The 55,176-nt window shown below is 61.1% G+C and carries 53 protein-coding genes, 1 tRNA gene and 3 pseudogenes (1 of these 57 cut by a window edge); 21 read left to right on the forward strand and 36 right to left on the reverse strand.

Annotated elements, in window-relative coordinates:
- A protein-coding gene (locus tag RCCGE510_RS21975; RefSeq protein ID WP_007633626.1) for a long-chain fatty acid--CoA ligase crosses the window boundary here: on the forward strand, positions 1-1,692 show its 3' portion. It extends 9 nt beyond the left edge of the window; 1,692 of the gene's 1,701 nt are visible here — the last part of the coding sequence; its start codon lies beyond the left edge, outside the window; its stop codon occupies positions 1,690-1,692.
- Between the two features lie 138 nt (positions 1,693-1,830).
- Positions 1,831-3,456 carry a glucose-6-phosphate isomerase gene (pgi, locus tag RCCGE510_RS21980; protein ID WP_007633629.1) on the forward strand — a complete coding sequence of 542 codons (1,626 nt, stop codon included), beginning with the start codon at positions 1,831-1,833 and terminating at the stop codon, positions 3,454-3,456.
- Between the two features lie 137 nt (positions 3,457-3,593).
- Here pgi and RCCGE510_RS21985 read toward each other — a convergent pair whose 3' ends face one another.
- Positions 3,594-4,742, reverse strand: a complete 1,149-nt coding sequence (locus RCCGE510_RS21985) for an alpha-hydroxy acid oxidase (protein ID WP_007633630.1) — start codon at positions 4,740-4,742, stop codon at positions 3,594-3,596.
- Positions 4,743-4,847: 105 nt separating this feature from the next.
- Positions 4,848-5,024: pseudogene (locus RCCGE510_RS36075) on the reverse strand (acyl-CoA desaturase); the annotation flags it as partial.
- On the opposite strand from RCCGE510_RS36075, the gene RCCGE510_RS21990 reads away from it, so the two are divergent.
- Positions 5,002-5,397, forward strand: a complete 396-nt coding sequence (locus tag RCCGE510_RS21990; protein WP_240539682.1) for a metalloregulator ArsR/SmtB family transcription factor — start codon at positions 5,002-5,004, stop codon at positions 5,395-5,397. The pseudogene RCCGE510_RS36075 and the gene RCCGE510_RS21990 overlap by 23 nt on opposite strands.
- Positions 5,398-5,474: 77 nt before the next feature.
- On the opposite strand, the gene RCCGE510_RS21995 is transcribed toward RCCGE510_RS21990, so the two are convergent.
- The 3 genes from RCCGE510_RS21995 to RCCGE510_RS22005 form a co-directional block, all read right to left on the reverse strand.
- Complete coding sequence (locus RCCGE510_RS21995; RefSeq protein WP_007633632.1) at positions 5,475-6,401, reverse strand: carbohydrate kinase; 927 nt, start codon at positions 6,399-6,401, stop codon at positions 5,475-5,477.
- 61 nt (positions 6,402-6,462) lie between these two features.
- Positions 6,463-7,152: an orotate phosphoribosyltransferase gene (locus RCCGE510_RS22000; RefSeq protein WP_007633633.1), complete on the reverse strand. Its 690-nt coding sequence runs from the start codon at positions 7,150-7,152 to the stop codon at positions 6,463-6,465.
- Positions 7,153-7,227: 75 nt separating this feature from the next.
- On the reverse strand, positions 7,228-7,881 hold the full coding sequence (locus RCCGE510_RS22005) for a TetR/AcrR family transcriptional regulator (protein ID WP_007633636.1): 654 nt from the start codon (positions 7,879-7,881) through the stop codon (positions 7,228-7,230).
- A gap of 103 nt (positions 7,882-7,984) precedes the next feature.
- Here RCCGE510_RS22005 and RCCGE510_RS22010 point away from each other — a divergent pair, with 103 nt between their 5' ends.
- The gene (locus RCCGE510_RS22010) at positions 7,985-8,467 is read left to right on the forward strand and encodes an anthrone oxygenase family protein (RefSeq protein WP_007633638.1); all 483 of its coding nucleotides are present in this window, start codon (positions 7,985-7,987) and stop codon (positions 8,465-8,467) included.
- A gap of 193 nt (positions 8,468-8,660) precedes the next feature.
- Here the strand turns inward: RCCGE510_RS22010 and RCCGE510_RS22015 are convergent, their stop codons facing one another.
- The 7 genes from RCCGE510_RS22015 to RCCGE510_RS22045 form a co-directional block, all read right to left on the reverse strand.
- Positions 8,661-9,197: a glyoxalase superfamily protein gene (locus tag RCCGE510_RS22015; RefSeq protein ID WP_007633640.1), complete on the reverse strand. Its 537-nt coding sequence runs from the start codon at positions 9,195-9,197 to the stop codon at positions 8,661-8,663.
- Positions 9,198-9,385: 188 nt separating this feature from the next.
- A complete protein-coding gene (locus RCCGE510_RS22020; protein WP_007633642.1) occupies positions 9,386-10,564 on the reverse strand; it encodes a GGDEF domain-containing protein in 1,179 nt (392 codons plus the stop codon).
- Positions 10,565-10,907: 343 nt separating this feature from the next.
- Positions 10,908-11,948: a dihydroorotase gene (pyrC, locus tag RCCGE510_RS22025; protein WP_007633644.1), complete on the reverse strand. Its 1,041-nt coding sequence runs from the start codon at positions 11,946-11,948 to the stop codon at positions 10,908-10,910.
- 113 nt (positions 11,949-12,061) lie between these two features.
- Positions 12,062-12,694, reverse strand: a complete 633-nt coding sequence (locus tag RCCGE510_RS22030) for a nucleoside triphosphate hydrolase (protein WP_007633645.1) — start codon at positions 12,692-12,694, stop codon at positions 12,062-12,064.
- Entirely contained in the window at positions 12,691-13,473 is a 783-nt protein-coding gene (locus RCCGE510_RS22035) for an ATP-binding cassette domain-containing protein (protein WP_007633646.1), read from the reverse strand. Before RCCGE510_RS22035 ends, RCCGE510_RS22030 begins: the two co-directional genes overlap by 4 nt.
- Before the next feature lie 2 nt (positions 13,474-13,475).
- On the reverse strand, positions 13,476-14,540 hold the full coding sequence (locus RCCGE510_RS22040; protein ID WP_007633647.1) for an ABC transporter permease: 1,065 nt from the start codon (positions 14,538-14,540) through the stop codon (positions 13,476-13,478).
- Positions 14,541-14,695: 155 nt separating this feature from the next.
- Positions 14,696-15,715 (reverse strand): sugar ABC transporter substrate-binding protein, encoded by a 1,020-nt coding sequence (locus tag RCCGE510_RS22045; protein WP_007633648.1) that lies wholly within the window; start codon positions 15,713-15,715, stop codon positions 14,696-14,698.
- A 227-nt stretch (positions 15,716-15,942) separates the two neighbouring features.
- Between RCCGE510_RS22045 and RCCGE510_RS22050 the strand changes: the two genes are divergently transcribed.
- From RCCGE510_RS22050 to RCCGE510_RS22060, 3 genes are all read left to right on the forward strand, one after another.
- Positions 15,943-17,190, forward strand: a complete 1,248-nt coding sequence (locus tag RCCGE510_RS22050) for an ROK family transcriptional regulator (protein WP_007633649.1) — start codon at positions 15,943-15,945, stop codon at positions 17,188-17,190.
- Positions 17,174-17,650 (forward strand): RbsD/FucU domain-containing protein, encoded by a 477-nt coding sequence (locus RCCGE510_RS22055; protein ID WP_037079549.1) that lies wholly within the window; start codon positions 17,174-17,176, stop codon positions 17,648-17,650. Before RCCGE510_RS22050 ends, RCCGE510_RS22055 begins: the two co-directional genes overlap by 17 nt.
- A gap of 204 nt (positions 17,651-17,854) precedes the next feature.
- Positions 17,855-18,436 (forward strand): TetR/AcrR family transcriptional regulator, encoded by a 582-nt coding sequence (locus tag RCCGE510_RS22060; RefSeq protein WP_007633651.1) that lies wholly within the window; start codon positions 17,855-17,857, stop codon positions 18,434-18,436.
- A gap of 25 nt (positions 18,437-18,461) precedes the next feature.
- On the opposite strand, the pseudogene RCCGE510_RS22065 reads toward RCCGE510_RS22060, so the two are convergent.
- The 3 genes and pseudogenes from RCCGE510_RS22065 to RCCGE510_RS22075 all read right to left on the reverse strand — a co-directional run bounded on the left by RCCGE510_RS22065 (position 18,462) and on the right by RCCGE510_RS22075 (position 21,531).
- Positions 18,462-19,557 (reverse strand): annotated as a pseudogene (locus tag RCCGE510_RS22065) (alkene reductase).
- Between the two features lie 72 nt (positions 19,558-19,629).
- Positions 19,630-20,634 carry an NADP-dependent oxidoreductase gene (locus RCCGE510_RS22070; RefSeq protein WP_007633654.1) on the reverse strand — a complete coding sequence of 335 codons (1,005 nt, stop codon included), beginning with the start codon at positions 20,632-20,634 and terminating at the stop codon, positions 19,630-19,632.
- Positions 20,635-20,667: 33 nt separating this feature from the next.
- Positions 20,668-21,531 (reverse strand): alpha/beta hydrolase, encoded by an 864-nt coding sequence (locus RCCGE510_RS22075; RefSeq protein WP_007633656.1) that lies wholly within the window; start codon positions 21,529-21,531, stop codon positions 20,668-20,670.
- A gap of 511 nt (positions 21,532-22,042) precedes the next feature.
- Between RCCGE510_RS22075 and RCCGE510_RS22080 the strand changes: the two genes are divergently transcribed.
- The 3 genes from RCCGE510_RS22080 (at position 22,043) to RCCGE510_RS22090 (ending at position 25,694) form a co-directional block, all read left to right on the forward strand.
- The gene (locus RCCGE510_RS22080) at positions 22,043-23,764 is read left to right on the forward strand and encodes an aconitase X (RefSeq protein ID WP_007633657.1); all 1,722 of its coding nucleotides are present in this window, start codon (positions 22,043-22,045) and stop codon (positions 23,762-23,764) included.
- A 151-nt stretch (positions 23,765-23,915) separates the two neighbouring features.
- Complete coding sequence (locus tag RCCGE510_RS22085; RefSeq protein WP_037079414.1) at positions 23,916-24,614, forward strand: GntR family transcriptional regulator; 699 nt, start codon at positions 23,916-23,918, stop codon at positions 24,612-24,614.
- 117 nt (positions 24,615-24,731) lie between these two features.
- On the forward strand, positions 24,732-25,694 hold the full coding sequence (locus RCCGE510_RS22090; protein ID WP_007633659.1) for a dihydrodipicolinate synthase family protein: 963 nt from the start codon (positions 24,732-24,734) through the stop codon (positions 25,692-25,694).
- A gap of 70 nt (positions 25,695-25,764) precedes the next feature.
- Here the strand turns inward: RCCGE510_RS22090 and RCCGE510_RS22095 are convergent, their stop codons facing one another.
- Complete coding sequence (locus tag RCCGE510_RS22095) at positions 25,765-26,802, reverse strand: Ldh family oxidoreductase (protein ID WP_007633664.1); 1,038 nt, start codon at positions 26,800-26,802, stop codon at positions 25,765-25,767.
- A 509-nt stretch (positions 26,803-27,311) separates the two neighbouring features.
- Between RCCGE510_RS22095 and RCCGE510_RS22100 the strand changes: the two genes are divergently transcribed.
- The gene (locus RCCGE510_RS22100; RefSeq protein WP_037079417.1) at positions 27,312-28,859 is read left to right on the forward strand and encodes an EAL domain-containing protein; all 1,548 of its coding nucleotides are present in this window, start codon (positions 27,312-27,314) and stop codon (positions 28,857-28,859) included.
- A 44-nt stretch (positions 28,860-28,903) separates the two neighbouring features.
- Here RCCGE510_RS22100 and RCCGE510_RS22105 read toward each other — a convergent pair whose 3' ends face one another.
- From RCCGE510_RS22105 to RCCGE510_RS22145, 9 genes are all read right to left on the reverse strand, one after another.
- Positions 28,904-29,941, reverse strand: a complete 1,038-nt coding sequence (locus RCCGE510_RS22105; protein WP_007633666.1) for a 4-hydroxyproline epimerase — start codon at positions 29,939-29,941, stop codon at positions 28,904-28,906.
- A gap of 39 nt (positions 29,942-29,980) precedes the next feature.
- Positions 29,981-31,231, reverse strand: a complete 1,251-nt coding sequence (locus RCCGE510_RS22110; protein ID WP_007633671.1) for an FAD-dependent oxidoreductase — start codon at positions 31,229-31,231, stop codon at positions 29,981-29,983.
- Between the two features lie 98 nt (positions 31,232-31,329).
- Positions 31,330-32,607 (reverse strand): alpha/beta hydrolase, encoded by a 1,278-nt coding sequence (locus RCCGE510_RS22115; protein ID WP_007633672.1) that lies wholly within the window; start codon positions 32,605-32,607, stop codon positions 31,330-31,332.
- 497 nt (positions 32,608-33,104) lie between these two features.
- On the reverse strand, positions 33,105-33,986 hold the full coding sequence (locus tag RCCGE510_RS22120; protein WP_007633673.1) for an aldo/keto reductase: 882 nt from the start codon (positions 33,984-33,986) through the stop codon (positions 33,105-33,107).
- Between the two features lie 298 nt (positions 33,987-34,284).
- A complete protein-coding gene (locus RCCGE510_RS22125) occupies positions 34,285-34,920 on the reverse strand; it encodes a TetR family transcriptional regulator (protein ID WP_007633674.1) in 636 nt (211 codons plus the stop codon).
- 19 nt (positions 34,921-34,939) lie between these two features.
- Positions 34,940-35,611 (reverse strand): methyltransferase domain-containing protein, encoded by a 672-nt coding sequence (locus RCCGE510_RS22130; RefSeq protein WP_007633675.1) that lies wholly within the window; start codon positions 35,609-35,611, stop codon positions 34,940-34,942.
- A 391-nt stretch (positions 35,612-36,002) separates the two neighbouring features.
- The gene (locus RCCGE510_RS22135) at positions 36,003-36,296 is read right to left on the reverse strand and encodes a hypothetical protein (RefSeq protein ID WP_007633676.1); all 294 of its coding nucleotides are present in this window, start codon (positions 36,294-36,296) and stop codon (positions 36,003-36,005) included.
- Positions 36,297-36,449: 153 nt separating this feature from the next.
- Positions 36,450-36,821, reverse strand: coding sequence for a hypothetical protein (locus RCCGE510_RS22140; RefSeq protein ID WP_007633677.1), 372 nt, complete (start codon positions 36,819-36,821; stop codon positions 36,450-36,452).
- 191 nt (positions 36,822-37,012) lie between these two features.
- Positions 37,013-37,333, reverse strand: coding sequence for a hypothetical protein (locus tag RCCGE510_RS22145; protein ID WP_007633679.1), 321 nt, complete (start codon positions 37,331-37,333; stop codon positions 37,013-37,015).
- Between the two features lie 183 nt (positions 37,334-37,516).
- Between RCCGE510_RS22145 and RCCGE510_RS22150 the strand changes: the two genes are divergently transcribed.
- Positions 37,517-38,215: a class I SAM-dependent methyltransferase gene (locus RCCGE510_RS22150; RefSeq protein WP_007633681.1), complete on the forward strand. Its 699-nt coding sequence runs from the start codon at positions 37,517-37,519 to the stop codon at positions 38,213-38,215.
- 89 nt (positions 38,216-38,304) lie between these two features.
- On the opposite strand, the gene RCCGE510_RS22155 is transcribed toward RCCGE510_RS22150, so the two are convergent.
- The gene (locus RCCGE510_RS22155; RefSeq protein WP_037079551.1) at positions 38,305-38,892 is read right to left on the reverse strand and encodes a hypothetical protein; all 588 of its coding nucleotides are present in this window, start codon (positions 38,890-38,892) and stop codon (positions 38,305-38,307) included.
- Positions 38,892-39,023, reverse strand: a complete 132-nt coding sequence (locus RCCGE510_RS35985) for a hypothetical protein (RefSeq protein WP_276310676.1) — start codon at positions 39,021-39,023, stop codon at positions 38,892-38,894. The genes RCCGE510_RS22155 and RCCGE510_RS35985 overlap by 1 nt, the downstream gene beginning before the upstream one ends.
- Before the next feature lie 143 nt (positions 39,024-39,166).
- On the opposite strand from RCCGE510_RS35985, the pseudogene RCCGE510_RS35640 reads away from it, so the two are divergent.
- Positions 39,167-39,534, forward strand: a pseudogene (locus RCCGE510_RS35640) (hypothetical protein).
- A 274-nt stretch (positions 39,535-39,808) separates the two neighbouring features.
- Here RCCGE510_RS35640 and RCCGE510_RS22165 read toward each other — a convergent pair.
- Together RCCGE510_RS22165 and RCCGE510_RS22170 are read right to left on the reverse strand one after the other, a co-directional pair.
- Positions 39,809-40,417, reverse strand: coding sequence for a pyridoxamine 5'-phosphate oxidase family protein (locus RCCGE510_RS22165; protein WP_007633683.1), 609 nt, complete (start codon positions 40,415-40,417; stop codon positions 39,809-39,811).
- Positions 40,418-40,696: 279 nt separating this feature from the next.
- Positions 40,697-41,401: an SDR family oxidoreductase gene (locus RCCGE510_RS22170; protein ID WP_007633684.1), complete on the reverse strand. Its 705-nt coding sequence runs from the start codon at positions 41,399-41,401 to the stop codon at positions 40,697-40,699.
- A gap of 115 nt (positions 41,402-41,516) precedes the next feature.
- Between RCCGE510_RS22170 and RCCGE510_RS22175 the strand changes: the two genes are divergently transcribed.
- From RCCGE510_RS22175 to RCCGE510_RS22185, 3 genes are all read left to right on the forward strand, one after another.
- The gene (locus RCCGE510_RS22175; protein ID WP_007633685.1) at positions 41,517-42,392 is read left to right on the forward strand and encodes a LysR substrate-binding domain-containing protein; all 876 of its coding nucleotides are present in this window, start codon (positions 41,517-41,519) and stop codon (positions 42,390-42,392) included.
- A gap of 205 nt (positions 42,393-42,597) precedes the next feature.
- Positions 42,598-42,843 carry a DUF982 domain-containing protein gene (locus RCCGE510_RS22180; RefSeq protein WP_003588894.1) on the forward strand — a complete coding sequence of 82 codons (246 nt, stop codon included), beginning with the start codon at positions 42,598-42,600 and terminating at the stop codon, positions 42,841-42,843.
- Positions 42,844-43,138: 295 nt separating this feature from the next.
- Positions 43,139-43,564 (forward strand): hypothetical protein, encoded by a 426-nt coding sequence (locus RCCGE510_RS22185; RefSeq protein ID WP_037079420.1) that lies wholly within the window; start codon positions 43,139-43,141, stop codon positions 43,562-43,564.
- A 54-nt stretch (positions 43,565-43,618) separates the two neighbouring features.
- On the opposite strand, the gene RCCGE510_RS22190 is transcribed toward RCCGE510_RS22185, so the two are convergent.
- The 6 genes from RCCGE510_RS22190 to RCCGE510_RS22215 all read right to left on the reverse strand — a co-directional run bounded on the left by RCCGE510_RS22190 (position 43,619) and on the right by RCCGE510_RS22215 (position 49,331).
- Positions 43,619-44,275 carry a DNA methyltransferase gene (locus RCCGE510_RS22190; protein ID WP_037079423.1) on the reverse strand — a complete coding sequence of 219 codons (657 nt, stop codon included), beginning with the start codon at positions 44,273-44,275 and terminating at the stop codon, positions 43,619-43,621.
- A 139-nt stretch (positions 44,276-44,414) separates the two neighbouring features.
- Positions 44,415-44,702, reverse strand: coding sequence for a type II toxin-antitoxin system mRNA interferase toxin, RelE/StbE family (locus RCCGE510_RS22195; protein WP_007633690.1), 288 nt, complete (start codon positions 44,700-44,702; stop codon positions 44,415-44,417).
- Positions 44,703-44,709: 7 nt separating this feature from the next.
- Positions 44,710-44,946, reverse strand: a complete 237-nt coding sequence (locus tag RCCGE510_RS22200) for a ribbon-helix-helix protein, CopG family (protein WP_007633691.1) — start codon at positions 44,944-44,946, stop codon at positions 44,710-44,712.
- Between the two features lie 220 nt (positions 44,947-45,166).
- Positions 45,167-45,243: transfer RNA gene (locus tag RCCGE510_RS22205), tRNA-Arg, on the reverse strand.
- A gap of 122 nt (positions 45,244-45,365) precedes the next feature.
- Positions 45,366-46,898: a HAMP domain-containing sensor histidine kinase gene (locus tag RCCGE510_RS22210; RefSeq protein ID WP_007633692.1), complete on the reverse strand. Its 1,533-nt coding sequence runs from the start codon at positions 46,896-46,898 to the stop codon at positions 45,366-45,368.
- 435 nt (positions 46,899-47,333) lie between these two features.
- Positions 47,334-49,331, reverse strand: coding sequence for a methyl-accepting chemotaxis protein (locus tag RCCGE510_RS22215; protein ID WP_007633695.1), 1,998 nt, complete (start codon positions 49,329-49,331; stop codon positions 47,334-47,336).
- 418 nt (positions 49,332-49,749) lie between these two features.
- On the opposite strand from RCCGE510_RS22215, the gene rpmH reads away from it, so the two are divergent.
- From rpmH to RCCGE510_RS22240, 5 genes are all read left to right on the forward strand, one after another.
- Entirely contained in the window at positions 49,750-49,884 is a 135-nt protein-coding gene (rpmH, locus tag RCCGE510_RS22220) for a 50S ribosomal protein L34 (RefSeq protein ID WP_007633697.1), read from the forward strand.
- A gap of 21 nt (positions 49,885-49,905) precedes the next feature.
- Positions 49,906-50,307: a ribonuclease P protein component gene (gene rnpA, locus RCCGE510_RS22225; protein ID WP_007633698.1), complete on the forward strand. Its 402-nt coding sequence runs from the start codon at positions 49,906-49,908 to the stop codon at positions 50,305-50,307.
- Positions 50,307-52,100 carry a membrane protein insertase YidC gene (yidC, locus tag RCCGE510_RS22230; RefSeq protein WP_007633701.1) on the forward strand — a complete coding sequence of 598 codons (1,794 nt, stop codon included), beginning with the start codon at positions 50,307-50,309 and terminating at the stop codon, positions 52,098-52,100. The genes rnpA and yidC overlap by 1 nt, the downstream gene beginning before the upstream one ends.
- A gap of 275 nt (positions 52,101-52,375) precedes the next feature.
- Positions 52,376-53,029, forward strand: a complete 654-nt coding sequence (yihA, locus tag RCCGE510_RS22235; RefSeq protein ID WP_007633703.1) for a ribosome biogenesis GTP-binding protein YihA/YsxC — start codon at positions 52,376-52,378, stop codon at positions 53,027-53,029.
- 234 nt (positions 53,030-53,263) lie between these two features.
- The gene (locus RCCGE510_RS22240; RefSeq protein WP_007633705.1) at positions 53,264-54,340 is read left to right on the forward strand and encodes a histidine kinase dimerization/phosphoacceptor domain -containing protein; all 1,077 of its coding nucleotides are present in this window, start codon (positions 53,264-53,266) and stop codon (positions 54,338-54,340) included.
- A gap of 86 nt (positions 54,341-54,426) precedes the next feature.
- On the opposite strand, the gene RCCGE510_RS22245 is transcribed toward RCCGE510_RS22240, so the two are convergent.
- Entirely contained in the window at positions 54,427-54,981 is a 555-nt protein-coding gene (locus tag RCCGE510_RS22245) for a fasciclin domain-containing protein (protein WP_007633707.1), read from the reverse strand.
- Positions 54,982-55,176: the final 195 nt, after the last annotated feature.

Genomic DNA, 55,176 nt, shown 5'->3' on the forward strand with positions numbered 1-55,176 from the left:
ATTTCCGTCCATCCGAACGGCGCCAGGCCTGAGAAGCCCTGGCTTGCCGCCTATCCCGCTATGGTTCCGGCCGAACTCCCGCCGCTGGAATATGCCTCGCTGGCGGAACTGCTGGAAAAATCCTGTGCCCGCTACGCCGACCGGACCGCCTTTGCCAGCATGGGCAAGGCAATGAGCTATCGCGACTTGGAGAGCCAGACGCGCAAGGTCGCCGCTTGGCTGCAGAGCACCGGCCTTGAGAAGGGCGACCGCGTCGCCGTGATGATGCCGAACGTGTTGCAGAACCCGGTCGCGACCTATGCCATCCTGCGGGCCGGCCTCGTCGTCGTCAACGTCAACCCGCTCTATACGCCGCGCGAACTCGAGCACCAGCTGCGCGATTCCGGCGCCAAGGCGATCTTCGTGCTGGAGAATTTTGCCCGCACGGTCGAGCAGGTCTTGAACAAGACCGACCTCAGACATGTCGTCGTCACCTCGCTCGGCGACATGCTGGGGGTCAAGGGACTGATCGTCAATTTCACCGTGCGCAAGGTGAAAAAGCTCGTTCCGGCCTGGTCGATCCCTGAGCACAAGAGCTTCGCCCAGGTGCTGCGCGAAGGTGCGAAAAAAGGCCTCCAACCGGTCACACTTGCGGGCAGCGACATCGCCTTTTTGCAATATACCGGCGGCACGACCGGCGTTGCCAAGGGTGCGGTGCTGACGCATGCAAACCTGCTTGCCAACAAGCTGCAGCTGTCGCTCTGGCTGCGCTCGGCCTTCGAGCGGAAGAAGCAGCCCGAGGTGCTGAATTTCCTCTGCGCCCTGCCGCTCTACCACATCTTCGCGCTGACGGTGAATTCGCTGATGGGCATGTCGCTCGGCGCCCGCAACATCTTGATCGCCAATCCGCGCGACATTCCCGGCCTCGTCAAGGCATTCGGCAAGTCCGATGTGCATATTTTCCCCGGCCTCAACACGCTGTTCAACGCGCTGATGAACAATGCCGATTTCGCCAAGCTCGACTTCTCGCCGCTGATCATGTCGCTCGGCGGCGGCATGGCGGTGCAGCGCCCGGTTGCCGAACGCTGGCTGAAGATCACGGGGACGCCGGTGACGGAGGGATACGGCCTTTCCGAGACCTCGCCGGTTGCCACCGCCAACCGTTTCGATTCGGCTGAATTCACTGGCACGATCGGCCTGCCGATGCCCTCCACCGACCTCGATATCCGCGACGAGGACGGCCATTCGCTGCCGCTCGGCGACGTCGGCGAGATCTGCATCCGCGGGCCGCAGGTGATGGCCGGCTACTGGCAGAAGCCGGAGGAAACGGCGCGGGTGATGACGGAGGACGGCTATTTCCGCTCGGGCGACATGGGCTACATGGATGACCGCGGCTTTACCAAGATCGTCGACCGCAAGAAGGATATGATCCTGGTTTCAGGCTTCAACGTCTATCCGAACGAGATCGAGGAAGTCGCCGCCATGCATGCCGGCATCCTCGAAGCGGCGGCGATCGGCGTGCCGGACGGGCATTCGGGCGAAGCGGTCAAACTCTTCGTGGTCAGGAAGGACCCGAAGCTGACGGAAGCCGAGGTGAAAGCCCATTGCATCGCCAACCTCACCAACTACAAGCGCCCACGCTTCATCGAATTCCGCACCGAACTGCCGAAGTCGCCTGTTGGCAAGATCCTGCGCAAAGACCTGCGCGGCTGAATTTGACAATCTGATGAAATCGACGGCCATCCGCCTGCCGCGGGTGGCTTTTTTGTATCCGGAGTGGCGGCTGAACTTGATTTGCCCCCGATAAAGCGAATAGTTTCCGCAACCTTTCCGCCTCTAGAGGAGCCTCCCATGAACGCCATCGTCGAACAGCTGAAAAGCACCGCTGATGCCACCAAGGCAACCGATATCCGTGCCGCCTTCGCCTCCGATTCCGCGCGCTTTTCACGCTTTTCCGTTTCGCTTGACGACCTGTTGATGGATTTTTCCAAGACGGCGGTGAACGACGACATCCTCAAGCTGCTGGTCAAGCTTGCCGAAGAGGGCGGCGTCGAAAAGAAGCGCGAGGAGATGTTCTCCGGCAAGGCGATCAATTTCACCGAGGATCGCGCCGTTCTGCACACGGCGCTGCGCAATCGCTCCAACACGCCGGTTCTGGTCGACGGCAAGGACGTCATGCCCGACGTCAATGCGGTGCTTGCCGCCATGGGCAAGTTTGCCGACGACATCCGCTCCGGCACACTGAAGGGCGCCACCGGCAAGGCGATCACCGATGTCATCAATATCGGCATCGGCGGCTCGGATCTCGGCCCGGTGATGGCAACGCTGGCGCTTGCCCCCTTCCATGACGGCCCGCGGGCGCATTTCGTCTCCAACATCGACGGCGCCCATATCGCCGATATCCTCAAGCTGGTGCAGCCTGAGACAACGCTGTTCATCGTTGCCTCGAAGACCTTCACCACCGTGGAGACGATGACCAATGCGCAGACGGCGCGCAAGTTCATCGCCAAGGCGCTCGGTGAAGCGGCTGTGCAACACCACTTCGCCGCCGTCTCGACGGCGCTCGACAAGGTTTCCGCCTTCGGGATCGACAGCGCCCGCGTCTTCGGCTTCTGGGACTGGGTCGGCGGTCGCTACTCGATCTGGTCGGCGATCGGCCTGCCGCTGATGATCGCCGTCGGCCCGGATAATTTCGGCAAGTTCCTCGATGGCGCCCATGCCATCGACAATCACTTCCGTAAGGCACCGATTACCGAGAACCTGCCGATGCTGCTCGGCCTGATCGGTTTCTACCATCGCAACGTGCTCGGCTATTCGACCCGCGCCATCCTGCCCTACGACCAGCGCCTGTCGCGCTTTCCCGCCTATCTGCAGCAGCTCGACATGGAATCGAACGGCAAGGGCGTCACCATCGACGGCACGCCGGTCGAGGGCAATTCCGGCCCGGTCGTCTGGGGCGAGCCCGGCACCAACGGCCAGCACGCCTTCTATCAGCTGATCCATCAGGGCACGAGCATCATCCCGGCCGAATTCATGATCGGCGCCAACGCTTTCGAGCCCGAACTGCGCCATCAGCACCAGCTGCTGATCTCCAACGTTCTCGCCCAATCGGAAGCGCTGATGAAGGGCCGCAGCTTCGACGAAGCCAAGAAGCAGCTGACCGACAAGGGCATGGACGACAAAAAAGCCGATTTCATCGCCCCGCACCGCGTCTTCACCGGCAACCGGCCGTCGATCACCTTCGTCTACGACAAGCTGACGCCCTATGCTCTCGGCCGCCTGATCGCGCTTTACGAACACCGGGTCTTCGTCGAAGGCGTGCTCTTCCGCATCAACTCCTTCGACCAGTGGGGCGTCGAACTCGGCAAGGAACTGGCGACCGGCCTGCTGCCGGTTGTCGAGGGCAAGGAGAGTGCGGCATCGCATGATTCTTCGACGCAGGGCCTGGTTGCGGCGCTGGCGAAGCTTGCGAAGTAGGCGTTTTGGACTGCCCCTAACCCTCGCCCCGCTTGCGGGGTGAGGGGACGTGCCATACGTGATGTAGGCGTGGGACGAGAGGTCGCGGCTTGTCCGGAAGGACGGTGGCGGCAGCCGGATGAGGGGCGGACCCGGCCTCAGGAGCGGAAGCGCAGGTTCCGCCGGGTCAGCTGGCTGACCGAGGTACAACCCATCAGCTTCATGTCGCGCTCGATCTCGGTGCGTATCGTCTGCAGCGCCCGTTCGACGCCGGGCTGTCCGGCAGCGGCCAGCGGGAAGAGATAGTAGCGGCCGAGGCCGACGGCCTTTGCCCCGAGCGACAAGGCCTTGAGAACATGCGTTCCCCGCTGCACGCCGCCATCCATCATGACGTCGATGCGATCGCCGACGGCATCGACGATCTCGGCCAGCTGGTCGAAAGCGCTGCGCGAGCCGTCGAGCTGGCGCCCGCCATGGTTTGACAGCACGATCCCGGTGCAGCCGATCTCGACCGCACGCTTGGCGTCTTCGACCGACATGATGCCCTTCAGGCAGAATTGCCCACCCCAGGCGCGCACCATTTCCGCCACGTCGTCCCATGACATCGAGGGGTCGAGCATTTCGGTGAAGTATCGGCTGATCGACAGCGAGCCGCCGTCCATCTTGACGTGGTTTTCGAGCTGCGGCAGCCGGAAGCGCTCATGCGTCAGCCAGTCGATCGCCCAGGAAGGTTTGATGGCGAACTGGGTCATGCCGGCGAGATTGAGCTTGAAGGGAATGGCAAAACCGGTGCGCTTGTCGCGCTCGCGGTTGCCGCCGGTGATGCTGTCGACCGTCAGCATCATGGCCTGCACACCGGCATTTTTCGCCCGCGCCATCATCTCGTGGTTGAGGCCGCGGTCCTTGTGGAAATAGAACTGATAGATTTGCGGCCCGTCGCTGATCTGCCGGGCTTCCTCCAGGCTGATCGTGCCGAGCGAGGAGACGCCGAACATTGTGCCGTGTTTTGCCGCCGCTGCCGCGACCGCCCGCTCCCCCTGGTGGTGAAAAAGCCGCTGCAGCGCCGTCGGCGAGCAATAGACCGGCATGGCCAGCTTCTGGCCCATGACCGTCACCGACATGTCGACCTCGGCCACGCCCCTCAGAACGTCGGGCACCAGATCGCAATTTTCGAAGGCCGCGGTATTGCGCCGATAGGTCACCTCGTCATCGGCGGCGCCATCGATATAGTCGAAGATCGGTCCGGGAAGACGACGTTTGGCCATGCGCCGGAAATCGTGAAAATTGTAGCAGTCTGTAAGGCGCATCTTTTGCTCGACCCGTTTGCTTTCGGGCCGCAACCTAAAGCACGATTCGAAAGCTTGCCAAGGCTTCATCGTGCGATTTACGGCTTGTTGGAGAGGATATCGCACTCATGGACGAGATTCCGCCTGACCCGCCGCGTGAGATGGCGAATGACTGCCACCGGCGGTTTCGGATACCTCGACGCGCCTCAAGCCTCGCCGTGGCACGATCATGTGCCGGAGCTTGATCGCCGACGCCAGACCGAGCCTTGCCAGCAGGCGGATGAAATACCATCCGAGGTCGAGACTGGATTTGGAAAACGAAGTTTTCCACGACAGGACGGAAGACAGCTCCGTCAACGCTGCCCAGCGGATATTCCACGCGCTTTCCAGTGCGCCACGGCGCAAGATCCTCGCCTATCTCTCGGCATCCGGCCTGACGGCCGGCGAGATCGCTGACCGTTTCAGCATGTCGAAGCCGGCCGTTTCGCAGCATCTTTCCATCCTCGAAACGGCGGGGCTGATCAGGCGAGAGAAACAGGGGCAGTTCGTCCACTATTCCCTGATCGAGAACAATCTCGTCAATACGCTCAACGGCTTCGTGCAGGAGGTCTGCCCGGTCTGTCGGCCGATCAAGAAAGAAAGCCAGGCGCGCGCCCGCGTTAAAGACCTGCCCTGAGCACTGGGCACGATGCAGGCGTGGTCGAACCGGCCGACGCCGTTGGTGACGACAGCCGGAGTACGCTCGCTTAAACCTTAAAGCCCGATCTCGTGCGCCCAAGGCGGGTTGGCGCCGGCGCGGGAAACGGTGACGGCGGCGGCTTTGGCGCCGAGGGTGAGGGCGTTATGGAGCGCCTGCTCGTCGAGTGAGGCGACCTGCTCCTTGGTCAGCAGATTGTCCATCTTCAGCGAGGCCAGCACGCCGGCATCGAAGGTATCGCCGGCGCCGACCGTGTCGACCACGGTGACGCGCTGGCTCGGCACCGTCACCTTGCGCTCTTTGGTATAGCCGGAGGCGCCTTCGGCACCCTTGGTGATGACCACCAGCTTGGCGCCGTGGTTCAGCCAGTGGGTGGCGAGCGTATCGTGGTCGCCTGAAAGTCCGAACCAGTCGAGATCCTCGTCGGAGAATTTGACGATGTCGGATTTGGCGGCCATGCGCTTGATGCGAGCCATATGCGCCGGCTTGTCCTTGATGAAACCGGGACGGATATTCGGGTCGAGCGAAATGACACGTTTGCCGGCTTCGCGATCGAGCAGCGCTTCATAGGTTTCGCCGCAGGGGCTGGGAATCAGGCTGATCGCGCCGAAATGCAGCGCTTCGCAATCATCGCCGAGGACAGGCAGGTCCGCTTCGGTGATCATCCGGCCGGCGGTGCCCTCGTCGTAAAAGGCATAGGTTGCCTGACCGTTGACCAGCTTGACGAAAGCAATCGTCGAAGGGCGCGGGGTGATGGCGCAAGGGCTGTAGTCGACATTGGCGGCCTTCAGCGTCGCCAGCAGGATTTCGCCCATCATGTCATCGGCGATGCCGGTGAAAAAGGCGGTCGGGATGCCGAGGCGGCCGAGCGCAATGGCGGTATTGAAGATCGCGCCGCCGGCATAGGGGGCAAAGCCCTTTTCATTGAGGGTCGTGTCCCTCGGCAGCATGTCGATCAAGGCTTCGCCGCAGCACAAAATCATCAGATTCCTCCCAACAGACTTATACGTTCATCAACCGATTAAGTGAGCTTTTGTCAACTGATTAGAGCGAAAGCTCACTTACGCCACCATTCCGTCCCGACCAGGCCAGCGGCGCATCGAGAAAGGCTTCGACCTCCTCAAGCGTCTTGTCGTCGAACAGCTTCTGCGCCTTGGCGACGGCCAGGACATTGCGCCAGGTGGCGATGTGATGCAGCCGAACCTTGCCGTCGGTAAAGCGCTGCTGGCCGAAGATGTCGTAGAAGAACAGGGCGATGCCGTGATCGACGACGCCGCCGGCGGCACGGATGGCATCGATGAATTTGAACATGCTGCCGCCGGCCGTCGTCAGGTCCTCGATGACCAGCACGCGCGACCCTTCCGGCATGTTGCCTTCGATCTGGGCATTGCGGCCATGGCCCTTCGGCTGCTTGCGGACATAGATCATCGGCAGGCCGAGGCGATCGGCAAGCAGGGCGGCGAAAGGAATGCCGGCGGTCTCGCCGCCGGCGATGCAATCGAACTGCTCGAAGCCGGCATCGCGCAGCAGGGTGCTGGCGGCGAAATCCATCACCGTCGAGCGGACGCGCGGGAAGGAGAGCAGCTTGCGGCAATCGATATAGACCGGGCTCGCCATGCCGGAGGAGAGTTTATAGGGCTGGGCGGCATTGAAATGCACCGCCTTGATCTCCCACAGCATCTTGGCCAGCAATTCAGCCATCACGGCGCGGTCGGGAAATGTGGTCTGGATCATGCGGCTCTCCTTCGGCTTGGATCCTTGCGGGAATAGCAGCAAGAGCCCTGAGTTTCCAGACGCTGGACGATCGTATTAGCGCAACAGACGGCCGATATCGGCTCCCTGCATCTTCTTGAACAGGGCAATCGCCTCATCACCCTCTTCCGCATCCAGCGTAACGGCATAACGCACGGCGGCGGCAAGCAGCTGCATCGTCAGCCGGGCGATCGCCAGAAGCTCGTTCGGCTCGCGATCCGGCCACAGGCGGAGCAGCACGGCGAGAAATGCCTGGGCATGAAATTCCATGTCCTCGGCATCCACCTGCTGCAGCAGCTTGTCGGTATGGGTCGCATGCCAGATGTCGCGCATCACCGGCTCGCGGCGGAAGAAGGCATAATATTCGTCGACGATGGTAGCGAGCGCGCCCTGCAGGTCCGCGGCGCCGGTCACCTTCGCCAGCTCCGCCTCGACACAGCGCCTGCCCTCTTCGTTGAAGCGTTCGGCCAATGTCCGGATGATCGCGCTCTTGTCGGGAAAATATTGATAGAGGGCACCGAAAGACAGGCCGGCCATTTCGACGATCTCGCTCATCTTCAAGCCGTCGCTGCCATGGCGTTCGATCAGCTCGGCGGCAACTGCGAGGATCTTTTCGAAGCGCTCGCGGCCACGCTGCTGGCTGGGGATGCGGCGCGGCTGGCCGGTATGTTGCGGCTGACGCCTGCGCGTTGCGACCGGCTGCTCTGACATCGACTGCTCCTCTTTCAAGTTGACAAACAAAATAAGAGAGTTTATCTCATTTTGCAAATGAGAGAGTTTCTCTTGTTTCAAATCCTTTGGAAGGAGCTTCGACATGCAGATCGTCCTCATCCTTTCCCTCGTCGTCGCGGCAATCGGCAGCGGCCTCGTCGCCGGCATCTTCTTCGCCTTCTCGACCTTCATCATGACCGCCTTCGCCAGGATCCCGGCGGAGCAGGGCATTGCGGCGATGAACGCGATCAATGTAACGATCGTCCGCTCGCCCTTCATGGGTCTCTTTGTGCCGACGGCGATCCTCTGCATCGTCATATCAGTGCTCGCCCTGATCGACTGGCGCGGCGGCACGTCGACGCTGATGCTGGCAGGCGCCGCCCTCTATCTCCTCGCCTCTTTCCTCTCGACCATCATCTTCAACGTGCCGATGAACGATGCGCTGGAGAAGGTCAGCGGCAGCGAGGCGGAGGCAGTCGAGCTGTGGACGGCCTATGTCAGGGACTGGACGTGGTGGAACCATGTGCGGACCGTCGCTTCGCTGCTCGCCTCGGTGGCCTTTGTCAGGGCGCTGATGATGGTTTGAGAAAGCGGCGCCGGTAGCTGCCCCTCATCCGCCTGCCGGCACCTTCTCCCCGTAAAGCGGGGCGAAGGGGATATGCCGCAACCTCTCCGTCCCCCACTTGCCTCTAGCAGGGCACGTCCCCTCGCCCCGTTTTACGGGGAGAGGGCTAGGGTATTAGGGTGAGGGGCGACCACTGGTACGAACCGCGCCCCGCCTATGCCTGCTCGCAAAAGGCAATGCGGTTGCTGAAGGGGTCGGTGACGGTCATCTCCAGTCCCCAGGGCGCTTCCTCGACGCCGGGCTTCATATAGCGGTAGTCCTTGCCGGCGAGTTCGGCGTGATAGGCGCGCACATTGGCGACGCGGACGAAGGCCTTGGCGCCGGGGCTGGCGTCGCCGGAATGTTCGCTTAAGTGCAGCGCCATGCCGTCGCGCGAGACCTGGCAATAGAGCGGGAAGTTTTCGCCGAAGCGATGCTCCCAGTCGAGATGGAAGCCGAGGAAGCCGCAATAGAATTCCATCGCTTTTTCCACAGAGAAGATGCGGAAGATCGGCGTCGGCGGCTCGATGCCGACAGCGGAGCGGGAAGCACCCGCCGCATCGATCTTGGCCGCGAGGATATTCCATTGCTCGAGCCCGAACTGGCGGGCGACGATTTCGAGGGTCTCGCTGTGGCTCAGCGAAATGTCACGGTCGGCAAGGGCCTGCCGCAATGTCTTTGCCATGAGCTTGGCATCGCGAAAATCGCGCATAAGTCATCCTTCCGTTGGCGGCAAACAGGACGATCAGTGCCCGCGTCTGCTGACCCGTTCGCCATCGATCGCCAAACGGCAAGGGACGTGAAGGATTTTTCTGGATGCATTCACCATAACGCCAAAGCGTCGCGGGGCGGCTGGCCGCATCCGGCCAGAGGCGATATTATGAGAGGATCAGTCAGGAATCAAGACGCCGTGCGCGACATCGCGACGGGAACCGGCTGCAGGTGGCCGGCGAGCTCGACCCGGTTGCGGCCGCCCCGCTTGGCGGCGTAGAGCGCCTTGTCGGCAGCACTCAGCATGGCATCGAAATCCAGGCTTTTGGCGCGCCCAGGCGCAACGCCAACGCTGACGGTGCATTTCAGCACTTCGTCGTCGATCGGAATCTCACGCGCCTCGAAGGCCCTGCGGATGCGCTCGGCCGCCAGTTCCGCCCGGCCGGGCATGGTTTCCTTCAACACCAGCGCGAACTCCTCACCGCCCAACCGTGCGGCGATGTCACCGGGGCGGCAATGGGCGGCGAGTTCGCCGGCGAAGACCTTGAGCACCCGGTCGCCGCTCGCATGGCCGAAGCGGTCGTTGACGGATTTGAAGTGGTCGATATCGAAGACGATGACGGCCGTGGTCGAGCCCATCGGGCGCGTGCCGTATTGATCGAACAGGGCGCGTCGGTTGAGCAGCCCGGTCAGCGGATCGGTGATCGCCTCGAGACGATGGCGGGCGGCAAGCCGCCACTGATGCAGCGCCAGCGACAGCGCGCCGATCCCGGTCATGCCGGCGATGCAGACGGCAAGGCTCAGATCTTCGGCCCAGTTGCTGGGCGCTTTACCGAGCACCAGCCTGCCATCGGAGATCAGCACGGCGGCGCACAGCACAAAGGAGATCCCGGTCAGCGAATAGAGCGCGGTGAGGCCAAGGATCGGCGCCGGCGCCTCGGCACGGGCCAGCCAATATTGCCGGGCGGTGGCAAAGAGCAGCAAAGCGATGGCGAGATTGTCTGATATGAAGGCGAGGCCGTCATAACCTGCCAGCATCGGCCCCACGGAAAAGGCCATCGCTGCCAGCGCCCGGATCACAATGGCCGGCAAAGCGAGCCGTCCGGTGAGAAACTGTCTGCCGGCACCCCAGATCGTGGCAAAACCGGCATGAAACAGCACGAAATTGGCCACACCCAGCCATGTATCCGGCCTGTTCACATAGGCGCCGTAGACAAAAATGCCGGCAATGACGAGCATCAGGCCGATGCTAGCGGTGAGCAGCACGGTTTCGGCCCGACGCACCAGCCAGCTGCCCATCAAGGTCACGGCAAGGCATGCCGTGGAGACGCCGAGCGCCAGCAAAAGGGAATTGTAGTCAAGCATCATGCTTTTCAGTCTCCGCGACTGCAGCCACGCCGATAATCTTGGCAACCTACGTGATCTGATGTGAGGAATGTCTTATGCATTCCGTTAAAAAATGATGCACTGCACACAGAAATGTTAGGGCGGTAACTTCGACTTTTAAGGTGAGAGCAAGGGTCCGCCCCTCATCCGGCTGCCGCCACCTTCTCCCCGCATGCGGGGCGAAGGGGATATGCCGCAACCTCTCTGTCCCTCGCCGGCCTCTCGCAGGGCACGTCCCCTCGCCCCGTTTACGGGGGTCCGAAGGACGGGGCGAGACCGTTGGCTCGACCCCGGTCAGGTGAGGGTGAGGGGCAGATCCCGGCGCCTACGCCACCACCTGCCAATGCAGCGGGAACATCGGGTCGAACACCGTTACCGGGCCGGCGCCGGTTTCGATCCTGGCGGGGAAGACGACCGGATCGGCCTGCTTTTCCAGGGTGATGCGGTCCTCGTTCGGCTGAAGTCCGTACCAGGCCGGGCCGTTCAGCGAGACGAAGGCTTCGAGATTTTCCAGCGCGGCCTCCTGTTCGAAGACATGGGCGAGGCAGCTCATCGTGTTGATCGAGGTGTAAATGCCGGCGCAGCCGCAGGCGCATTCCTTCAGCGGGTCGACATGCGGGGCGGAATCGGTGCCGAGGAAGAAGCGCTGATCGCCGCTGGTAGCGGCGGCACGCAAGGCCAGCCGGTGGTTTTCGCGCTTGGCGACCGGCAGGCAGTAATAATGCGGGCGGATGCCGCCGACGAGGATGGCGTTGCGGTTGATGATCAGATGGTGGGTGGTGATCGAGCCGGCGAGATTGGCCTTGGCCGCCTTGATGTAGTCGATACCATCCGATGTCGTCACATGCTCCATCGTCACCTTCAGCTCGGGCAGGCGTCGGCGCAGCGGATCGAGCACGGTGTCGATAAAGACGGCCTCACGGTCGAAGATATCGACCTCAGGTGTCGTCACCTCACCGTGGACGCAGAGCGGCAGGCCGATCCTTGCCATGCGCTCCAGCACCGGCATTGCCTTTTCCATGTCGCGCACGCCGCCATGCGAGTTGGTGGTGGCGCCGGCCGGATAGAGCTTGACGGCGGTGATCAGCCCACTTTTTGCGCCGGCCTCGACATCGTCGGGGCTGGTATGCTCGGTGAGATAAAGCGTCATCAGCGGCTGGAAACGATGGCCGGCCGGCAGCGCTTTAAGGATGCGCTCGCGATAGGCGGTGGCGTCCGATGTGGTGACCACCGGCGGCACCAGATTGGGCATGATGATGGCGCGGGCGAAGGTGCGGCTCGTATCGGCGATCACGCCTTCCAGCATGGCGCCGTCGCGCAGATGCAGGTGCCAGTCATCAGGGCGGCGGATGGTGATCGATTGCATGGCAGGCCTCCGAAGCGATGCGTCTGCGGCTTCGAATAACACTAAAGCGCGGCGCATTGAAATCGATTCATGCGCAGCACTTCAGCTCATTGTTCATGCATGTCGTCGCGGCGTCACGCCAGCGCGATCTCCAGCGTCACATCAGCCGGGCGGCGGTTTTCGAGGATCAGCCGGCCGTTCGGCAGGTCGTTGCCATAGACCTTGGCGCTGGCGGCATCTTCTGTGAGATTATAACCGCGCCAGCGCGCCCAGAGCCGTTCCTCGAGCACCTCGATCGGGGGGGCAAGCATGATCGAAAAATCGAAGATGCCGTCGAGTTCTGCCCATTTGCCTTGCGTGAAGAGCAGATAGTTTCCCTCGACGATGATGAAACGGTCCTTGGGATCGATCGGCCGGGCGGAAGCAATCGCAAGTTCGCGCGAGCGGTCGAAGACCGGCACCAGAACCTCCTGGTCGGCCGGCCTGACGGCACGGACGATATCGAGGAAACCGCGGACATCGAAGGTTTCGGGGATGCCCTTGCGGGCCAAAAGGCCGCGTTCGATCAGGATGGCATTGTCCATGTGGAAGCCGTCCATCGGCAGGACTGCGGCGCTTTCGCCTTTGGCGTTGAGCGCCGCCGCCAGATTGTCGGCCATGGTCGATTTGCCCGAACCCGGCGGGCCGGCGATGGCGACCAGGAAACGTCTGGTATCGCCGGCGCGATCAAGCACCTCGCCGGCGATTTCATCGATGTTGACCGTCATGCCGCGACGGGCTCCGTCGGCACCGCCTTGGCGCCGGTCATGAAAGCGACGGCATCGGACATGGTGTATTCCTTCGGATCGATCACCGTCAGGCGCCGGCCGAGGCGGTGGATATGGATCCGGTCGGCGACCTCGAAGACATGCGGCATGTTGTGCGAGATCAGCACGATCGGAATGCCGCGGGCTCTGACGTCGAGGATCAGTTCCAGCACGCGGCGGCTTTCCTTGACGCCAAGGGCGGCCGTCGGTTCGTCCATGATGATGACCTTGGAGCCGAAGGCGGCGGCGCGGGCGACGGCGACACCCTGGCGCTGGCCGCCGGAGAGCGTTTCCACCGCCTGGTTGATGTTCTGGATGGTCATCAGGCCGAGTTCGGACAGCTTGTTGCGCGCCAGCTTTTCCATGGCCGGCCGGTCGAGCATGCGAAGCATCGAGCCGAGCACGCCGGGTTTGCGGATCTCGCGGCCGAGAAACATGTTGTCGGCGATCGACAGCGCCGGCGACAAAGCCAGGTTCTGATAGACAGTTTCGATGCCGGCATCACGCGCTTCCATCGGCGAGCGGAACTGCACCTGCTTGCCTTCGAGGGTGATCACCCCCTCGTCAGGGGTGGCGGCGCCCGATATCGCCTTGATCAGCGAGGATTTGCCGGCGCCGTTATCGCCGATAACCGCGAGGATTTCGCCCGGGTAAAGGTCGAAATCGGCATTGTCGAGTGCGGTCACGCGGCCATAGCGCTTGACGAGACCGCGCGCAGTGAGAAGGGGTTCGCGAGCCATGATTACACCGAAACCTTTCTGATCCACTGGTCGATGGCGACGGCGGCGATGATCAGCACGCCGGTCAAAAGCACTTTCCATTGCGGGTCGGCGCCGAGCATATTGAGGCCCATCGAGACGACACCGACGATCATCGCGCCAAACAGCGTGCCGAGAATGGAACCGCGGCCGCCGAACAGCGAGATGCCGCCGATGACCGTCGCAGTGATCGCCTGCAGGTTATAATCGGTCACCGCCGAGGATGGCGAGATCGAGCCGTTGCGGCCGATCGAGACCCAGGCGGCGAAGGCGGCGATGACGCCGGATATGGTGTAGACGGTGAGCAGCACCTTCTTGGTCTGGATGCCGGAGAGCTTGGCCGCCTCCGGATCGTCGCCGACCGCATAGACATGCCGGCCCCAGGCGGTGTGATTGAGCACATACCAGAGCAGCAGGACGAGCAGCACCATGGCGATGACGCCGAGGGTCAGCACGGCGGTGCCGGCTTTGAAGCTCATGGCGAAAAGATGCAGCAGCGGCGCCTGTTCGTCGACGTCGGTGTCGCGGATCGTCTCGTTGGCGGAATAGATGAAATTCGTCGCCATGACGATATTCCAGGTGCCGAGCGTGACGATGAACGGCGGCAGTTTCATGTAGGCGACGAGAAAGCCGTTCAGCAATCCGCAAAGGCCGCCGACAAGCATTCCGGCTGCCACCGCGATCGGCGTCGGTATGCCGTAGGCGATGGCGACATTGCCCATGATGACCGCCGAGATCACCATGATGACGCCGATCGAAAGATCGATGCCGGCGGTGAGGATAACCAGCGTCTGGGCGGCGCCGAGAATACCGACGATGGCGATCTGCTGCAGGATCAGCGTCAGCGTATAGGACGAAAAGAACCGTCCGCCGATGGCGATCCCGAAAATGATGATCGCCAGCACCAGCACGATCAGCGGCACGGCGGCCGGCGTCGAGTGCAGAAAATGCTGGGCACGCTTGATCAGCGAGACATCCTGATGCTCGAAGGAGGCGACGCTCTTGTCGCTGCCGTCGAGGACACGTTCGAATTCCTGAGTTCCGGTCATGGTTCCTCCTCCGCATCCGCGCGCCGAATTCGCACGGGGGCCGTCACCGATATCCTTCCGGTCTTTGCTGAGCCGGTTCGTGAGGCGACGGTACATCGTCCGTCGAAAACGGCCGGGGATCAAGCCCCGGCCGTTCCAGTTTCAAGAGATTGGGCTCAGCCCCAGCACTTGTCCGTGCCTTCCTTGGTGTCGATCGACTTGACGCCTGAGACCGGCTTGTCGGTGACGAGCGAAACGCCGGTGTCGAAGAAGGACTTGCCTTCGGTCGGCTTCGGCTTTTCACCGCTGTCGGCGAACTTCTTGATCGCCTCGACGCCAAGGGCTGCCATCATTAGCGGATATTGCTGCGAGGTGGCGCCGATGACGCCTTCCTTGACCGATTTCACACCCGGGCAACCGCCGTCGACCGAGACGATCAGCACGTTCTTTTCCATGCCGACGGCCTTCAGCGCCTGATAGGCGCCGACAGCAGCCGGCTCGTTGATCGTGTGGATGACGTTGATGCTCGGATCCTTCTGCAGAAGGTTTTCCATGGCCTTGCGGCCGCCTTCTTCATTGCCGTTGGTCACGTCATGGCCGACGATGCGCTTGTCGTCTTCGTCGCCGATCTTGTTCGGGTCCTTCGGATCGATGCCGAAGCCCATCATGAAGCCCTGGTCGCGCAGAACGTCGACCGTCGGCTGCGACGGGGTCAGGTCGAGGAAGCCGACCTTGGCGTCCTTGGCCTTGTCACCCATGGTTTCCTTGGCCCACTGGCCGATCAGCTTGCCGGCGAGCAGGTTGTCGGTGGCGAAAGTGGCGTCGGCGGCATCGGCCGGCTCGAGCGGCGTGTCGAGAGCGATGACCAGCAGGCCGGCTTCACGCGCCTTCTTGACCGAAGAGACGATGCCCTTGGTGTCGGAAGCGGCAATCAGGATGCCCTTGGCGCCGTCGGCGATGCAGCTTTCGATCGCTGCAACCTGGCTTTCGCTGTCACCGTCGATCTTGCCGGCATAGGATTTCAGCGAAACGCCGAGTTCCTTGGCCTTGGCCGTCGCACCTTCCTTCATCTTGACGAAGAAGGGGTTGGTGTCGGTCTTGGTGATCAGGCAGGCGGCAACGTCAGCCGCCATGACAGGCGCGGAAAAGGTGACACCAAGCGCGAGCGCGCCGAAAGCGAGAACTGATTTCTTCATGGAACTCCTCCCAGAGTTTGCCGGCGCCGCCCCTGCGGGCCGGAATTTTAAGATATGACACTTTGCCGTGGATTGTTAAGCTTCCAAAGCCGTCCCGTGTCCTTGACGATGGCAATTAAAAGCGAAAAGAAATCCGCTTGTCAATAAATAAATCCAATTGAATTATTAATTCGATGTGGCATGCTCAATCGAATTAGGGCATAGGCCAACAATCGGGAGGAGCGGCCATGTCGCCTTTGGGTGGACCGGAACACGCGTCGGTCGCGCCACCAATTCTAAATCCGGCCGGAGGTGCAAACCAGGTCAGGGTGCGGGCCTATAACGAACGGCTCGTGCTGTCGCTGGTGCGCCTCTACGGCGCGCTGTCGAAAGCCGATATCGCACGCCGCAGCGGGCTGTCGGCGCAAACCGTCTCGGTCATCATGCGAGTGCTGGAAAAGGAAGGACTGCTGTCGCGCGGGCCGCCGGTGCGCGGCCGGGTCGGCCAGCCGTCGATCCCGATGCATCTCAATGCCGACGCCGTCTATTCCTTCGGCCTGAAGATGGGCCGGCGCAGCGCCGATCTGGTGCTGATGGATTTCGTCGGCCGCATCCGCATGCAGTTGCACCGGACCTATGCCTATCCGCTGCCGGATGAAATCCTCGCCTTCGTCACCTCGGGTATTCAGGAGCTCGAAGATCGGCTCGACGAGAAGCAGCGCGGCCGCATTGCCGGCCTCGGCATCGCAGCACCTTTCGAGCTCTGGAACTGGGCCGAAGAGGTGGGCGCGCCGGCTGGCGCCATGGAGGTCTGGCGCGATGTCGACCTGCAGGCCGACATCGCCGCGCATGTCCCTCATCCGGTCTTCCTGCAGAACGATGCGACCAGCGCCTGTGGCGCCGAACTGGTCTTCGGCGTCGGGCCGTCCTATCCCGACTTCGTCTATTTCTTCATCGGCTCCTTCATCGGCGGCGGCATCGTGCTCAATTCGGCGATCTTTTCCGGCCGCACCGGCACGGCAGGCGCCATCGGGCCGCTGCCGGTGCGCGACAGGAACGGCGAAACCAAGCAGCTGCTCGAAATCGCCTCGATCTTCGTGCTCGAAAACATGCTGCGCGAGCGCGGCATCGATCCCGAGCCGCTGTGGTATTCGGCCGACGACTGGGTCGATTTCGGCGAGCCGATGGAGACCTGGATCCAGGATAGCGCCAAGGCGCTGGCGCAGGCGATCGTCGCCGCCGCCTCGATCGTCGATTTCAGCGCCGCCGTGATCGACGGCGGTTTTCCCGAGTGGGTGCGCAGCCGCGTGGTGCAGGCGACGATCGACGAAGCCGCCAAACTCGACCTGCAGGGCGTCGTCATGCCCGAAATCATCGAGGGCGCGGTCGGCGCCCAGGCACGCGCCATCGGCGGCGCCAGCCTGCCGATCTTTGCGCGTTACCTCACCGACCAGAACGTACTTTTCAAGGAGGTAGACCATGCTGAAAGGACTTGATCCGCTGTTGAGCCCGGAGCTGCTTTTTACGCTTCGCGCCATGGGTCACGGCGACGAGATCGCCATCGTCGACGGCAATTATCCGGGCGTCGAACATGCGCGCCGGCTGATCCGGCTCGACGGTCACCACCTCGTGCCAGTTCTCAACGCCGTGCTCAGCGTGCTGCCGATCGACGATTTCGTGCCCGAGGCGATCTTCCGCTCGACCGTGAAGGCCGAGCGCGACAAGCTCGATCCGGTGCATGAGGAGATGATCGACTGCTGCGCCCGCCGCGAGCCGCACCGGCAGGTGGTGCCGCTGATCGGCCCGGATTTCTACGGCCGGGTGAAGGCCGCCCATGCGGTGATCCAGACCGGCGAGCCGAGGCTCTATGCCAACATCATCCTGCGCAAGGGCGTGATCTATCCGAAGGAACCGAGCGCGCAGGCGACGGCCGGAGTCGATCCGTTCGTTTACTAGCCAGGAAGCGTCGCTGCTGCCTCTTTCAAGGCCGACAGCTCCCCTGCGCATCTGAAAGGACGCGCGGGGCTGAAGGTCCGTATGCTTATGTCATAAACACTCCTTGTACCGGCCGCCATTATTAATGATATACATCATCAATGGCCCAAGCTACAATGACACCCGACATCATAGCTTGGGCATAGCGGTCGAAAGGGCTGTAAAGTGCGGATCACCAAGGAAAAGAAGCAGGAAAACTACGAGCGGATTATCGCCACCGCGTCGGAGCTGTTTCGCGAGCGCGGATTCGACGGCGTGGGAGTGGCGGAGTTGATGGAGCGCGCGGGGCTCACCCATGGCGGCTTCTACAATCACTTCCGCTCCAAGGAGGAGTTGATCGCGGAGTCGACCGAGAAAGGTTTGAGCGAGACCTTGAAGCGCTATGCCGGTCATGACGTGCTCGCCGTCATGGAACTTTATCTCGCGCGCGAACACCGGGATGGACGCGGCCAGGGGTGCACGGCCGCAGCACTCAGTTGCGACGCCGCGCGGCAGCCTGAAGAAACGAAGGCCGTTTTTGCTGAAGGAATAGATCACCTCGTGCGCGCGGTGGAGGGCGGTATTGCGCAACATCACGCTTCCGGCACCGGCGGGCGGGCGCAAGCCATCGCCATCCTCGCGCAGGCGGTTGGGGCAATCGTGCTTTCGAGGGCCTGCCCGGACGATTCCCCGCTGGCAGACGAACTGCTCGATGCCTGCCGGGCGGATTGCCGCGACGCCATCGAAAATCGGGCGCGGGAAACATAGGGCCGCATGCGCGGCCCTATTGCCGTCAGGCCGCTACCGGCGCGGCCATGGTGGGATAGTCGGTATAGCCCGCCGCGCCGCCGCCATAGAGCGTCGCCATATTGAGATTGGCCAGCGGCGCACCGGCCTTCAGGCGCTCGACAAAATCCGGGTTGGCGATGAACGGCCTGCCGAAGGCAAACAGATCTGCCAGCCCCTGCTCCAGCCTGGTCGTCGCAAGTTCCCGATCGTAGCCGTTATTGGCAATGTAGGTGTTTTTGAACCTGCGGCGAAGCGCCTCGTAATCGAAGGGTGCAACATCGCGCGGCCCGCCGGTGGCGCCTTCGACGACATGGAGATAGGCAATGCCCATCGCATCGAGCTTTTCGACGATGTGGTTGAACTGCGCCTGCGGATCGGTTGCCGATATCCCGTTGGCCGGCGACACCGGTGAAATCCGAACGCCGGTTCGCCCTGCTCCTACTTCCTCGATGACCGCCGCCGTCACCTCGAGGATCAGCCGTGCCCGGTTTTCGATCGACCCGCCATAGGCGTCGGTGCGGCTGTTGGCCCCGTCCCTCGCGAACTGGTCGAGCAGGTAGCCGTTGGCGCCGTGCACTTCGACGCCGTCGAAACCGGCGGCAATCGCATTGGCGGCGGCGCGGCGGAAATCCTCGACAATGCCGGAGATCTCGCGCAATTCCAGCGCCCGAGGTTCGGACACATCGACGAAGGCGTTGTTGACGAAGGTCTTGGTTTCGGCCCTGATCGCTGAAGGCGCGACCGGCGCCTTGCCATTCGGCTGCAGGTCGACATGCGATACCCGACCGACATGCCAGAGCTGCAGGAAGATGTGGCCGCCCTCGGCATGCACCGCGTCGGTCACCTTGCGCGAGCCGTCGATCTGCGCCTCGGTGTAAATGCCGGGCGTGTCCTGATAGCCCTGCCCTTGCTGCGAAATCTGGGTCGCTTCAGAAATGATCAGACCTGCCGAGGCCCGTTGCGCATAATATTCGGCGATGAGATCGCCCGGCCACAAACCCGGCACCCGCTCTGTTGCGCGTCGATGGCGCCATGACGATGCGGTTGGATAGTGTGAGAGAGCCGAGTACGGCGGGCTCAAAGAGTGTGCTGCTGATCATTTGTCACTTTCGGAGTTGGAAACTATTTCTGGCGTGCGTCTCGCGACGCACGCCACGCCGGTCAGGTCGACCTCAGTCCGCGACCGTGATGACCACCTTGCCCTTTGCACGCCCGGTCTCGACATAAGCCAGCGCGTCGCCGGTTTTTTCAAACGGGAAGACCTTGTCGACGACCGGCCGGATCACGCCTTGTTCGATCAGGCGGGCAATCTCACCCAATTGCTGCCCCTCAGCACGCATGAACAGGAATGAATAGGCGATGCCGAGACGCTTGGCCTTTTTCCGAACCCCTCGGCTCAGCAGGCGCAATACCAGTTTCAGGAATAGGTTGAGGCCGAGTTCCCTGGCGAATGCCGGATCGGGCGGACCGGAAATGGAGATGAGCCGGCCGCCCGGCTTCAGCACGCCTAGAGATTTTTCGAGTGTCTTCGGATCCTGGCTGTTCAGCACCAGATCGTAGCCCGACAAGACCTTCTCGAAATCCTGCGTCTTGTAGTCGATGACTACATCCGCCCCGAGACTTCTCGCGAGTTCGGCATTCCCGGCGCTCGTCGTCGTCGCAACCGTTGCACCGAGATGCTTGGCGAGTTGAATGGCGAACGTCCCGACCCCGCCGGAACCGGCCTGGATGAAGACCTTCTGGCCTGGTTTCACCTTACCCACCTCGACCAGCGCCTGCCACGCGGTCAGCCCCACCAGCGGGATGGACGCCGCTTCGATCACGCTGAGGTTGTTTGGTTTCAGCGCTACATCGGCTTCATCGATGGCAATGAATTCGGCGAATGTACCGACCCGATGATCGCGCGGCCGCGCATAGATCTCGTCACCCACCTTGAACCGCTTCACCCTGGGTCCAGTCCTGACGATCGTTCCGGCAAGGTCGTGCCCGAGGACGAAGGGCGGCCGATAGGGAAGAATAAGCTTGAACTCTCCGTCCCGCAGTTTGGAGTCCAGCAGGTTCACGGCCGTGGCCTGAATCCGGACAAGGACATCATTGTCCTGCAATTCCGGTTCCGGCAGGTTGGCGAGACGCAGAGCGCCCTTCTTCTTGTATTTATCAACGACGAATGCCTTCATGAGGCTTTCTCCAATTCGAACTCTGTTGAGGCGTCAGGCGCCAAGGAAGGACAAAGCCTTCGGCACGAAATCGGCGTGGTTCTGGAAAATCCCGCCATGTCCGGCGTCTTGGTAGATTACCAGCTGCGCGCCCGGAATGCGCCGGGCCATATCGGTGCTGTTTACTGTCGGGACCATGATATCATTGTCGCCATTGGCGATCAGGACCGGGATTTTGATGCGGCCGAGATCCTGAGGCGCCTGCCGCCCCCAAGCCTTGATCGCCTTGAGCTGCCGCAGAAAGGCCCTTGGGGTCGGGCCCTTGTCCCTTCCGGCCTTCCGCTCTTTCAGGCGACCCAGAAAAGCTTTCGCGGATCGGCGACCATTGGCGGTGGAGGTAAAAAACAAATAAGTTTTCGGATCGCGCAGCGTCAGCAGACCCTTGATCATCAGCGGCCAGGACACGGCTCCGACCTTCTCTATGCCTGTGCCGCCGGCCGGGCCTGTTCCGGTCAAAATCAGTTTCCGCACAAGGTCCGGCGCCTTCAGCACGATGTCCTGCGCGACAAATCCCCCGAGGGAAAAACCGAGCAGATCGACTTTGTTAAACCCAAGCGTTCGGATCAACGCGATCGCGTCGCGCGCCATCTCGTCGATGGTCACGGGGGCAGTGCCGCCCGAGGCACCAATACCCCGGTAATCGGTAGCGATGACGTGGTGCTTGGTAGCGAGACCATCGACAATCCGGGGATCGAAATTGTCCAGCACCGCGCCCCAATGGTTGAGAAGAACAACCGGCACGCCGCCTTGGGGGCCAAGGTCGCGATAGACGAAAGGTGTTTCCCCGACATTGATCCAGAGATTTGGCGCCTCGGCGTAGCTGCTGGCAGACCGAAGCAATCTTATCGTCGTGTTCATCGTTTACTCCATTATCCGGCCCGTACCGTCACGCTCACGATCGGAGGGTCCGGCCGGAGATATGATGCCTCGACACTCCGGATGCGGCAGCGGGTGAGCCCAGGCGTGGGGGGGTTGCGCCGCATCGGTCGCCGTCGCCCCTATCATCGCCACTGTCCCTACCCCTGCGTATCGACCACCAACTTTCGCGCAGAAGGCAGCCGACTGCGGTCACCCAAATCTTTAATGACAATCGTCATCATTAATCTTTAATGATATTCATCATCAAAATTGTCAAGCGGAATTTTCTGAGCCGACCAAACGCCAAGCTGCTTTGATCCCGTAGCAACCGGGATCGCCTCTGGTTGGACATGTTTTCCGTCTTGGAGAAAGCAAGGTGGCGCGCTTCGTCATTCAGGATGCTGCCTGATTTCTACAATTCTGCTTATGATGGGTTGCCTTGGCGGCGGCGGGACGATCCACTGGCAGGGGCAAACGACGGCAGCCGACCGAAGAGCGGATGAGACAGCCAATGACCATCGCATCAGCATCGCGGAGCGTTTTGAAGGGCTCCGCAACAGGCCGCGTTGTGGCAACGCAGGAGGCCTTGAGCTTCTGGGGCGGCGTAGACCCGGCAACCGGAGACGTCATCGACGTTCACCACCCGCTGCACGGCGTTTCTCTGACCGGCGCCATTTTGATGATGCCGACGAGCCGCGGTTCCTGCACGGGATCCGGCGTATTGCTCGACCTCATTCTGACAGGCCGCGGTCCCGCCGCTTTGGTCTTCAGCGAAGCTGAGGACGTCTTGACGCTCGGTGCACTGATAGCAGCCGAAATGTTCGATAGGCCCATGCCGGTCATCAGGCTCAGCCCGGAGAATTTTCGACTTCTTTCTCAGGCTCAATCGGCGTCGATAGAAAGCGGTGTCGTCACCTGTCGGAGCCTCAATACGGACCTGCCCGCTCCTGCCATCGCCGACCTCGAACTGACCGAGGAAGACCACAAGATGCTCGATGGCGGCGATGGTCCAGGCGCGAAGCAGGCGATGCGGATCATTTGTGCGATGGCCGCCCAGCAGGGTGCGACGCGGCTCATAGATGTGAGCCAAGGCCATATCGACGGGTGCATCTACGCAAGTCCGGCCAACCTGACTTTTGCCGAGACGATCGCCGATCTCGGTGCGAGGGTTCGAATTCCGACGACGATGAATGCGATCTCGATCGATCGGGCGAACTGGGAAATGCAAGGGATCCCACCGTCCTTCGGCGCACCGGCGGCACGCCTTGCGGACGCTTACGTGCGAATGGGTTGTCGCCCGACATTCACCTGTTCTCCCTATCTTTTGGACAGCGCGCCGCAAACCGGTGAGACAATTGCCTGGTCCGAGTCCAATGCCGTCATCTTCGCAAACACCGTGCTCGGTGCGCGCACCGCCAAACACCCTGACTTCCTGGATCTCTGTATTGCATTGACCGGGCGAGCCCCGGAATCGGGGGTTTATCTCGATATCAACCGGCAGGCTCGGCTCATCATCGACGTTGAAACCCCGGCATTGGTGAACGACGCGTTTTGGCCGCTGATCGGATATCTGATCGGCAAGACGGCGCCGGATTGCATTCCCCTTGTCAAAGGGCTTCAGCAGGCCCGTCCGTCTCGAGACGATTTGAAAGCTCTCTGCGCTGCATTCGGAACAACGTCAGCATCGCCGATGCTGCATATCGCCGGGGTAACGCCCGAGGCAGCCGGGCCAGTCCATCCGGACGCCGGTCAAGTCAGCATCACCGTCGAGGACATGCACGATGCGTGGCGCTTACTGAATGACGGCCCGGCAGATGTCGAGCTCGTGGCGATCGGGAGCCCGCACGCATCGATCGAGGAATGCCGCGCGTTGGCCGCCGCGCTGACGACTGCGCTGATCGGAAGGCGCCGCCATCCGAGCGTCGCAGTGATTGTCACGGCCGGCCAGCAGGTGATCGACCAGGCGCAAGGCGACGGCACGCTTGCGGCGTTGCGTCAGGCGGGGGTTCAGGTTTTCCCGGACCTTTGCTGGTGCTCGATCTCCGAACCATTGTTTCCCACCAGGACCAAGGCTGTGATCACGAACTCCGGAAAATATGCACATTATGGCCCGGGCCTTTCGGGTCGCGCCGTGCGGCTCGCCAGTCTGAGCGACTGCGTGGAGGCCGCGATTTCAGGACGCGTGACGCCCCGAGCAACAGGATGGACAGGCGAAGCCTTGCCGCCGGCATGACCGACCAGTGTCAATAGGCAAATCGCGTGCCGGCCGGCGTCCGCAGCGAGAGTTTTGCGGTTGTTGCAAAGGTCGGGAGCAGAACACGAACAGTTGCCCGCGTGAATGTTTCAAAGTACCCGTTGTCGACAACAAGGATTTTGAAATGGCCATGCAAACGCCAGCTCCCTCCACCGAACGCAAGCGCGGCTCCGGTGCGAAAACCGTCTACGAACTTCTGCGCAATGACATTCTGGATTTGGTCTTGCCACCCGGTAGCCCGATCGACGAGGTGCAGCTCGCCGAACATTTCAAAATGTCGCGCACGCCAATCCGCGAGGCGCTGGTCCGCCTTGCGGGTGAAGGTCTGATCGATACGCTGCCCAATCGGTCGACGATGGTATCCAACATCGACTTTCTCAACCTGCATACTTTCTTCGACGCCTTGGTGCTGATGTACCGCGTCACCACCAAGCTGGCGGCGCAATATCACCGTCCGGCAGATTTGCTGGAGATCAAGGCTCGACAATCGGAATTCGCAACCGCCGTCGCGAACCAGGACGCCCTGGCGATGATTGCGGCCAACGCCGCTCTTCATTCTGCGATCGCAGATGCCGGGCGCAATCCATACTTCGTCGCCGTTTTCAATCGTATCCTCGATGATGGACGACGCATTCTCCGGCTGTACTACCAGTCCTATGGAGATCGGCTACCGCAGCAATTCGTCGACGAACACGAAGAGATCATCGCCGCAATCGCCGCGCGTGACGCGGACCTTGCCGACCGGCTGGCGCGCATTCACGCGGAACAGATTGTCGAGCAGATTCAGAGGCTGTTTGCGCGGAAAGACCGGTTCGACATCAGTCTTTAAAAGCAGGGCAGTTTCTTGTCGACAAGAAAAATACAATAATGTATATTCATCTGATAGAGGCGCGATGCTCTGCATCCGCCACCCGTTTCCGTTTCGTCTCACCGAGGAGTTTTCACGATGAAAGCCAAGATTTTTTCGGGCGTCGTTCCCGCTCTGATGACGCCCTGCAAGGATGACCGCAGCCCCGACTATGATGGGCTGGTCCGCAAGGGCAAAGAACTCATCGCACAAGGAATGTCGGCGGTCGTCTATTGCGGCTCGATGGGCGATTGGCCCCTTCTGACCGATCGACAGCGCATGGAAGGCGTCGAGCGCCTGGTCAATGCCGGCATCCCGGTTATCGTCGGCACTGGCGCGGTCAATACCGCTTCCGCCGTTGCCCATGCCGCACATGCTCAGAAGGTGGGCGCACAGGGACTGATGGTTATCCCCCGCGTGCTCTCCCGCGGCACCGTCGTCGCTGCCCAGAAAAACCACTTCAAGGCCATCCTGGCGGCTGCGCCGGATCTTCCTGCGGTCATCTACAACAGCCCTTACTACGGCTTTGCAACCCGCGCCGACCTGTTTTTTGCCCTGCGCGCAGACCACCCGAACCTCGTCGGCTTCAAGGAATTCGGCGGTGCAGCCGACATGCGCTATGCTGCGGAAAACATCACCAGCCGCGACGATGACGTGTCGCTGATGATCGGCGTCGATACCTGTGTCTTCCATGGGTTTGTCAACTGCGGTGCTGTCGGCGCGATCACCGGCATTGGTTGCGTCCTGCCCAAGGAAGTCATCCATATGTGCAATCTTTCGCAGGCTGCCGCCAAGGGCGACCCGGATGCCCGCCAGCGTGCGCTTGAACTGGAATCGGCGCTCGGCGTGCTTTCGTCCTTCGATGAAGGTCCGGACCTCGTGCTTTATTTCAAGCATATGATGGTGCTGAAGGGTGACGCGGAATACGCCTTGCACTTCAACGAAACCGATGAACTTTCCGAAAGCCAGCGCGGTTATGTCGAGCAACAGCTGAAGCTGTTCGATACCTGGTATGCCGGATGGAGCAAACTGTCGGGCGCTGTCGAAAAATACAGGCCTTGATCCTTTAGCCCTTCAACCAACAGGCCCTCCTTGCGAGGGCCTGCTGGTCTCCTACCACGGTGAAACTTCGTCAGGAAATGGCATCCAGCCGCTTGTCATGAAGGCGGCTGAGCTGCTCCAATTCAGCCGAAGTCAGTGTGATCCCTTCCCTTTCAGACTTTGCGCGCGCAATGAAACGGCGTTCGGAGGGAAGCCGTGCACCACCCCCGATGATTGCGTCGAACAGCGTTTCTGCGCGTGCAAACGGGTCACCGGGGCGACCCGCCGAAAACGCTTTCGGCGACATGGCGATGATCAGCTCACCATGCATGGGTGACAGTGTCGTCGTGCCAAGATAATCGAGCACCTCAGGACTTGTCAGATCACCGATCATGACACCGGCAAGAAGTTCGATCATCGTTCCTATGGCCGAGCCCTTATGGCCGCCGAAAGGCAACATTGCGCCGGCGAGAGCTTCATCGGGATCGGTGGTCGCGGCGCCGTGCGCATCGATTGCCCAGCCTTCAGGCAGTTGCTTGCCGGCGCGGCGATGGAGTTCAATTTCACCTCGAGCCACCATGGATGTCGCGAAGTCGAAAACGTATGGAGGCTTGTCCACGCGCGGCCAGCCGAAGGCGAATGGGTTGGTTCCAAGCAGTGGCTTGCTGCCGCCCGCCGGAGCAACCGCGGCATAGCTCGGGCACATGACGATTGCCGCGAGGCCTTGTCCGGTCAGGGCTTCCACTTCCGACCAGAGCGCCGAGAAGTGGACGACATCGTTGACAACCAAGGCCGCTATTCCAGACGCCCGCGCCGATTGAACAAGCAGTGGCACGCCAAGCTCGAAGGCAGGATTTGCAAACCCGCCATTCCCCTGAACCGTCACGATACCGGAACTCGTCTGCGGGGCTATTGTCGGGATGGCATCGGGCTTGGCTTTTCCCGCTTTCACTGTGCGCAAGGCGCCCTCGATGCGGTAGATGCCGTGCGATTTGCAGCCGTCGCGCTCGCCAGCCACAATGACATTCGTCAATGCAATTGCCTGCACCGCATTCAACCCGGCCCGCCGAAAGATTGCTTCAACCAACTCGTGCAGTTGGCTGATCGACATGGTGGTTGTCTCAGTCATTTTTCCTCCATCTCAGCCTGGCCGAACAGGCAGGCATCGCCATGTTGCATACATATTGTATTCAATCCATCAGCAAAGTTCGGTTGTGACGGTCGTAAGCATTGAGCTTCCCTCGGCAGGAAACATTTCGTCGCTGGGAGATACATACTCCGTCGACGCCGAGGATCCGTGGTAAAACGGCTACATGATCTCGGACACGTGGGGTGTTACCCCTAACCTTCAGTAGCCTGCGCCAAGCTTTAGATCGGTGACACCCCATCCAGTTTGCGGGAAAGCTGTCCGTTCTGCGCAGCGAAATGCCAGCGCCGTCGTCCCGGCAACCCACCATTAACGTTCGAAGTTCAGATAGTCTTTCGGGCTGGTCGGTGCTGTACGCTTGATCAACGACGGCAAAAGCCGGCCCGCTTAATTCCGCCCGAATGAATTGTGGCGGTGTTGGAAATATCTAGGGGACTATGCGGTCCCGCGAACTGGCCATGATGGTTCTTCACCCAACAGGAGCCTGTTCCATGCGTCGCATCCAACCAACCAGACCCCAGATGGAGATATTGGTCTGGATCTCGATCTTCCTGCTTCTCTTCTGCCTATCCTGGCAGTTCCATTGGCATGAGGGGCTGGATGGGTTCATCGAGCAGCATCACGGCTATCCGCTCGACCACGCGCTCCTCGCCCTGAACATCTCGGGGTTTCTGGGGCTGATCTATTCCGCGCTGCGGATCCGGGATCTTTCGCGGGAGGTTAACCGCAGGCTGCAGGCCGAAAAGAACGTGGACTGGATTGCCTGTCACGATACGCTGACCGAGCTGCCCAACCGCAGATTTCTGGATTCCATATGCGCGCAGGCGATGATCGATCAAAGGGCGCAGGAAACCTATGCTGTGTTCAGCATCGATCTCGACGGCTTCAAGAAGGTCAATGACCTGCTGGGGCACGATCACGGTGATGCGGTGCTGAAGACTGTGGCTCAGCGGCTCTCCGCCCTCTTTCCCCGTGAGCACGTTTTCCGCCTTGGTGGAGACGAGTTCGTCGTTCTGGCCCGGCGCACGGGAAATCCCGACCTTGCCGCTTTGGGGAACCGGATCGTCAGCGTGATCGGCAAGCCGTTCACCTTCAATGGTGTCGCCATCGATCTCGGCGCCAGCGTCGGCTTCGCACTTTATCCGGAGAACGGCGATGACCTCGGTCAAGTCATTCGACATTCCGACTGTGCGATGTCTGTGGCGAAAAAGCAGGGGCGCGATCGGGTTAAGCCCTTCGTGCCTTCGATGCAGGACGATCTGGCGAAACGGGTTCGCATGGAAGGCGATCTGCGGGCGGCCATCAGGAAGGCCGAGATCGTTCCCCATTATCAACCGCTCGTGGACCTGAAGGCGAACAAGATCATCGGCTTCGAGGCGCTGGCACGCTGGAAAACGGCTTCCGGCGAATTCATCCCGCCAAGCGAATTTATTCCAGTGGCAGAGGACGCCGGTCTGATCGTCGAATTGACGGACCAGCTGCTTCGGCGCGCCTGCACCGATGCGCTTTCCTGGCCACGCGAGATCGTCCTGTCGTTCAACCTTTCTCCGATCCAGCTGAGCGACCGGTTGCTGGGCCTGCGAATTCTCAAAATATTGGGCGATGTCGGCCTTCCCCCGCACAGAGTCGAGCTTGAGGTGACAGAGAGCGCCATCATCCAGGACGCCATCACCGCACGGATCGTTCTCGACGATCTGGTGAATGCGGGGGTCAGGATTGCCCTCGACGACTTTGGAACAGGCTATTCCAGTCTTTCCCAACTGTCGAACTACCGGTTCGACAAGATCAAGATCGACAGGAGTTTCGTCGCCTCGTTCGAGACCAATGACAAGCAGGACAAGGTGATCAAGGCGATTATCGCTCTCGGCGCCGGACTTGGCGTGACGATAACGGCCGAAGGCATCGAAGAGGAGAGCCAGCGTCAGCGGCTTCAGGAACTGGGTTGCGACATCGGCCAGGGATATCTGCTTGGTAGACCGGCGCCGATCGAGGAGATCGCCACAGGTCACGTCAACACCAGGATTTTGCAACGCGGTTGATGGGCTGCGGTCAGAGAGAATTGAGGCACATTGCCTTTCCCGGTCTAGATCTCTCCAGCCGACGGGCCCCAGACGTCCGTCAGCGCGAAGCCCCAGGGATGCGGATCGAAGGGGTCGAGCGCCACCTGGGTCAGGCCGAAGGTGAACCCGCGGCCGGTGATGGTCGGGATGACGGCCGGGCGGCCGGCGACCTCGGTTACCGCCTGCAGACCGACCTCAAATTCGGAGCCGATGATCGATTTCGAGGTGAAGACGTCGCCGATCTTGGCCTTGCCGCGGGCATAGAGGGTGGCGAGATTTGCGGAATTGCCGGTGCCGCAGGGCGAGCGGTCGGCCCGGCCCGGCCACATGGTGGTGCAGGTGCGCACCGTGCCGTCGGCCTCGGTATCGCGGAACATCACATAGGCGACGCCAGAGATTGCCGGGATCTCCGGATGGACGACCTTGATGTTGCGGTTGATCAGCTCTTTCAGGATCATGCCGGCCTGGACGAGCCCGGCGGCATTGGCCTTCTCGATCTTGAGACCGATTTGGTCGACATCGACGAGCGCATAGAAGATACCGCCATAGCAGAGATCGGTCTTGATCCTTCCCCAATGCGGCGTATCGATCTCGACATCGAGTTCATGCACGAAGGAAGGCACCATGGTCAGCCGGACCTTCTCGCAACGCCCGTCGCGGCAGGTTGCCGTCGCCTTGACCAAGCCGGCTGCGGTTTCCAACGTGACTGTGGTTTCCGGCTCCTGCATCTCGACGATGCCGGATTCGAGCAGGGCCGTCGTGACGCAGATCGAGTTCGAGCCGGAACTCGCATGCGCCTGGTCCGGTTGCAGGATGATGAAGGCGGCGTCCGCCTCCGGGTGGCGTGCCGGCAGCAGCAGGTTGACCGAGCCGATCGGGGCGCCGCGCGGTTCCAGGCAGAGGAAGCGGCGGAGCTCGTCGCCCTTCGGATCGGTGTTCAGCCAATGCAGCTGGGCGGCGATGGTATCGCCGGGGATCTTCGGCACGCCGCCGATTGCGACGCGGCCGATCTCGCCTTCGGCATGAACGTCCAGCAGCTGGATCGTGCGCTTCCATCTCATATCAAAACTCCAGATCAGGCATGACGGGTGACGCGGATATCAGTATCGGTCTATGCGGAACGGGGTCATGTCGACCGGCGGCTCGGTGCCGGTCATCATATCGCCGATCAGCCGGGCTGTCGTTGCCGCATAGGTCAGGCCGAGATGGCCGTGGCCGGTCGCGTAGAAAACCCCCGGCATCTTCGACGACGGCGAAATGATCGGGATCGTGTCGGGCAGCGCCGGGCGATGGCCCATCCACTCCGTCGCCTCCTCGAGTTTGAGGCCGGGCAGCGCCCGCTGGGCATGGCGCACCAGCACCCGCGGACGGCGGAAATCGGGCGCGGCGTCGAGACCGGCCAGCTCGACATTGCCGCCGACACGGATGCCACCGGCCGTCGGCGTCACCATGAAGGCGCGATGCGGCCAGATCACCGAATAACGCATGGCGATGCCGGGCTTCATGATCTGGGTGTGATAGCCGCGCTCGGTTTCGAGCGGGATCGGCTCGCCGAGCTTTTCGGCGAGGAAACGGGTGTGGACGCCGGCGGCAAGCACCACCGAATCCGCCTCAATGCGGCTGTTATCCTCGAGGAGAACGACTGCGGTGCCATCGCCCCTGTGCTCGATATTCCTGACCGCGCCGGAGACGAAAATCGTGCCGGCAGCTCGTGCCGCGTCGAAGAGTTTCACCACCAGTCTGTAAGGATCGCGGATCGACTTATTGTCGGGCAGGAGTACGGCTTTGGCGATCGAAGGCGAAAGCGCCGGCTCGTAATATTGGATGGCGCCGTTGCTCAACACTTCGAATTCGAGGCCGTAGCGCTGCATCATGGCAAGATGGCCGCGGTCGGCGGCAAATTCCGCCTCGGTCTCGTAGATCGCCAGACACCCCTCTTCCGTCATCATCTCGGGCGCGCCGATCGCCTCGAGCATCTGCCTGAAATCGCCGAGCGCCCGTTGCGACAGGCTCATGCCGGCATCCTCGATCTGCCGCAGGCGCGATGGCCGGCCTGCGGCGAGGAAACGCAGGAACCAGGGCAGCATCTTTGCCGCATAGGAGGGCCGCAGCCAGACCGGGCCTTCGGGATCGAGCAGCCAGCCGGGCATTTTCTTCCAGGTGGAGGGGCCGGAACCGGCGGCAAAATCGAGCGCGATGCTTGCCATATTGCCGAATGAGGTACCGCGTCCGGGCTCGCCTTTGTCGACCAGCGTCACCGCGAGCCCACGCCGCTGCAGCTCGAAGGCAATCGAGGCGCCGATCACACCTGCGCCGACGACAACCACCCGCTTCTTCGTCTCATCCGCCATGCATCAACCCACCCAGACGGCAGACAGAATTGCCGTTCGTCACTCTGATATATCAGATCGGTGGTGATGCCTAGATGCTGGAATTGCTCTGTGGAATTTTACTGGCTTTCCGGCAGGCCGGCGCCGACGCTGTCGCCGACCGAGCCGACGGTATTGTTCATCGACTGGCCGAGACGCTTCAGTTGGGCGTCGTAATTGCGGCGGGTGCGCGGATCGAAGATCGCGATCGGGGTGCTGACGGCGACGCTGACGGCACTCCCCGCCGTCTGGGCAGCCCCCATCGCCACCGCGCCGACGGCTTCGCCGAGGCCGACATTGGAATCGGTGATGGTCTGGCCGGCAATCAGCCGGTCGCCGATCAGCTTCACCACTTCGGGGCTTTCGGCGAATTTGCCGTGGTTCAGCCGGTCGCCGCCCTTGAGCTTGGTCAGATCGAGCACGGTGATGCCGGCCGCCTCGAGTTTGCTGCGGTAAGGTTCGGCGGAGGGATCGATCTGACCGAGGCGATCGACATTGCCGGAGATGCGCCGCGACAAGGCGAGCGCCCGATCATCCTGCGAGACGAAGATGGTGAAGTGCGGCCGGTCCTTGCCGAGGCTGACGAACTGGCGGCCGAACACGTCGACATCGAGATCCGGCGAGGCGAGGATGACATTGTTGATCTTGCCGGCGACATGACCATTGCGGATTGCCATCTGCCGCAGCGCTTCGACGGTCAGCCAGGTGCCCATCGAATGGGCCATGATGGTGATGTCGCTGACGGCGGGATTGGCGGCGGTGCGGGTGAGCAGCTCCTCCAGCGCGTCGCGGGAATAGTTGGTGCTTTCCTTGTCGTAATTGTAATCGAAGATGCTGCCGCGCGAAGGCCAGGTGAAGACGACGGGGGCGACGTCGGCATGCGAATCGTGGACGATCTGGGCGAAGCGGTAGACGGCATCCTCATAGCGATTGTTGAAGCCGTGCACGAAGACCAGCACCCGGCGGCTCTTAGGCATGTGGCCTTTCAGCCAGGTCTCGCCGGCCCGCTCGCCTTCGAGCGGATCGACGGACACGGTGACGAAATCGCGCAGCGGATCGGCCGGCAGCCGCCTCGGCCACTGCACCTGGCCGACCTTGCGATTGGCCTCCGGCGGGATCGAGACATCGACGGCATTGACGGTAAGTCCGGTGCCGCGTTCGCCGGAGAAAAGCACGGCGGGATTGTCATCGGCAGCGCGCGTCGTCGCGACGAGAAGATCGACTTTCGACGTGCCCGGCGGCACGCTGCCGGCTGCCTGCATGACACCGACCGGCCTGCCGCCGCAGCCGGCAAGCGCAAACGCCGCAAGCAGAAGACCTGTCATAGCCGCCCGCGGGCCGCGCCATTTGCCGATCATGACTAAACTCCAACCGGTGCACGCACCGGCAGACGGCGCCCGTTCAAATAGGCCGTTGGTGCTTGCAGAGTCAAATTACGCGCGATGGAGAGGTAGGGTGGAAAAGAAAAAAGCCCGACGCGGGAGGAGGTGCGCCGGGCTCTTGATCCTGACTGACAACTGGGAGGAGGAGTGTTGTCAGTCCGATGTAAGAGCGCTGGGAGGAGGAGTGCGCTGCTTACGGAGATATATGTACCGCGTTCGCCCGAGCAGGAACAGCGAAAATACCGCAATGCAGCAATGCACTGAACGCAAGGCTTGCCCTGAAATTAACAGGTCGTCGCCTCATTTTGCAGCATGTTTGACCAGGTGGTCAAAATTTTGCCGAAAAATGAGGCCTGGGAGATTGCCGACAGATTGCCCCAGCTCCGCCTGCCGGCACCAACCGGGGTCGAGACCAGCGGCTCGACCCGGTTGGGTTAGGGTGAGGGGCAGCCTTTGGCCCCTGCCAGCTTCCTTCACGCCGCCTTGAACACCTTCCGACCCTCAGCGTCGAGCGCCGAGAATTCCTCTTCCGACAGGGTGATATCGACGGCGGCGACGTTTTCCTCGAGATGTTTGACCTTCGAGGTGCCGGGGATCGGCAGCATCACCGGGCTGCGCTTCAGCACCCAGGCGAGCGCGATCTGGCTCGGCGCGGCATTGTGCTTTTTGGCAATCGTGTCGAGCAGCGAACCTGATTTGGCGAGATCGCCGGCGGCGAGCGGGTACCAGGGGATGAAGCCGATATTGTGCTTGGCGCAATAATCGAGCACGTCCTCGCTGGTGCGATCGACGAGATTATAGCGGTTCTGGACGGTCGCCACCTTGAAGTGTTTCGAGGCCGCCTCGATGTCGGCGACGGAGACTTCACTTAAGCCCGCATGGCGGATGAGGCCGGCATCGAGCAGCGATTTGATCGCATCGAACTGCTCCTTGGCCGGCACCTTCGGATCGATGCGGTGAAGCTGCCAGAGATCAATCTGTTCGAGCCCGAGATTGCGCAGGCTCTTATGCGCCTGCTGGATCAGATATTCCGGGCGGCCGACCGGCAGCCAGATATCGGGGCCGTGGCGGGTCAGGCCGCCCTTGGTGGCGACGACGGACTTGACGCCATAGGGATGCAACGCCTCCTTGATCAGCCATTCGGAAATATCGGGACCGTAGGAATCGGCGGTATCGATGAAGTTGACGCCGAGTTCGGGCAGACGTTTCAGCGTGCGGATGGATTCGGCATGATCGGCGGGCTCGCCCCAGATGCCGTTACCGGTAACGCGCATGGCGCCGAAACCGAGACGGTTGATCTCGATATCGCCGCCGATCTTGAAGCTGCCTGACTTGGCTGCGTTATGACTGGACATGGTCTTTCCTCTCTTGGTCAATGAAATCGTTCGAAGGCGATGGAGCGGCCGTAAGCCGCCCGGTTCGATGGCCGCGGCACGGACGCCGAGGCTTTTGGAGATGCCTTAGAATTCGAAATGTCTGCCCTGATCGAAGCGCTGCCCGGCATGGTGAGCCCCGCCCATCGGGGCGATGAATGAGAATGCGGCCGCTACGACGCTTGCACATATAGGACGGCACCGCAGGGATAACAGTGACGGCGCTGAAAACATCGACATCGAACGGATGGAGCGCGAACCGCTCCTTTCGACGCGTCCGTCAAAACCTGTTCTTTGCCTCGTCGCCGAATTCCGCCAGGATTTTCCACAGTTCGGCGAAGATCTCATGGGCGAAATCGTGCAGCGAGGCGCCGGGCTCGCGTTGCTGCCAAAGTTCGGCCCCGACGCGCAGCGCACCGATGACGACCGCCGCAAGCACGCGCATGCGCGAGCGCTCGCCCGGATCGTTTCGCTTGCGCAAAAGCAGCGCCTCGGCGAGCTTCTGTTCGAGCCTGGCATATTTCACCTGGTCGCGGGCCTTCAGCGCCGGCGTGCGACGGATGAGTTCACTGAGGGCCAGGCCACGCTCGTCGACAGAGGCGATGACGGTGGCGGTGATTGCCGCCTCGACCGCGGCCACCGAGGGTTCTTCGGCCGGCCTTGCGGCGATCTCGGCCATCAGCCGATCGGCGAAGCCATCCTGCCAGGCGAAAACCACCTCTTCCTTGGAAGGGAAATAATCGAAGAAACTGCGCTTGGAGACATCGGCCGCCTCGGTGATGTCCTCGACGGTCGTGGCGTCAAAACCGCGCTGGAGAAAGAGGGTCATCGCCGCCTGCTCGATGCGCTCGCGCGTCTGCCGCCGCTTGCGTTGCCGCCTGCCTTCCCCAGTCGCAGTCGGCTTGCTGTCAGCCATTCCTATCCGGCATCTTCGTTCAGCCGCCGGTTTCGCTGGAAAAGGCGGCGACATCGTCGAGTTCAGCTTCGCTCTCACGATAGCTGAAGCGCTCGCGCGACAGCTCCAGCGGCTTGCGGCGGGAAATCCGGTAGACGGAGGCCGGCGGCAGGTTGCGCACCGTGCCACCGATGCGCACCGCCTTCAGGCCAAGACGGTCGAGGATCGGCCGGGGCACGGGGCAGCGCGGACCATAGGTAAACTGATAGATCGCTCCGCCCGGCCGCATATAGGCAAAAGCGCCGGCCAGGATCGAGGCGATCTTGCGCGGCGACATGGACAATAGCGGCAGGCCGCTGATAACGGCGCCAACCGGTTCGCCCTCGAAAATATCGGCATGGGCGAGATGGGCCGCATCCATCTGCAACACGCGCGCCGTCGGGAACCGCGCCTGCAGCGAAGTGATGAACTCCGGACCGTACTCGATCAGGGTCAGATCCGCCTCGCTGACACCGCGCGCCAGCAGTGCCCGGGTGAAGACGCCGGTGCCGGGGCCAAGCTCGATGATCGGCCCGTCGAGTGCGGCAATTTCACTGGTCATGATCCTGGCAAGGGAATCGCCCGACGGCGCGATGGCCGCGACCCGAAGCGGGTTGCTGATCCAGGAGCGAAAAAAATGCAGGAAATCGGCGCATGCTGCCTTTGCGGTCATGATTATCCCACCTGTCTGAAATTCGATTAATTATGAAAAACGACCATCGCGGCGAGCATGGCAATTCCAAGGCAGATGCGTCAATCGCTCTCCGATGCGGCTTTTTGCAGCGCCACCATCAACAATGACTTGATTCTGTACTTATTGCATTTTTGCATTTGATGCAACATTGTACGAACGACAGTTGAGGAAAGACATGCCAACCGCCCTTTCGTCGTGCTCGGGCTTGTTCTTCTGCTGCCCGTGGATGGGCAGAAGATCCTCGGCCGTGAGCTGCTTTAGGCCGAGGATGACGCCGGGAGAACGAGGCTGTCAACGAAACGAGGGCGGCTCGGAGGCCGCCCCTTCAGCCCGGACGGGCTGCTCACGATCGCGAAACGCCGAAGCGTCCTCAGTAATTGCAGCTGGAGCTGCTCGTCGGATTGAAGCCGAGTTTGCAATCCATGTTCAGCGGCTTCTTCGGGTTCGCCATATAGTGTGTCGAGCCGGAGTTTTCCTGGCCGATCGAGCCGGTCGTGCGCCTGTCGTGTTCAACCTTGGTTTCTTGCTGGGCAACCGGACGTGTGGTCGCGCCTTGCTCCGTCGCGCTCGATTGCAGGGGAGCGGCCACAGCCGAGAAGGCCGAGAGGCCGAGGATTGCGCCGAGGGCAGCGGCCATCAGGCCGGTCTTGAAAGTCGTTGTCATAGTCGTCTCCTTGGGAGGATCTAGCGAATTTACGCCCCGGAGCTAGGAAGGCGATCTGTCACAATCTACGGCGCAAAGCGGAGGTCACGGACATGTGAGCGGCGCCATGACCGAGAAAAAGGCGGCTCATCGCCGCCTCTTTCATTTGCCGGCTCAATAGCCGTTATCACAGGGCATGCTGCCGGGGCCGATCGATCCTGAGAACGTAGGGTTGCACATTTCCGGGGCTGCCGGTCGGTTCACAGGCTGACGGACGATCGAGCCCGTGGCGCCGGGCTCGACGCCGAAGGCGGCAAGCGGATACCAGTAGCCGTCGGAATGGCGGCGGGTGCCGGGGCGCTCGGTGCGAAAGCCTTGATAGCCATGCCAGGATCCGACATGTGGTTTATATTGCAACATTTTTACGGCTTGGACATCGGGCGGCCGAATCATCTGGGCGGGGGCTGCCTGCACTGGGGCGATCGACGCGAGGGCGAGAAGGGCGCTGAGCGTGACGGTAGAAGGGACAAGTCTGAACATCTTCATGATAAACCCTCCTTAGTGGATTTACCTGATGAAAATGCGTTTCCTACCGGCGGAGTTCCGGGGCTCGCCTGCAACTTCCTAAACTCGTGATTGCAGGCGATCCGGCGTGACTAAAACGCCAAAAAACGTGAAAAGTCGCGATCAACAGTAGCGCTCAAACGGCGCTGGGCGGAACTACGAATTCTCTGTTCTCAATTCGCGTAGAATGTCCGGTAGCCTTGGCCTGAAAGGCAGGCGACATATTGCCGGTGGGCCGCGGCGCGCGCTATCGTCTCCGCCTCCAGCTCATCGGCTTGCGCATAGCCCGTCAGCTGGGCGCGCAGCTGATACTGTCTCCTCGCCTCGTCATACATGGCGTTGCCGTCGGTCATGCAAATACCGTGCGCAACAGCAGCCGGATTGACCGGCACGCCGACCGCCAGGAGCACCGGATCATTGGCATGGTCGATGCAGCCGGCAAGCGCCGTCATCATCGCCAGGGCAGCCAGAGCCCGAAAAATTCCCACCGTCATGCATTCCTCCGGCCGAAGCGCCTGTGAGATCATCAGACCTGCGCTTACATCAGCAAGGTTGCGCGAAACTAATGCAGGTCACCGGGAAGGGTGCCGCGACACCGGAAGTTTAAATATTGCTTAAATATTATATTAATGCTTGCTTATAGGCGTAGACACTAATCTCTCCGGGGGAGAAAGATTATGGCTTCGCCGTGGGTGAACGACGCGCTGTCGCACGCGCGATCGGCGTTTTCCAGCAAGATCAACGCAGATATCCTTGAGGTTGGTGGCGGCTCTCGCACCCATATCCCCTTGGAGGGAGCCAGATATACGGTCCTGGACATCTCGAAAGAGCAGCTCGAGAAGAACCGCGACGCTTCTGAGCGGATTCTCGGCGATGCGCAAACCATCGACTATGGAGATCGTCACTTCGACGCCTGTGTCTTCTGGGACGTTCTCGAACATCTGGAAAGCCCGCGCTCTGCCCTGTTGAGAGCCCATGATACGCTGTCTCCCGGTGGCCTGGTCTTCGTCAAGGGTCCGATCCTGAGCTCAGCCAAAGGGATCTTCACCGACCTCACGCCCTGGTGGACCCACGTTCTGTTCTATCGCTACGTCCTGCGGCAGAAAAACGCGGGAAAGCCGGGCTATGCTCCCTTTCGCGTCGAACACGCCGCAGAAGCATCCCATTCGGAGATTGCCGGGACATTGAAGGAACTCGGCATGGATATCGTCTTCGTCGGTGAGTATGTGTCGACGCAGGTGCACGCGCTCAAGGACCGGATTCCCCCGCTTTATTGGCTCTATGAAGCCTTCGGCCTTCTGTTGCGCACGGTTTCGGCCGGAAGGATCGGCGGGCGGGAGACGGAGTTTCTGATCGTGGCAAAGTGCCTTCGTTAGGGAACTCCCACCAAACTCTATATAGCACTTCGGAATCCCGAAATTGGCTGGGGCATTGAAATCCCTCAATATTTCCTGAGAGTCACAGCTCACGAAGCGCGACGGATTTCGGAATCCCGAAGCGGTGGAATTTCGGGATCCCGAAGTGGGATTTTTTTCTTCCTGCCGAGGCGCCCGCGTTTGTCGGCGGCAAGCTTGCGGTCGGTCTCGGACCATTTCCGGCACTTTTCAGCCGTGCATTGTTTCCACTCATCGGTGGCTGGCGCGCCCTCATGGTCGCCGACAAATGTCAGCGTGAACCGGTTGGGATGCGCGACCCCACTGCCTGCCCGGCCGCGGCGAACTTTGATCAGCCCCTTATATTCCAGTTCATCCAGCGCATCGGCGACGTATTCGCCGGTGACGCCGTAGGACACGAACTGAGGATGGGTCACGATCAGCTTGCCGTTTTCCAGGGCGGCATGGGCGGTGTGCTCGATGACGATGCGGAAGAAGGCGCGGCAGGCATTGGCGCTCAATGTCGTGAAAGCCGGCGATGCCAGCAGCTGGATCGTCAACCACTGCCAGCGAAGGCTGCCGTCATCCGTTCCGCTTGGCGGAGCGGTATGCTTGCGCACCATCGCCCGCGTTTTTCCGGCGCTGGTGCGGCTCTTGTCGCGCGGGTTGAATTCCACCATCAGCCCCTCGCCCTTATTGCCGGCCCATCCTTCGGCAAGACGCCCACCTTGCGAGGCAGAAAATTCTGCGGGCGACGGCCGAAGCTCGTCCAGACGATCACCTCGCCAACGGGGAAAATTTTGCTCGACATCCGGCATTCCATGGTTGCAATTGCGTGCAGCCTAGCGCACGAACGATCCATGGACTAGGAAAATATTCTTAGTTCTGATCTTTATATCACCGAGGTCTTCCTGCTAGAATGTTGGCAGGGATGAATCACACGTGACAGGGGAGATGCGAATGGTTGGCATTTACGGGAAGCGGTTGCTGGCATCGCTTTCGATATTTCTTGTCAGCGCCATTCATGCCTTTCCTTGCGATCAACGCATCGTGCTGTCCAACTGGAAGTCCTGTCAGATCGCTTCATTGAGCGAAGAGGGTGGCGCCGCAGATTGGAGGCCGTGCCTGTATGGACTCGCAGCAAAGCCATAAGCCCGTATTTCTTGAATGATCCACGTGCACTGGCCAATCACGGGCTTTGCAACGCCAAGTTCCACCGCGTCGTTATCTGCTGGCCGGGATGGGATGAGGGCGACAAGGACAAATGCTCTTATCGCATCTGCGACGGCGCCTCATGGAAAAGAGTGCCGGATGGGGGCTGATCTCAGCTGGAAGGCCACCGCCATACCCTTCGATGTCAGAGGCCAGTCAGCATGAAATCACCACACTACGCAGGCAGCCTTGGGACGGCAGACGCAGCTGCTGGTCAAAGATAGAGTCGTCATGGAACCCTGGATGAGAGCGCCGATCATGGATGGCCGTTTTGTTCTGGTGGGAACGGACGTGAAAGATCTGGAGGCGATGGCCGAACAGTTGCGCGTCCCGAGAGCTTCGATCGTTGTCCGGCTGCGCCCATGAGGGGGCGCCCGGCCCCTTTCATGGATTGACCCATCGACAGGCCGCAAGCGCGCCCGTCGCATCATAGGTAAACAGCGCCCTTCGATTGTCCTGCCTGCACAACTCGAACCAGTCCAGCGTCCGGGCGCGAAAGATCAACAGGCCGAAATGCGGCTTTCCCTTCGCCTCATCCACGGCCTTCGACGGAGCCGCCTCGTCGATGGCGTCAAAGGCACGGTCGTCCCCAGGTGGACCACCGGCATAGGTCGTCCGGGTCCAGGTGGAGAGCTTGTCCCAGGCGGCGTTGGCCTGATCGCTGCCGGAGGCATGCAGTTCAACGGTGCCTCGAAGCCGAAACTGCAGCCGGGTCTGCGCGCAGAAGCCGAGGACCGTGACACGGGGATTTGCCGAAAGCTCCCGCCATTTCGGGCTGCGCGTATCGGTGTGAAATTCCAGAACCCGTGATGACCCGTCAGCGCGGCGCAAGACTACCATGCGCGCCTGTGGCCTCTGCTCCGCATCCACGGAGCAGAGGTTCAAGAACCGGAAAGCCGACTGCGGGCTGGACGCCGCCGTTTCCAGCTCTCGCCATGTGGAAGCGTCTATATCAGCGAGGTTCAACGGCACGGCTTCGTGATCTGTCTCCATGGCTTAGAGCCTTTCCTGGTTAGATTGAAGCATTCTGTTGGCTCAAACGGAGTCGGATGGTCGACCGGCCGGCGCGCGTCGTAGCCAAGCCCTACGGCCAAGCCGGCCGGTCGATCAGCCGGCCCGTTTCAGCCAACCCGAAGGGCCGGGCATCTTTCCGCCAGGATCAGAGGCGATCGGCTCGGACATACCTGGGGGTATACCCATCGCCAATCGCCTCCGCCCTGACGAAAACCTGCTCCGGCAGAATGCTTCAATCTAACCAGGAAAGGCTCTAGCTCAAACGGAACGGGTAATGCCGCCGTCGACGCGGATGTTCTGGCCGGTGATGTAGCCAGCCCCCTCAGACAGCAGGAAGGCAACCGTCGCGGCGATTTCCTCGGACGTGCCATAGCGGCCCATCGGCACGCTGTCGCGCCGCGCATCGGTGGCGGGCAGGCTGTCGATCCAGCCGGGCAGGACGTTGTTCATGCGGATGTTCTTCGCGGCATAGGTATCGGCAAAGATCTTGGTGAAGGTCGCCAGCCCGGCCCTGGCGAAGGCCGAGGTGGGGAACATCGGCGACGGTTCGAAAGCCCATGCCGTCGAGATGTTGACGATGGCGCCGCCGCCCTGGGCCTCCAGGATCGGCGCGACCAGCCGGATCGGCCGCACGGCGCTGAGGAAATAGACCTCCATGCCCTTGTGCCACTCCTCGTCGGTAATTTCGAGGATCGGCGCGCGCGGCCCATGGCCGGCAGAGTTGACCAGCGCGTCGATCCGCCCCCATCTCTCCATCGCCAGATCGACGAGCCGCTTCACATCATCGTTCACCAGGTTCGAGCCGGTGACGCCGACACCGCCCAATTCTTTGGCGAGCGCCTCGCCCTTACCCGATGAGGAGAGCACCGCAATGCGATAGCCATCCGCAGCCAGTTTCCTTGCAGCGGCGGCACCCATGCCGGAACCGCCTGCGGTGATGAGAGCGACTTTTTCTCTAGACATCGGGGCCTCCAATCGTTGAATTGCGAAGCAGTATGGCAGAGACGGCGCTGACTTTCGCCTCAGAAAGAAACATGTCAGACTGTAGAAAATCTACTGGACAGTCCCGGAAAACCCAATGGTCCAACCCCGCCGCAAGCTGCCGCCGCTGAATGCTCTGCGCGCCTTCGAAGTCTCGGGCCGCAGGTTGAACTTCCGCGCTGCCGCCGAGGAGCTGGGCGTGTCGCAGGGGGCGGTGGCGCAACAGGTGCGCACGCTGGAAGATCAACTCGGCCTGATGCTGTTTCAACGCCTGCCGCGCGGCCTGGCTCTGACCCCGCAGGGCGCTGCCTATCTGGCGGATGTGACCCGCGCCTTCGATACGCTCGGTGAGGCGACCGGGCGGCTTCTCGCCCGGCCGGACGCGGTGACGATCAGCGTCACCCCGACCGTCGCCGCCAAGCTGCTGATCCCGCGGCTCGCCGAGTTCAAGGTGGCGCTTCCCGACGTGGAACTGCGGACGGTCGCCACCGAGGCGCTGTCCGACTTCGACCGCGATCAGGTGGATATTGCGGTGCGGCTGACCCGCGGGCCTTTCCCAGCCTCGCTGGAGGCGAGGCTGCTGTTCCGCCAGGAGCTGGTCGCCGTCGCCAGCCCCCATCTGGTCAAGGACCTGCGGCTTCCGCTGGCGGCCGACGAGCTTCGCAGGCTGCCGCTTCTGCACGACGCAGTCAGCCCCTGGCCGCTCGTCCTGCGATCGCGCGAGAAGCTGCCGGGTGCGGTGTTCAACCACACCACGCTGGCCCTCGATGCGGCGCTGGCCGGCCAGGGCGTCGCCTTGGCGTGCCGGGCGTTCGTGGCGGCGGATCTCGAGGCCGGGCGGCTGGTGCAGGTGACGGATGCGACGACGGTCATCGAACCGGACTATTTCCTGATCCGCAAACGCTCGTCATCACCGCGAAAGGCGGTCGATGCGGTATGGCATTGGTGCGCAGCACGGCTATCGCTCGACTAGGCTCGGCGATATCAGGCAGCGTCATCCTGCATGGCCTCAGCACCCTCAACTCAGCCGCTCGCCCCGTCAAATGAGAGGCGCCGCATAAGCCTGCAATCGGCTTTGCTGGAAAAAAACATCTCGTTCCAGCAGTCACCTCGCCACGCGGGATAAACCGCCTTATGTGAGGAGGCGGCAGAGAGCACGCAGCGGAGGTCCTGAGACAATGCAAACCATTTGGAAGAAGCCGGTGACGTTGGCCCTTGAAGGCCCGGATCAGTGGGTGGTCATCCAGACGACCCAGGCCGCAACATGGGCATTGGTCGAAGACTGGCCGACCGAGGAAGGTCCGGCGCTCGATCGGGCCTGCGCGGTTTGCGCCGATGTCATGTCGGGCAAACGAAACCGGGAAGAGGCGCGGCAGGCCTTCATCGAAGCTGCGATCGAAGCCGGCATCCCGATCAAGGAGTAGGGTCAGGGCAATTGGGGCTCTGTTAGGCTCGTTGCCCCTACTAAGGGGCACGAGCCAGCGGTTTCCGGAATTGGTGTGGCTTTTGTCGTCTTTCACGCGTGCTGTTGGAAAGACCGGCCCAGCGTCCACATCGCCAATCGCCACATATTCTTCGACAACATTCAACATTCCATGGTTGCAACGGCGAGCAATCCAGCGTAAGAACACTTCATGAACTAGGAAAAAAATCTTAGGGCGTCTTTTGAGATCACCTGATCCCGTCAGGGACAGGAAATTGCACGCGGTGGAGGCCAGGATGCGAAAGGGTGGCATGAGGGAGACGGGCGCGATGGTCTATGGCCAGCGGCTGCTGGCATTGGTTTCGATCCTGCTCGGAAGCGCCGTCCAGGCCTTTCCCTGCGATCAGCCGGTCGTGATTTCCAACTGGTCGCTCTGTGCGACCGGCAATGTGAGCGCTGAGGGCGGCGCCGCTGATTGGAAAGTCGTTCCTGCATGGACTCGCCAGAAAGCCATAAGCGCATATTTCGAAAACGAGCCGCGGCTCTTGGCAAACCACGGTCTTTGCAACGCCAAATTCCAACGCGTCGTACTCTGCCTGCCCGGATGGCAAACGGGCAACCCGGATGAGTGCTCATATCTGGTTTGCAGCGGCTATTACTCATCCGTGTTCGGGAAGGAAGAAAGGGAAGCTTATGAAAGAGACTTCCCGGCGAAGCAATAGTTTGTCGCTTCGCTGCCTTGAGCGATCACTGGAGTTGCGGTCGCGGCAAACTTTTCATCCGCTTGCATTCTTGAACACGAGGCACTGTGTGAACCGGTTACCGTTTCCCACTGCTTCAGACCAATTCACCATAATTTCCCCCTCAAGCGTCATCACCTCCGACAAAGCTCGTCCCAGATCCCAGACAAGGGGGGAGAATTGTTCGTTGGTCAGATTATCGGCCTGAACGACCAGATAGGCGTTCGTCTTCATGCGTTTGCAGATCCGGCCGTATATTTCCTGCATTCTTTTCAGATAGATGTCATAGCCGCTGTACTCCGGATCGCCGTTATAAAGCGGGTTCCATTTATGCCAATTGGGCATGTATGGCGGCGATGTGATGCAAAAATCCATCTCGGGAAAATCGAAGGCTGCCAGCTCCGCGCAATCACCACAGAAGAGATGATCCTTTGCCGTTATGCGTTCCCTGACCCATTCATATCGCTGCCGGTCGGCTTCTATCCCGTAAGCCAGCCTGCCTTTCTGCTCGCAGACGAAAAACGTCGTTCCCAAGCCCACGAAGGGATCGAAGACGGCGTCTCCCGATTTTGTAAACCGATCAAGCAATGCCGACACCAAAGCGCCGGGAAACCTGATTTCATCGCCGTTCTGAAATTCCGGCAAGGGAAATTGATGTCGGTTGGAAACCGTCCATAATTCTGAAATTGTCACGGCAAACTTCCTTCCCTCGCATCAGCTTTTTCTTCCCCTATCAACGGACATAGCTCCTTCGAGGGACCAGGGAAGTCCGATATCGCTTGATGGCAGGGTAGCGTCGCACGCTGATCTCGTCGGCGCATTGCCAGGACGATTAGACCTCGTCCGGCCACTCACGCGCGCCGTGCTGGACGAACAGAACTTCGATATGGTCGTCTCGAACGCGGTAGGCAACGATGTAAGGCGTTGCCGGAATAACAAGCTCGCGTGTTCCTCTGATTTCGCCGGCACGCCCTATGAAGGGATTGGCGGATAAAAGCTTCTCCGTCTTTGAATGAATGTCATTGACGACGCGCGCCGCGGCGCGCGGGTCTCGCTCGCCGATATAATCGTTGATGTCTGCAAGCTCTTTGAGATAGCGTTTCGTCCAGACAAGGCGCACGGGGCTGTTATGCCTGACTGTATTTGTTCAGCACCGCGGCAATATCTTCATCCGTGGCGAAGCTGCCTCTGTCGGCGTCCTCGATCCCCGCCTGAACGCCCGCGATCCATTTTTCCTGCCACGCAAGAGAGCGACCATGGGAAAGCGCGTCTTCGATAATCTGGCTACGTGTCAAAGTTGAACGCTCTGCCAGCATGTCGATGCGACGGCTAAGATCGTCGGAAATATCTACCTTGTTCTTCATGTGTTCATTCTGCCATATCGCGGCGGTACCGCCAAGAAAATCTGAAGTCTTGGCTGGACTTCGATGCTCAGGGAATTGTGGGAGATTGGAAAATCGCCGCGCGGTGCTGAAACTAAGCTTCGCCGATAGGCCAAGGTATAAGCGGAATGAAGGATTTAGAACGGCGGATTTGAGCTCCCGTTCAAGGCCTTAACATAGGCTTGCAATGAAAAAGAGGAAATGGCGCACCCGGAGCGATTCGAACGCCCGACCCCCAGATTCGTAGTCTGGTGCTCTATCCAGCTGAGCTACGGGTGCGTGCAATTGCGGCGATGCCGCTTGCGTGGGCGATCCTCTAAAGCGTCCTTCGGGACAATGCAATAGCATTTCGGAAAAAATCGCGCGTTTAACAGTTTGCGGCCGCAGCTTCTGAAATCCTGTCACTTTTCGATGTGCGTCCGGCTGCGGTAATCCTCCAGCGAAACCGGGCGATCGGGGATCTCGATGCGGAACTGGGTGCCCACCGTCGGTTTTTCCACCAGCGCGATCGTGCCGCCATGGGCGAGCACCAGCTCGCGGGCGATCGTCAGGCCGAGGCCGGTGCCGCCGGAGCGGGCGGAGCCGCGGAAGGCGGCAAAGAGGTTCTGGCGCGCCTTGAGCGGCATGCCGGGGCCGGTATCATCCACGGTGATGCTGACGACGCTGCCGACACGCTGGGCGGCGACGGTGATGCGTCTGACGGCGCCCGGGGCGCCCTCGCCCGGCGCGGTCAGCGCCTGCAGCGCGTTGCGGCAGAGATTGTGGATAACCCGGAACAGCTGCTCGCCATCGGCATCGACCTTGAGATCGGCGCCGATCTGCTCGGTGAATTCGATGCCGCTTTGCGGATCGATCGCCAGCATATCCTTGACGTCCTGGGTGAGTTCCAAAAGCAGGACATGGCGGCGGCGCGGGGCCGATTCGCTCGCCTTGCCGTAGGACAGCACCTCGGTGGTATAGCCGACGGCGCGGTCGATGGTGCGCAACAGCTTCGGGGCGAAGCTCTTGACCATCGGATCATCGACATCGACCAGCCGGTCCGACATCAGCTGCGCCGACGCCAGGATATTGCGCATGTCGTGATTGATCTTGGAGACGGCGAGGCCGAGAGCGGCGAGGTTCTTCTGCTGCTTCAGCGTCTTTTGCAGCTCCATCTGCATCGAGGTGAGGTTGCGGCCGGCGACCGCCAGTTCATCGCGGCCGCCATCGCCGATATAGATATGGGCAGGGTTCTCGGGATCGGAGGAAAATTGTTGCATGCTGCCGGTCAGCCGGCGGATCGGGCCGATCAGGATGCGGTTGATCGCAAAGAAGATCAGCGTCGCGGTGAACAGCGCGATCAGCACCGACAGCAGGAGGACATTGCGGGAATAGGCAAACATCGCCGTACGCAGTTGCCTGTCCTTCATCACCACCTCGACGCCGGTATTGGTGTCGCCGACGGGGCCGTAGACGCGGATCATCCTGCCTCCGCCGAAGATCAAGGTGTCGAGCGCATCGCGTATCGCCGTTGCCGGCGGCACGTCGGTGAGATCATAGGCTTCGTCGACCGAGGTCGGCATATCGGTCGTCGCCAGCAGCCGCGAGGTGCCATCCTTGCGCAGCACGATCGCCTTGGTGCCGGTCGCCTCCAGCGTCTCCTTCTGCAGCGCGCGCGGCAGCTCGACCGGCTGCAGCCCATCGATGACGATGGCGGCGGCAGCGGCCGTATTCAGCCTGTCCTCCAGCCAGCGGATGCGCATGCTGGCGACCGAGGGGAAGAAGATCAGGATTTCGGCGAGCATGATAAAGAACACGGTGAGCCAGAGCAGCTTGCCCGACAATCCGCCGAACATGCCGCCAAACATGCCTGCAGACGGGCACGGCGCCCTTGCGGCCTCGCCGGCCGCGGGGATTTCCGCCGAAGGATTGTCGCCCTGATCTTGAACCGGCATTATCGTCTCGCCCGATCGGCAGCACTTCAGCCGCCCCTCACCGCTAGCACAGGATTGGTTTCAGGTCGGCCGACCCGAAAGCAATCCTGTGCTCGATTATTTAGCTAAAGCGCGTCGCGATCTTTCAGATTCGCTCCTTGCGCTTTAGCTCTTTGTTTTTACGCATGTCGTTGCCGCAAAACCGCTGCACACTTTTGCGCGACATGCTTTAGAGCATGATGTCGTCCGAAAACCGCTCACACTTTTCGGCATCATGCTCTGCAGCTCTATATTAGACCAAAACGCTCCGCTTTCAAATCTTTGCGAGCAGCGTCACGTCGTCACAAAGAAACGCCGCCCGGAGGCGGCGTTTCAAGGTGCATGATCGAGTCTTTTTGTTTTACGCAATTCCGAACGGAAAACCGCTTCACACTTTTCCTGGAATGGCTCCGAGGATCAGAATTCTTCCCAGCTCTGTTCGGCGGCCGCCGCATTGCCGCCGAAGGCGCGGGCGACCTTGGCGATCGCCCGGCGGGCGGGCGAAGCGACTGGCCTTTGCGGCTCGTTGCGAACAAGCGCCACCGGGGCGGGTGCATCATCGGCCAGCTTGAAGCGGGAAATTAGCCGCACCAGCCCACCGGCTTCGGCCGAAAGCCTGTGCGTGGCGGCGGAGGTCTCTTCGACCATCGCAGCATTCTGCTGGGTGACCTGGTCCATCTGGTTGACGGCCGTATTGACTTCCTTGAGGCCGGTCGACTGTTCGGTCGCAGCCGTGGCGATCGAATGGATATGATCGTTGATGGCGATGACGCGGGTGCCGATTTCGGCAAGCGCCTCGCCGGTCGCCTGGACGAGCTTGACGCCGACCTGCACCTCGTTGCCCGACTTGGTGATCAGCGCCTTGATGTCCTTGGCGGCCTTTGCCGAACGCTGGGCGAGTTCGCGCACTTCCTGGGCGACTACCGCAAAGCCCTTCCCGGCCTCTCCGGCGCGTGCCGCCTCGACGCCGGCGTTCAGCGCCAGCAGGTTGGTCTGGAAGGCGATCTCGTCGATGACGTTGATGATCTGGCTGATTTCGCGCGATGCCTGCTCGATGCGGCCCATAGCCTCGACGGCATTGCCGACGACGACGCCGGAAGCGCCTGACTTGTCCTTGGCTTCCGACACCATGACGGTGGCTTCATGCGCCCGCTCGGTGGAATTCTGGACGACGGCGGTGATCTGATCGAGCGCCGCCGAGGTCTGCTCGAGGGCGGCTGCCTGCTGCTCGGTACGCTTCGACAGGTCGTCGCTGGCGTTGCGCAACTCGGCGGTGTTGCCGTTTATCGCTTCCGTCGTCTCGCGCACTTCGCGCATCGTCGCCTGCAGGGTGACGAACGTGTTGTTGACGTTCTGCTGCAGCTCGGCGAAGGCGCCCTGGAAGTTGCCGTTCATCGTCTGGGTGAGATCGCCATCGGCAAGGCTTGCAATGACGCGGCGGGTCTCGCCGATGCCGGCATCGACGCTCGACAGCAGCGTGTTGATGTTGCCGGCGAAGCGGTTGAGGTTCTCGTCCTCGTAGTCCTTGCTGATGCGGTGGCCGAAGTCGCCGGCCGCAGCCGCAGCCACAACGACGGACATGCTCGATTGCAGGTCGTCGCTCTTGGCGCGCATCGCCGCCTCCTGAGCGTTCAGGCGGTTGATGGCAAGACCGTTAGCCTTGAAGACCGCGACTGCTGCGGCCATCTCGCCGATTTCGTCCTGGCGCCCGGCAAAGGGAACTTCGGCTTCGAAATTGCCGCTGGCGACCTCGTTGATCGCCCGGGTGACGCGCTTGATCGGACGGCTCAGATGGCTGGTGCCGATATAGAAGCCCATGCCGATGCCGACGGCGATGCCGATGCCGGTGATGCTGAGGACCAGCATCAGCACCCAGGTGCGGAAGCTTTCGATCTCGGTGTTGACGGTTTCGAGCGCTGCCTTGTCGGTGGCGACGACGGCGTCGATTTCGGCCTGGAATGCCTTGCGGTTGGCGCGGTTGGCGTCATTGTTTCCCTGGGCGCTGGCGGCCTCCGGGCCGACTTCGGTGCCGAGACGGGCGGTCTCCATGCGGAAGGTACGGAATTCCGCGGCGCGGGCGACGAGCTTGGCGAAATCATCCTTCTCGGCCTCAGTCACAAGCGGCGCCCAGCCCGCGATGACCTTATCGATCTCCTCGAGATCGGTCATGATGCCCTTGGCGAAGTTCGGCGTGTCCTTGATCGTCTTGGCGGCATAGATGCCGCGCGCTTCCATGACCACAGCCGTCACGAAACGATTGAGGCGTTCGCCGGCATAGGCGCGGGCAGCGGCCTCCTCATAGGCGGTCAGGTTGCGATTGTATTCGTGCATGGCCGACAACGCCGTTGCGCCGATCAAAAGCGCCACTGCGCCCATCACGCAAACCAGCAGATTAATTTTGCCGCGGATCTTCAATGCACTGTCTCCTAGCTACGCCACTGTCTGGAAAGCAAATTCCAGCCGATGATCCGAATATCGGCGAAATTTATTAAAGTTAGATTTCCAATGTTTACGATTATGGCGGCGGAAAATTATCCATGTCGGCGTGGATCGAAACGCGGAAACCCCTGAAAATCGGGCTATCGATCTGCGGCGGCGGCATAACCACAACCAGTTGGGGCAGATCGAAATTCTTAACACCAGAGTGCGAAAATACTTGGCAAGCCAGCGGCTCGAAGTGAAATTATCCGGTATAATTGACTTTCATAGGCTTCATCCGTATAAGCCGCCGCACGTCCGGTCATTCAGCCTTTCATGGCTCGCCCGTTCGAAAAATAACGCTCCTTGCACTTTGCAAATTCAAGAAGGGCCGCACTCCGCGGTGTTTAAATAAATGAAGCGTACCTACCAACCATCCAAGCTTGTTCGCAAGCGTCGCCACGGCTTCCGTGCGCGCATGGCCACAAAGGGTGGCCGCAAGGTCATCGTTGCCCGCCGCGCGCAGGGCCGCAAGCGTCTTTCGGCTTAAGGCCGGGTTGCCCGAGAAGAGATGGCGGGCGAATTGACGACCAAAGAAGAAAAACACACTGTCGGGCGGCTGAAGAGCCGCCCGCAGTTTCTTGCCGTGCGCGAGGGCGAAAAACGCCGCGGCGGATTCTTCCTTCTCGAAGTCCTTGACCGGAAGGAACCCGACAGCCAAGCCCGTGTCGGTTTCACAGTCACCAAAAAACATGGCAACGCGGTCGAACGGAACCGTATGCGCCGCCGCCTGAAAGAGGCGGTGCGGCTTCATGCGGGGTTTGCAATGCAGCCCGGACACGACTATGTGGTTGTCGCGCGCAGGGACGTGCTTAAGGCGTCCTTCAAAGAATTGGCCGCGGAACTGAAATTTCGCGTGGAAACCAGGCCGAAACCCCGGCGCTCCGGAGACGGACGCCCCAGGAACGTATGATGGAAAAAAACCGCAATTACTTCATTGCGATCGCTCTCTCGGTGCTGATCGTCCTCGGCTGGCAGTTTCTCTATATGAATCCGCGCATCGAAGCCCAGCGCAAGGCGCAGGAAGCCCAGAAGGCGCAGCAGAAGACCGAACAGGTGCAGCAGCCTGCAGCCGACGGTGCGACGCCGGCCCCGACGAGTGGCACGGCGCCTTCCGGTCAAGCCGTCGCCACGGCGACGCTCGAACAGGCGCTCGCAAAGACCCCGCGCGTTGTCATCGATACTCCTGCGCTTTCCGGCTCGATCAATCTTGCCGGCGCCCGGCTCGACGACCTGAAGCTCAAGGGCTATCACGAGACCGTCGACGACTCGAGCCCGACCATCACCCTGTTCAGCCCGGCCGAAACCAAGGACGGCTACTTCACCGAGCTCGGCTATATCGGCAGCGACGCCACGGGCGACGTTCCCGGCGCCTCGACGCTGTGGACGGCGCCGGAAGGCGCCAAGCTCACCGAGAAGACGCCGGTGACGCTTTCCTATACCAATGACAAGGGCCTGACTTTTACGCGGACGATTTCCGTCGACGAACGCTATATGTTCACCGTCGCCGACAAGATCGAGAATACCGGCCAGGCACCTGCGTCGCTCTCCTCCTACGGCCGCGTGACGCGCTACAACAAGCCGACGACACCCTCCGTCTACGTCCTGCATGAAGGCTTCATCGGCGTCATCGGCGATGACGGCCTCGTCGAAACCAAATATGCCGCCGCCGAGAAGGAAGCCGTCATGCCGGCGAAATCCACTGGCGGCTGGCTTGGCATTACCGACAAATATTGGGCCGCGACGATCATTCCGCCGCAGAGTGCCGCCTATGAAGCACGCTTCTCCCATTTTGCCGATGGCCAGCCGCGCTATCAGGCCGACTACAAGGACGATGCCTTCACCGTTGCGCCGGGCCAATCGATCGAGCTCAAGAACCTCGTCTTCGCCGGCGCCAAGGAAGTGCCTGTTATCGACGGCTACGAGGCCAGCTATTCGATCCCGAAGTTCGACCGGCTGATCGACTGGGGCTGGTTCTACTTCATCACCAAGCCGATGTTCAAGCTGATGGACTTCTTCTATCGCTTCTTCGGCAATTTCGGCGTGGCGATCCTGTGCACCACCATCGTCGTCAAGGCGCTGTTCTTCCCGCTCGCCAGCAAGCAGTATGCTTCGATGGCGAACATGAAGCGCATGCAGCCGAAGATGGAGGAGCTGAAGGCGAAATTCGCCGACGACCGCATGGGGCTGCAGCAGGCGACCATGCAGCTCTACAAGGAAGAGAAGATCAACCCGATCGCCGGCTGCTGGCCGGTGGCGCTGCAGATCCCGATCTTCTTCTCGCTCTACAAGGTGATCTACATCACCATCGAGATGCGGCACGCGCCGTTCTTCGGCTGGATCAAGGACCTTTCGGCCCCCGATCCGACGACGATCGTCAATCTGTTCGGCCTGCTGCCTTTCCAGGCGCCGACCCTTCTGCATCTCGGCGTCTGGCCGCTGATCATGGGCGTCACCATGTTCCTGCAGATGCGCATGAACCCGACGCCGCCCGATCCGACGCAGGCGATGATCTTCACCTGGATGCCGCTGGTGTTCATGTTCATGCTGGCGAGCTTCCCGGCCGGCTTGGTCATCTACTGGGCCTGGAACAACACGCTCTCGGTCGCCCAGCAGTCGGTGATCATGAAGCGTCACGGCGTCAAGGTCGAACTCTTCGACAATCTGAAGGGTCTGTTCCGACGAAAACCGGCGCCATCGAAATAACGCTTGCCGACTTCTCTTTCGTCATGCTCGGGCTTGTCCCGAGCATCTGCAGCCGGTTCATAGAGCAGCAGATCCTCGGCACAAGGCCGAGGATGGCGCCGAGTGGAGAGCGAGCTTTGCGACCAAATTGAACCCCGCTCCGGCGGGGCTTTTCATTTCCGGGCAGCGGAGGAAGGAGGCAAGGCACCAGTCTGCAAACCGCCTGAAAGCTTGACATCCGCCCGCAAAACCACGAAGCCCGATAAAAACCGAACCCAGAGATTGCCGAGCCCCGCATGCCCGAAAACGAAAAGCCGCTCTTCGGCCACCCATGGATCTTCATCCGCGGCGTCCCGTCGCTCAACTTCCTGCCGCCGGAAGGGCCGCTGGAAGTGGCCTTTGCCGGCCGTTCCAATGTCGGCAAGTCGTCGCTGATCAATGCGCTGGTCGGCCAGAAAGGCCTGGCACGCACCTCGAACACGCCGGGGCGCACGCAGGAGCTCAATTATTTCGTGCCGGACGGCTTTTCCGGCGAAGGCCAAGACCTGCCGCCAATGGCGATCGTCGACATGCCGGGCTATGGTTATGCGCAGGCACCGAAGGAGATGGTCGACAAGTGGACCAAGCTGGTTTTCGACTATCTGCGCGGCCGCGCGACGCTGAAGCGCGTCTATGTGCTGATCGACAGCCGCCACGGCATCAAGAAGAACGACGACGACGTGCTCGATCTGCTCGACAAGGCGGCCGTCTCCTATCAGATCGTGCTGACCAAGACCGACAAGATCAAGGCGCCGGCTGTGCCGAAGCTGCTTGCCGAGACCGCTGAAAAGATCCGCAAGCGCCCGGCCGCCTATCCCGGCGTGCTGTCCACCTCATCGGAAAAAGGCGACGGGCTGGACGATCTGCGCCAGGCGATCGGCGAAACCGTCGGCATCGCCCGCTGGAAATAAGGGGAGCCTGCGGCAAGCAATCGATAGACGCGCCCGATCAACGAAGTTGCTGTTTTGGGAGCGGTGGTTCCACGATGAAGATCGCCATGTTCACTGCGATCCAGTCAATTGCCGCCGATGATAAGCTGCCTGGACAGGCTGATCGGCGGTTATTGGGCTTGCGTCCCCGCAGCTTTTAAAGCAACCCTTAACTCTCATCCTGGGCAAGAGCAGCCGCGTCTACGGGTAATATTTATGACCGATAGCAAAGACCAGCCCCTTTCGCCCGAGGGCGTCGGCAATTTACCCCATCTTGCCGAAGCCCTTGATGACGATCGGTTTCGACACTTTCTCGATCACGTCCCCTTTGCCGTGGCTGTCTCCGAACTCGATGGCAGCGAGGCGCTGATTTACGTCAATCTCGAATTCGAACGGCTGACGGCGCTTAGCGCAACTAAGGTCCAGGGAAAAGCCTGGTCCGAGATCGAATTGGATTGCACCGCCATATCGGGAGGGGCGACGCTGACAGCCGCCGTGACATCTGCGGAGGAGTATATTGGTGCGTTCTCGCTGGTGGCCGAACCGGAGAACACGACCATTATCGATGTCTGGTCGAATACCATCGTCGACGATGACGACACCCCGCTGTTCCGATTGGTGGCCTTTGCGGCGCGCAATGAGGCCGCGGCGGATCAGAGCTTCGGCGAACTGCTGACCGAGAAGGATGTGCTTCTGCGCGAACTTCAGCATCGCGTGAAGAACAATCTTCAGATGATCACGGCGCTGATTCGGATGGAGGCCCGCAATGCGCAACAGAGCGAGGAAAGCGAGAGGTTCGCACGCCTTGCCGGGCGGATAGAAGCCTTGGCGCTGCTATACCGCTCGCTGTCGGACGAAGAGAAAGGCGCCACAGTCGATCTTGGCACCTATGTGAGCCAGATCGCCGCCTCGGTGATGGCGGCTCACGCAGTGGAAGGCATCCGGCTGGACATGAAGGTCGATACCTGGCCGGTTTCCGTGGATGTGGCCATGCCCGCCGGGTTGGTGATTAACGAACTCCTTACCAATACGCTGAAGCATGCCTTTGTGGGGCGTGACGGCGGGGAGATCACGCTCCGATGTGTCGTCAACGATACCGGCTGCAGGATCACCGTTGCCGATAACGGGGTCGGTCTTCCTCAAGATGTGAATTGGCCGCACCCAGGAAAGCTGAGCGCAATGATCGTTCAGTCACTGAAGCAGAACGCCCGCGCTCAGGTCGAAGTTGCCTCGTCGCCCGGCACCGGCATGAGTGTCTCCCTCGTTTTCCCGAGAGCCGAAGCAGCCCGCTAGCAACCTTATCAGCCGCCTATCGCCTGCCTCATTTGTGTTTGGGGCGCCCCGGAGAGCGCCCCATGCCTCTGCCGAAATACGCGGGCTTACATCTTCGGCAGCAGCACCTTGTCGACAACGTGGATGACGCCGTTCGACTGTTTGACGTCGGCGATCGTTACATGCGAGACACCGCCGTTTTCGTCGGTCAGCGTGATCTTGCCCATGCTTTCCTTGGCTTTCAGCACGCAGCCGCCGACGGTCTTGATATCGTGCTCGCCGCCGTCATCCTTGATCATCTTGGCAACGGTCTTGGCCATCGCATCGGCGGCAACGACATGGCAGGTCAGAACCTTGGTGAGCGTCGCCTTGTTTTCCGGCTTCAGCAGCGTCTCGACGGTGCCCTTCGGCAGGGCGGCGAAAGCTTCGTTGGTCGGCGCAAAGACGGTGAAGGGGCCCTTGCCCTCGAGCGTGCTGACCAGGCCCGCCGCCTTGACGGCTGCGACCAGCGTCGTGTGATCCTTGGAATTCACGGCGTTTTCGATGATGTTCTTGGTGGCGAACATCGCCGCGCCGCCGACTTCCGGGTTCTTGGCGGCGGCAAAGGCGACAGCGGATAGGGCAATGGCGAGCGCAAAACCGCGCAATACGGACTTAATCATGATTTTCTCCTCTACAGCGCCGCGCGTCTTTCAGACGCGCAAAGGACGCTGTAACCCTTTGAGTTTCTGCATAATTTCTCCTTAAATCGATGCCGATTTAAAGAATTATGCAGGCCGGCACACCATCCGCTGGCTTTATGCCTGAGCGTTGTCCGGACATTTCGAACTACGGAGGTTTGCGCCAAAGAGTTTCAG

The sequence above is a fragment of the Rhizobium sp. CCGE 510 genome (assembly GCF_000292525.1).
GTDB lineage: Bacteria > Pseudomonadota > Alphaproteobacteria > Rhizobiales > Rhizobiaceae > Rhizobium.

What these genes read in the sequence shown, in the direction of transcription:
- pgi (WP_007633629.1), top strand. Translation starts at nt 1,831, where the DNA reads ATGAACGCCATCGTCGAACAGCTGAAAAGCACCGCTGATGCCACCAAG.
- RCCGE510_RS21985 (WP_007633630.1), bottom strand. Translation starts at nt 4,742, where the DNA reads ATGCGCCTTACAGACTGCTACAATTTTCACGATTTCCGGCGCATGGCC.
- RCCGE510_RS21990 (WP_240539682.1), top strand. Translation starts at nt 5,002, where the DNA reads ATGAAATACCATCCGAGGTCGAGACTGGATTTGGAAAACGAAGTTTTC.
- RCCGE510_RS21995 (WP_007633632.1), bottom strand. Translation starts at nt 6,401, where the DNA reads ATGATTTTGTGCTGCGGCGAAGCCTTGATCGACATGCTGCCGAGGGAC.
- RCCGE510_RS22000 (WP_007633633.1), bottom strand. Translation starts at nt 7,152, where the DNA reads ATGATCCAGACCACATTTCCCGACCGCGCCGTGATGGCTGAATTGCTG.
- RCCGE510_RS22005 (WP_007633636.1), bottom strand. Translation starts at nt 7,881, where the DNA reads ATGTCAGAGCAGCCGGTCGCAACGCGCAGGCGTCAGCCGCAACATACC.
- RCCGE510_RS22010 (WP_007633638.1), top strand. Translation starts at nt 7,985, where the DNA reads ATGCAGATCGTCCTCATCCTTTCCCTCGTCGTCGCGGCAATCGGCAGC.
- RCCGE510_RS22015 (WP_007633640.1), bottom strand. Translation starts at nt 9,197, where the DNA reads ATGCGCGATTTTCGCGATGCCAAGCTCATGGCAAAGACATTGCGGCAG.
- RCCGE510_RS22020 (WP_007633642.1), bottom strand. Translation starts at nt 10,564, where the DNA reads ATGATGCTTGACTACAATTCCCTTTTGCTGGCGCTCGGCGTCTCCACG.
- pyrC (WP_007633644.1), bottom strand. Translation starts at nt 11,948, where the DNA reads ATGCAATCGATCACCATCCGCCGCCCTGATGACTGGCACCTGCATCTG.
- RCCGE510_RS22030 (WP_007633645.1), bottom strand. Translation starts at nt 12,694, where the DNA reads ATGACGGTCAACATCGATGAAATCGCCGGCGAGGTGCTTGATCGCGCC.
- RCCGE510_RS22035 (WP_007633646.1), bottom strand. Translation starts at nt 13,473, where the DNA reads ATGGCTCGCGAACCCCTTCTCACTGCGCGCGGTCTCGTCAAGCGCTAT.
- RCCGE510_RS22040 (WP_007633647.1), bottom strand. Translation starts at nt 14,540, where the DNA reads ATGACCGGAACTCAGGAATTCGAACGTGTCCTCGACGGCAGCGACAAG.
- RCCGE510_RS22045 (WP_007633648.1), bottom strand. Translation starts at nt 15,715, where the DNA reads ATGAAGAAATCAGTTCTCGCTTTCGGCGCGCTCGCGCTTGGTGTCACC.
- RCCGE510_RS22050 (WP_007633649.1), top strand. Translation starts at nt 15,943, where the DNA reads ATGTCGCCTTTGGGTGGACCGGAACACGCGTCGGTCGCGCCACCAATT.
- RCCGE510_RS22055 (WP_037079549.1), top strand. Translation starts at nt 17,174, where the DNA reads ATGCTGAAAGGACTTGATCCGCTGTTGAGCCCGGAGCTGCTTTTTACG.
- RCCGE510_RS22070 (WP_007633654.1), bottom strand. Translation starts at nt 20,634, where the DNA reads ATGAAGGCATTCGTCGTTGATAAATACAAGAAGAAGGGCGCTCTGCGT.
- RCCGE510_RS22075 (WP_007633656.1), bottom strand. Translation starts at nt 21,531, where the DNA reads ATGAACACGACGATAAGATTGCTTCGGTCTGCCAGCAGCTACGCCGAG.
- RCCGE510_RS22080 (WP_007633657.1), top strand. Translation starts at nt 22,043, where the DNA reads ATGACCATCGCATCAGCATCGCGGAGCGTTTTGAAGGGCTCCGCAACA.
- RCCGE510_RS22085 (WP_037079414.1), top strand. Translation starts at nt 23,916, where the DNA reads ATGCAAACGCCAGCTCCCTCCACCGAACGCAAGCGCGGCTCCGGTGCG.
- RCCGE510_RS22090 (WP_007633659.1), top strand. Translation starts at nt 24,732, where the DNA reads ATGAAAGCCAAGATTTTTTCGGGCGTCGTTCCCGCTCTGATGACGCCC.
- RCCGE510_RS22095 (WP_007633664.1), bottom strand. Translation starts at nt 26,802, where the DNA reads ATGACTGAGACAACCACCATGTCGATCAGCCAACTGCACGAGTTGGTT.
- RCCGE510_RS22100 (WP_037079417.1), top strand. Translation starts at nt 27,312, where the DNA reads ATGCGTCGCATCCAACCAACCAGACCCCAGATGGAGATATTGGTCTGG.
- RCCGE510_RS22105 (WP_007633666.1), bottom strand. Translation starts at nt 29,941, where the DNA reads ATGAGATGGAAGCGCACGATCCAGCTGCTGGACGTTCATGCCGAAGGC.
- RCCGE510_RS22110 (WP_007633671.1), bottom strand. Translation starts at nt 31,231, where the DNA reads ATGGCGGATGAGACGAAGAAGCGGGTGGTTGTCGTCGGCGCAGGTGTG.
- RCCGE510_RS22115 (WP_007633672.1), bottom strand. Translation starts at nt 32,607, where the DNA reads ATGATCGGCAAATGGCGCGGCCCGCGGGCGGCTATGACAGGTCTTCTG.
- RCCGE510_RS22120 (WP_007633673.1), bottom strand. Translation starts at nt 33,986, where the DNA reads ATGTCCAGTCATAACGCAGCCAAGTCAGGCAGCTTCAAGATCGGCGGC.
- RCCGE510_RS22125 (WP_007633674.1), bottom strand. Translation starts at nt 34,920, where the DNA reads ATGGCTGACAGCAAGCCGACTGCGACTGGGGAAGGCAGGCGGCAACGC.
- RCCGE510_RS22130 (WP_007633675.1), bottom strand. Translation starts at nt 35,611, where the DNA reads ATGACCGCAAAGGCAGCATGCGCCGATTTCCTGCATTTTTTTCGCTCC.
- RCCGE510_RS22135 (WP_007633676.1), bottom strand. Translation starts at nt 36,296, where the DNA reads ATGACAACGACTTTCAAGACCGGCCTGATGGCCGCTGCCCTCGGCGCA.
- RCCGE510_RS22140 (WP_007633677.1), bottom strand. Translation starts at nt 36,821, where the DNA reads ATGAAGATGTTCAGACTTGTCCCTTCTACCGTCACGCTCAGCGCCCTT.
- RCCGE510_RS22145 (WP_007633679.1), bottom strand. Translation starts at nt 37,333, where the DNA reads ATGACGGTGGGAATTTTTCGGGCTCTGGCTGCCCTGGCGATGATGACG.
- RCCGE510_RS22150 (WP_007633681.1), top strand. Translation starts at nt 37,517, where the DNA reads ATGGCTTCGCCGTGGGTGAACGACGCGCTGTCGCACGCGCGATCGGCG.
- RCCGE510_RS22155 (WP_037079551.1), bottom strand. Translation starts at nt 38,892, where the DNA reads ATGGTGGAATTCAACCCGCGCGACAAGAGCCGCACCAGCGCCGGAAAA.
- RCCGE510_RS35985 (WP_276310676.1), bottom strand. Translation starts at nt 39,023, where the DNA reads ATGTCGAGCAAAATTTTCCCCGTTGGCGAGGTGATCGTCTGGACGAGC.
- RCCGE510_RS22165 (WP_007633683.1), bottom strand. Translation starts at nt 40,417, where the DNA reads ATGGAGACAGATCACGAAGCCGTGCCGTTGAACCTCGCTGATATAGAC.
- RCCGE510_RS22170 (WP_007633684.1), bottom strand. Translation starts at nt 41,401, where the DNA reads ATGTCTAGAGAAAAAGTCGCTCTCATCACCGCAGGCGGTTCCGGCATG.
- RCCGE510_RS22175 (WP_007633685.1), top strand. Translation starts at nt 41,517, where the DNA reads ATGGTCCAACCCCGCCGCAAGCTGCCGCCGCTGAATGCTCTGCGCGCC.
- RCCGE510_RS22180 (WP_003588894.1), top strand. Translation starts at nt 42,598, where the DNA reads ATGCAAACCATTTGGAAGAAGCCGGTGACGTTGGCCCTTGAAGGCCCG.
- RCCGE510_RS22185 (WP_037079420.1), top strand. Translation starts at nt 43,139, where the DNA reads ATGCGAAAGGGTGGCATGAGGGAGACGGGCGCGATGGTCTATGGCCAG.
- RCCGE510_RS22200 (WP_007633691.1), bottom strand. Translation starts at nt 44,946, where the DNA reads ATGAAGAACAAGGTAGATATTTCCGACGATCTTAGCCGTCGCATCGAC.
- RCCGE510_RS22210 (WP_007633692.1), bottom strand. Translation starts at nt 46,898, where the DNA reads ATGCCGGTTCAAGATCAGGGCGACAATCCTTCGGCGGAAATCCCCGCG.
- rpmH (WP_007633697.1), top strand. Translation starts at nt 49,750, where the DNA reads ATGAAGCGTACCTACCAACCATCCAAGCTTGTTCGCAAGCGTCGCCAC.
- rnpA (WP_007633698.1), top strand. Translation starts at nt 49,906, where the DNA reads ATGGCGGGCGAATTGACGACCAAAGAAGAAAAACACACTGTCGGGCGG.
- yidC (WP_007633701.1), top strand. Translation starts at nt 50,307, where the DNA reads ATGGAAAAAAACCGCAATTACTTCATTGCGATCGCTCTCTCGGTGCTG.
- yihA (WP_007633703.1), top strand. Translation starts at nt 52,376, where the DNA reads ATGCCCGAAAACGAAAAGCCGCTCTTCGGCCACCCATGGATCTTCATC.
- RCCGE510_RS22240 (WP_007633705.1), top strand. Translation starts at nt 53,264, where the DNA reads ATGACCGATAGCAAAGACCAGCCCCTTTCGCCCGAGGGCGTCGGCAAT.
- RCCGE510_RS22245 (WP_007633707.1), bottom strand. Translation starts at nt 54,981, where the DNA reads ATGATTAAGTCCGTATTGCGCGGTTTTGCGCTCGCCATTGCCCTATCC.